General features: G+C 66.3%; 54 protein-coding genes and 7 tRNA genes (2 of these 61 cut by a window edge). 23 read left to right on the forward strand and 38 right to left on the reverse strand.

Translation table 11 applies throughout. From position 1 onward, the window contains the following. A protein-coding gene (locus tag ABE546_RS02415; protein ID WP_346462595.1) for a hypothetical protein crosses the window boundary here: on the reverse strand, positions 1-865 show its start. The gene continues 1,334 nt to the left of window position 1, outside the view; the window shows 865 of its 2,199 coding nt (coding positions 1-865); the start codon lies at positions 863-865; its stop codon lies off the left edge, out of view. 72 nt (positions 866-937) lie between these two features. Further along, positions 938-1,327 carry a RidA family protein gene (locus ABE546_RS02420; RefSeq protein WP_313211170.1) on the reverse strand — a complete coding sequence of 130 codons (390 nt, stop codon included), beginning with the start codon at positions 1,325-1,327 and terminating at the stop codon, positions 938-940. A gap of 140 nt (positions 1,328-1,467) precedes the next feature. On the opposite strand from ABE546_RS02420, the gene ABE546_RS02425 reads away from it, so the two are divergent. Next, a complete protein-coding gene (locus ABE546_RS02425; protein ID WP_346462596.1) occupies positions 1,468-2,385 on the forward strand; it encodes a LysR family transcriptional regulator in 918 nt (305 codons plus the stop codon). A 35-nt stretch (positions 2,386-2,420) separates the two neighbouring features. Here the strand turns inward: ABE546_RS02425 and ABE546_RS02430 are convergent, their stop codons facing one another. After that, the gene (locus ABE546_RS02430) at positions 2,421-2,798 is read right to left on the reverse strand and encodes a hypothetical protein (RefSeq protein ID WP_313211168.1); all 378 of its coding nucleotides are present in this window, start codon (positions 2,796-2,798) and stop codon (positions 2,421-2,423) included. Between the two features lie 182 nt (positions 2,799-2,980). Between ABE546_RS02430 and ABE546_RS02435 the strand changes: the two genes are divergently transcribed. Both ABE546_RS02435 and ABE546_RS02440 read left to right on the forward strand, forming a co-directional pair. Then, a complete protein-coding gene (locus ABE546_RS02435; RefSeq protein ID WP_346462598.1) occupies positions 2,981-4,105 on the forward strand; it encodes a histidine kinase in 1,125 nt (374 codons plus the stop codon). After that, entirely contained in the window at positions 4,102-4,878 is a 777-nt protein-coding gene (locus ABE546_RS02440; RefSeq protein WP_346462600.1) for a response regulator, read from the forward strand. The genes ABE546_RS02435 and ABE546_RS02440 overlap by 4 nt, the downstream gene beginning before the upstream one ends. Before the next feature lie 6 nt (positions 4,879-4,884). On the opposite strand, the gene map is transcribed toward ABE546_RS02440, so the two are convergent. From map to ABE546_RS02490, 10 genes are all read right to left on the reverse strand, one after another. Next, positions 4,885-5,652: a type I methionyl aminopeptidase gene (gene map, locus ABE546_RS02445; protein ID WP_313211165.1), complete on the reverse strand. Its 768-nt coding sequence runs from the start codon at positions 5,650-5,652 to the stop codon at positions 4,885-4,887. Further along, a complete protein-coding gene (locus tag ABE546_RS02450; RefSeq protein ID WP_346462602.1) occupies positions 5,649-5,861 on the reverse strand; it encodes a ParD-like family protein in 213 nt (70 codons plus the stop codon). The genes map and ABE546_RS02450 overlap by 4 nt, the downstream gene beginning before the upstream one ends. 76 nt (positions 5,862-5,937) lie before the next feature. Further along, on the reverse strand, positions 5,938-6,369 hold the full coding sequence (locus ABE546_RS02455; protein ID WP_346462604.1) for a RidA family protein: 432 nt from the start codon (positions 6,367-6,369) through the stop codon (positions 5,938-5,940). A 113-nt stretch (positions 6,370-6,482) separates the two neighbouring features. After that, positions 6,483-7,385: a cation diffusion facilitator family transporter gene (locus ABE546_RS02460; protein ID WP_313211162.1), complete on the reverse strand. Its 903-nt coding sequence runs from the start codon at positions 7,383-7,385 to the stop codon at positions 6,483-6,485. 28 nt (positions 7,386-7,413) lie between these two features. Continuing rightward, entirely contained in the window at positions 7,414-9,702 is a 2,289-nt protein-coding gene (locus ABE546_RS02465) for an Orn/Lys/Arg decarboxylase N-terminal domain-containing protein (protein ID WP_346462606.1), read from the reverse strand. Positions 9,703-9,723: 21 nt separating this feature from the next. Next, positions 9,724-11,073, reverse strand: coding sequence for an arginine/agmatine antiporter (gene adiC, locus ABE546_RS02470; RefSeq protein WP_121037144.1), 1,350 nt, complete (start codon positions 11,071-11,073; stop codon positions 9,724-9,726). A gap of 51 nt (positions 11,074-11,124) precedes the next feature. Then, positions 11,125-12,558 carry a DcaP family trimeric outer membrane transporter gene (locus ABE546_RS02475; protein ID WP_313211160.1) on the reverse strand — a complete coding sequence of 478 codons (1,434 nt, stop codon included), beginning with the start codon at positions 12,556-12,558 and terminating at the stop codon, positions 11,125-11,127. Positions 12,559-13,045: 487 nt separating this feature from the next. Further along, on the reverse strand, positions 13,046-13,858 hold the full coding sequence (gene dsbG, locus ABE546_RS02480) for a thiol:disulfide interchange protein DsbG (protein ID WP_313211159.1): 813 nt from the start codon (positions 13,856-13,858) through the stop codon (positions 13,046-13,048). A 39-nt stretch (positions 13,859-13,897) separates the two neighbouring features. Next, entirely contained in the window at positions 13,898-14,698 is an 801-nt protein-coding gene (locus tag ABE546_RS02485; RefSeq protein WP_313211158.1) for a TlpA disulfide reductase family protein, read from the reverse strand. A 114-nt stretch (positions 14,699-14,812) separates the two neighbouring features. Next, positions 14,813-15,877, reverse strand: a complete 1,065-nt coding sequence (locus ABE546_RS02490; RefSeq protein WP_313218656.1) for a helix-turn-helix domain-containing protein — start codon at positions 15,875-15,877, stop codon at positions 14,813-14,815. 210 nt (positions 15,878-16,087) lie between these two features. Between ABE546_RS02490 and ABE546_RS02495 the strand changes: the two genes are divergently transcribed. The 8 genes from ABE546_RS02495 to ABE546_RS02530 all read left to right on the forward strand — a co-directional run bounded on the left by ABE546_RS02495 (position 16,088) and on the right by ABE546_RS02530 (position 19,903). Then, positions 16,088-16,486 carry a heavy metal-responsive transcriptional regulator gene (locus ABE546_RS02495; RefSeq protein ID WP_313218658.1) on the forward strand — a complete coding sequence of 133 codons (399 nt, stop codon included), beginning with the start codon at positions 16,088-16,090 and terminating at the stop codon, positions 16,484-16,486. 83 nt (positions 16,487-16,569) lie between these two features. Further along, positions 16,570-18,855 (forward strand): heavy metal translocating P-type ATPase, encoded by a 2,286-nt coding sequence (locus ABE546_RS02500; RefSeq protein ID WP_346462700.1) that lies wholly within the window; start codon positions 16,570-16,572, stop codon positions 18,853-18,855. Between the two features lie 82 nt (positions 18,856-18,937). After that, positions 18,938-19,013 (forward strand) — tRNA-Ala (locus tag ABE546_RS02505). A 53-nt stretch (positions 19,014-19,066) separates the two neighbouring features. Continuing rightward, positions 19,067-19,142 (forward strand) — tRNA-Glu (locus ABE546_RS02510). A 224-nt stretch (positions 19,143-19,366) separates the two neighbouring features. Further along, a tRNA-Ala gene (locus ABE546_RS02515) sits at positions 19,367-19,442 on the forward strand. Between the two features lie 50 nt (positions 19,443-19,492). Then, positions 19,493-19,568, forward strand: a tRNA-Glu gene (locus ABE546_RS02520). Positions 19,569-19,702: 134 nt separating this feature from the next. After that, positions 19,703-19,778: transfer RNA gene (locus tag ABE546_RS02525), tRNA-Ala, on the forward strand. Between the two features lie 49 nt (positions 19,779-19,827). Next, positions 19,828-19,903 (forward strand) — tRNA-Glu (locus ABE546_RS02530). Positions 19,904-19,953: 50 nt separating this feature from the next. Here the strand turns inward: ABE546_RS02530 and ABE546_RS02535 are convergent. After that, a complete protein-coding gene (locus ABE546_RS02535) occupies positions 19,954-20,370 on the reverse strand; it encodes a GNAT family N-acetyltransferase (protein ID WP_102789523.1) in 417 nt (138 codons plus the stop codon). 105 nt (positions 20,371-20,475) lie between these two features. On the opposite strand from ABE546_RS02535, the gene ABE546_RS02540 reads away from it, so the two are divergent. Next, entirely contained in the window at positions 20,476-21,432 is a 957-nt protein-coding gene (locus ABE546_RS02540; RefSeq protein ID WP_313218660.1) for an SOS response-associated peptidase family protein, read from the forward strand. A 7-nt stretch (positions 21,433-21,439) separates the two neighbouring features. Here the strand turns inward: ABE546_RS02540 and ABE546_RS02545 are convergent, their stop codons facing one another. Continuing rightward, positions 21,440-21,820: a response regulator gene (locus tag ABE546_RS02545; protein WP_346462607.1), complete on the reverse strand. Its 381-nt coding sequence runs from the start codon at positions 21,818-21,820 to the stop codon at positions 21,440-21,442. 124 nt (positions 21,821-21,944) lie between these two features. On the opposite strand from ABE546_RS02545, the gene ABE546_RS02550 reads away from it, so the two are divergent. Beyond that, a tRNA-Leu gene (locus ABE546_RS02550) sits at positions 21,945-22,031 on the forward strand. 53 nt (positions 22,032-22,084) lie between these two features. On the opposite strand, the gene ABE546_RS02555 is transcribed toward ABE546_RS02550, so the two are convergent. The 10 genes from ABE546_RS02555 to ABE546_RS02600 all read right to left on the reverse strand — a co-directional run bounded on the left by ABE546_RS02555 (position 22,085) and on the right by ABE546_RS02600 (position 33,533). Continuing rightward, positions 22,085-23,947: a methyl-accepting chemotaxis protein gene (locus tag ABE546_RS02555; RefSeq protein WP_346462609.1), complete on the reverse strand. Its 1,863-nt coding sequence runs from the start codon at positions 23,945-23,947 to the stop codon at positions 22,085-22,087. A 282-nt stretch (positions 23,948-24,229) separates the two neighbouring features. Further along, positions 24,230-26,428 (reverse strand): PAS domain S-box protein, encoded by a 2,199-nt coding sequence (locus ABE546_RS02560; protein WP_346462610.1) that lies wholly within the window; start codon positions 26,426-26,428, stop codon positions 24,230-24,232. A 251-nt stretch (positions 26,429-26,679) separates the two neighbouring features. Beyond that, the gene (locus ABE546_RS02565; protein ID WP_346462611.1) at positions 26,680-29,055 is read right to left on the reverse strand and encodes a Tex family protein; all 2,376 of its coding nucleotides are present in this window, start codon (positions 29,053-29,055) and stop codon (positions 26,680-26,682) included. 206 nt (positions 29,056-29,261) lie between these two features. Further along, positions 29,262-29,477, reverse strand: coding sequence for a hypothetical protein (locus ABE546_RS02570; protein WP_313211150.1), 216 nt, complete (start codon positions 29,475-29,477; stop codon positions 29,262-29,264). Between the two features lie 159 nt (positions 29,478-29,636). Beyond that, positions 29,637-30,095: a hypothetical protein gene (locus tag ABE546_RS02575; protein ID WP_313211149.1), complete on the reverse strand. Its 459-nt coding sequence runs from the start codon at positions 30,093-30,095 to the stop codon at positions 29,637-29,639. Further along, a complete protein-coding gene (locus ABE546_RS02580) occupies positions 30,092-30,295 on the reverse strand; it encodes a PspC domain-containing protein (RefSeq protein WP_123729552.1) in 204 nt (67 codons plus the stop codon). Before ABE546_RS02580 ends, ABE546_RS02575 begins: the two co-directional genes overlap by 4 nt. A gap of 47 nt (positions 30,296-30,342) precedes the next feature. Next, positions 30,343-30,714 carry a YfeK family protein gene (locus ABE546_RS02585; RefSeq protein WP_346462612.1) on the reverse strand — a complete coding sequence of 124 codons (372 nt, stop codon included), beginning with the start codon at positions 30,712-30,714 and terminating at the stop codon, positions 30,343-30,345. Continuing rightward, positions 30,711-31,781: a class III poly(R)-hydroxyalkanoic acid synthase subunit PhaC gene (phaC, locus tag ABE546_RS02590; RefSeq protein WP_313211147.1), complete on the reverse strand. Its 1,071-nt coding sequence runs from the start codon at positions 31,779-31,781 to the stop codon at positions 30,711-30,713. Before phaC ends, ABE546_RS02585 begins: the two co-directional genes overlap by 4 nt. Further along, positions 31,778-32,866: a class III poly(R)-hydroxyalkanoic acid synthase subunit PhaE gene (gene phaE / locus ABE546_RS02595; RefSeq protein ID WP_346462613.1), complete on the reverse strand. Its 1,089-nt coding sequence runs from the start codon at positions 32,864-32,866 to the stop codon at positions 31,778-31,780. Before phaE ends, phaC begins: the two co-directional genes overlap by 4 nt. A gap of 52 nt (positions 32,867-32,918) precedes the next feature. Continuing rightward, the gene (locus tag ABE546_RS02600; RefSeq protein ID WP_070474651.1) at positions 32,919-33,533 is read right to left on the reverse strand and encodes a CDP-alcohol phosphatidyltransferase family protein; all 615 of its coding nucleotides are present in this window, start codon (positions 33,531-33,533) and stop codon (positions 32,919-32,921) included. 377 nt (positions 33,534-33,910) lie between these two features. Here ABE546_RS02600 and ABE546_RS02605 point away from each other — a divergent pair, with 377 nt between their 5' ends. After that, entirely contained in the window at positions 33,911-34,561 is a 651-nt protein-coding gene (locus tag ABE546_RS02605; RefSeq protein WP_346462614.1) for a methyltransferase domain-containing protein, read from the forward strand. An 18-nt stretch (positions 34,562-34,579) separates the two neighbouring features. Here the strand turns inward: ABE546_RS02605 and ABE546_RS02610 are convergent, their stop codons facing one another. From ABE546_RS02610 to ABE546_RS02620, 3 genes are all read right to left on the reverse strand, one after another. Further along, positions 34,580-35,068, reverse strand: a complete 489-nt coding sequence (locus ABE546_RS02610; protein ID WP_313211144.1) for an 8-oxo-dGTP diphosphatase — start codon at positions 35,066-35,068, stop codon at positions 34,580-34,582. 57 nt (positions 35,069-35,125) lie between these two features. Further along, positions 35,126-35,635, reverse strand: coding sequence for a DUF1249 domain-containing protein (locus ABE546_RS02615; protein WP_313211143.1), 510 nt, complete (start codon positions 35,633-35,635; stop codon positions 35,126-35,128). Positions 35,636-35,718: 83 nt separating this feature from the next. Further along, positions 35,719-36,540: a pyruvate, water dikinase regulatory protein gene (locus ABE546_RS02620; RefSeq protein WP_019184148.1), complete on the reverse strand. Its 822-nt coding sequence runs from the start codon at positions 36,538-36,540 to the stop codon at positions 35,719-35,721. 143 nt (positions 36,541-36,683) lie between these two features. Here ABE546_RS02620 and ppsA point away from each other — a divergent pair, with 143 nt between their 5' ends. Together ppsA and ABE546_RS02630 are read left to right on the forward strand one after the other, a co-directional pair. Continuing rightward, positions 36,684-39,062 (forward strand): phosphoenolpyruvate synthase, encoded by a 2,379-nt coding sequence (gene ppsA, locus ABE546_RS02625; protein ID WP_313211142.1) that lies wholly within the window; start codon positions 36,684-36,686, stop codon positions 39,060-39,062. Positions 39,063-39,078: 16 nt separating this feature from the next. Continuing rightward, the gene (locus ABE546_RS02630; RefSeq protein WP_346462615.1) at positions 39,079-39,726 is read left to right on the forward strand and encodes a transposase; all 648 of its coding nucleotides are present in this window, start codon (positions 39,079-39,081) and stop codon (positions 39,724-39,726) included. 274 nt (positions 39,727-40,000) lie between these two features. Here ABE546_RS02630 and ABE546_RS02635 read toward each other — a convergent pair whose 3' ends face one another. From ABE546_RS02635 to mntR, 5 genes are all read right to left on the reverse strand, one after another. Beyond that, complete coding sequence (locus ABE546_RS02635) at positions 40,001-41,113, reverse strand: alkene reductase (RefSeq protein WP_313211141.1); 1,113 nt, start codon at positions 41,111-41,113, stop codon at positions 40,001-40,003. 118 nt (positions 41,114-41,231) lie between these two features. Then, positions 41,232-42,092, reverse strand: a complete 861-nt coding sequence (locus ABE546_RS02640; RefSeq protein ID WP_345784559.1) for an EcsC family protein — start codon at positions 42,090-42,092, stop codon at positions 41,232-41,234. A 114-nt stretch (positions 42,093-42,206) separates the two neighbouring features. Beyond that, complete coding sequence (gene orn, locus ABE546_RS02645) at positions 42,207-42,776, reverse strand: oligoribonuclease (protein ID WP_313211139.1); 570 nt, start codon at positions 42,774-42,776, stop codon at positions 42,207-42,209. A gap of 100 nt (positions 42,777-42,876) precedes the next feature. Next, positions 42,877-43,401 carry a tRNA adenosine(34) deaminase TadA gene (gene tadA / locus ABE546_RS02650; RefSeq protein ID WP_313211138.1) on the reverse strand — a complete coding sequence of 175 codons (525 nt, stop codon included), beginning with the start codon at positions 43,399-43,401 and terminating at the stop codon, positions 42,877-42,879. Next, the gene (gene mntR, locus ABE546_RS02655) at positions 43,394-43,852 is read right to left on the reverse strand and encodes a manganese-binding transcriptional regulator MntR (protein ID WP_346462616.1); all 459 of its coding nucleotides are present in this window, start codon (positions 43,850-43,852) and stop codon (positions 43,394-43,396) included. Before mntR ends, tadA begins: the two co-directional genes overlap by 8 nt. Positions 43,853-44,093: 241 nt before the next feature. On the opposite strand from mntR, the gene ABE546_RS02660 reads away from it, so the two are divergent. The 3 genes from ABE546_RS02660 to ABE546_RS02670 all read left to right on the forward strand — a co-directional run bounded on the left by ABE546_RS02660 (position 44,094) and on the right by ABE546_RS02670 (position 45,307). Next, positions 44,094-44,708, forward strand: coding sequence for a TlpA disulfide reductase family protein (locus tag ABE546_RS02660; protein ID WP_346462617.1), 615 nt, complete (start codon positions 44,094-44,096; stop codon positions 44,706-44,708). Between the two features lie 175 nt (positions 44,709-44,883). Continuing rightward, positions 44,884-45,063, forward strand: coding sequence for a hypothetical protein (locus ABE546_RS02665; protein ID WP_313211135.1), 180 nt, complete (start codon positions 44,884-44,886; stop codon positions 45,061-45,063). Positions 45,064-45,124: 61 nt separating this feature from the next. After that, positions 45,125-45,307: a hypothetical protein gene (locus tag ABE546_RS02670; RefSeq protein WP_313218681.1), complete on the forward strand. Its 183-nt coding sequence runs from the start codon at positions 45,125-45,127 to the stop codon at positions 45,305-45,307. A 45-nt stretch (positions 45,308-45,352) separates the two neighbouring features. Here the strand turns inward: ABE546_RS02670 and ABE546_RS02675 are convergent, their stop codons facing one another. The 4 genes from ABE546_RS02675 to ABE546_RS02690 are packed head-to-tail and all read right to left on the reverse strand — an operon-like array spanning position 45,353 to position 50,983. Continuing rightward, entirely contained in the window at positions 45,353-46,471 is a 1,119-nt protein-coding gene (locus tag ABE546_RS02675) for a hybrid sensor histidine kinase/response regulator (RefSeq protein ID WP_313211133.1), read from the reverse strand. Beyond that, on the reverse strand, positions 46,468-47,052 hold the full coding sequence (locus tag ABE546_RS02680) for a chemotaxis protein CheB (RefSeq protein WP_282257514.1): 585 nt from the start codon (positions 47,050-47,052) through the stop codon (positions 46,468-46,470). The genes ABE546_RS02675 and ABE546_RS02680 overlap by 4 nt, the downstream gene beginning before the upstream one ends. Next, on the reverse strand, positions 47,052-47,900 hold the full coding sequence (locus ABE546_RS02685; RefSeq protein ID WP_346462618.1) for a CheR family methyltransferase: 849 nt from the start codon (positions 47,898-47,900) through the stop codon (positions 47,052-47,054). The genes ABE546_RS02680 and ABE546_RS02685 overlap by 1 nt, the downstream gene beginning before the upstream one ends. Beyond that, positions 47,873-50,983, reverse strand: coding sequence for a response regulator (locus ABE546_RS02690; protein ID WP_346462619.1), 3,111 nt, complete (start codon positions 50,981-50,983; stop codon positions 47,873-47,875). The genes ABE546_RS02685 and ABE546_RS02690 overlap by 28 nt, the downstream gene beginning before the upstream one ends. 154 nt (positions 50,984-51,137) lie before the next feature. Here ABE546_RS02690 and ABE546_RS02695 point away from each other — a divergent pair, with 154 nt between their 5' ends. The 4 genes from ABE546_RS02695 (at position 51,138) to ABE546_RS02710 (ending at position 54,855) form a co-directional block, all read left to right on the forward strand. Next, entirely contained in the window at positions 51,138-52,295 is a 1,158-nt protein-coding gene (locus ABE546_RS02695; protein ID WP_346462620.1) for an ATP-binding protein, read from the forward strand. Next, the gene (locus ABE546_RS02700; protein ID WP_121037386.1) at positions 52,288-52,656 is read left to right on the forward strand and encodes a response regulator; all 369 of its coding nucleotides are present in this window, start codon (positions 52,288-52,290) and stop codon (positions 52,654-52,656) included. The genes ABE546_RS02695 and ABE546_RS02700 overlap by 8 nt, the downstream gene beginning before the upstream one ends. 140 nt (positions 52,657-52,796) lie before the next feature. Further along, entirely contained in the window at positions 52,797-54,551 is a 1,755-nt protein-coding gene (locus ABE546_RS02705; RefSeq protein WP_313211130.1) for an EAL domain-containing protein, read from the forward strand. A gap of 64 nt (positions 54,552-54,615) precedes the next feature. Further along, a complete protein-coding gene (locus ABE546_RS02710) occupies positions 54,616-54,855 on the forward strand; it encodes a DUF1653 domain-containing protein (protein WP_313211129.1) in 240 nt (79 codons plus the stop codon). Positions 54,856-54,893: 38 nt separating this feature from the next. Here the strand turns inward: ABE546_RS02710 and ABE546_RS02715 are convergent, their stop codons facing one another. Next, a protein-coding gene (locus ABE546_RS02715; RefSeq protein ID WP_346462621.1) for a GAF domain-containing protein crosses the window boundary here: on the reverse strand, positions 54,894-55,846 show its 3' portion. It continues 43 nt past the right edge of the window; 953 of the gene's 996 nt are visible here — the last part of the coding sequence; its start codon lies off the right edge, out of view — the gene reads right to left on this strand; the stop codon is at positions 54,894-54,896.

The following is a 55,846-nucleotide window of genomic DNA, read 5'->3' on the forward strand; positions in this document are numbered from 1 at the left end:
CGTTCACGCCCGCGTGCAGGGGAAGCCGCCAGACCAGCCGGCTGCCCGGTCGCAGGGCGCCCTCTTCCAGCGTTACGTCCGCGGTGAGGCGTGCATTGGAGACCGCACTACCCACCTTGACATGTGGGCCGCCGGTATCGATGCGCAGGCCCTGGCTGCGCGCATCGATCTGCAGCTGCGCCCAGGTGATGCCGAGTTTCTGCAACCCCGGCGCGTCATCACGATAGTGCCGCGGGAAGTGGAAGCGCGCGGCGATTTGGGCATCGTCCAGCACGTTGACACCGTCGAAGCTGACCTGGGCATCATCGAAGCCCGCCGTGGAATCGAACAGCTCCGACGGGCCGCCCTTGAGCTGCTTGAGGAAACCGACGTTACCGCGCCCCTGGCCCACGATCAGCAGCTTGCCGAAGCGCCCGCTACGGATGGTGTCGCTGTGGATCGCATCGAACCGCAGCGTCCAGCCACGGTCACCGCGCGGGGGCGGTGGGATCGCCTTTTCGACCCGCTCGACCTCGGCTTCCACCCCTGTGGCATCAATGCGCGGAATGCGCACTTCCCTGCGCAACAGTGCCGGCAGATCGATCCAGGCACTCGCGCGGTCGGCACGGAACACATACTGCGTTCGATTGGCCTGGCCGCGCATGCGGATGTTCCAGACCACGGCCTGCCCAGGCATCAGGGTCAGTGCCGGCCCGGTCTGCATGGTGAATTTTTCAGGTTTGCGGTTGGTCACCGCATCGAACAGCGGCGTATTGAGGAATACATTGCCCGCCAGCAGGTACAGCGCATACAGCGCCAGCAGCGAGAGCAACGCCACGCGCCACGGCCGGGGCCAGCGCCGCACGCGCTCGGGAATCAGGGGCATGTGGGTCCGCAACAGGAAGCAGGATGACGGCCCACTATCGGCAAGGTGCAGCCGTCACGGCGTGAAGGCGTGCTACGGCAGCTTGGCGATCACCTTGATCTCCACGTCGAATCCATACAGCCAGGTCACGCCGATACCGGTGAGCGTGGGATACGGCGCCTCACCCCAGTACTCCGGAACGACGGCCCACACCCGCTCGAATATCTGCTCGGGATTGACCAGGAACACGGTCACGTCCACGACATCATCGAACGTGCAGCCGGCCGCGCCGAGCACCGCACTGAGGTTGTCGAATGCACGCCGCACCTGCGCCTCCAGCTCAGGTTCGGGCGAGCCATCTTCGCGGCTGCCGACCTGGCCGGACACGAACAGGAAGCCATTGGACCGCACTGCCGGCGAGTAGCGGTTGCGCTCGTACAGGGCCTGGCGGCCCGGCGGAAAAACGACGTCACGTGTTGCCATGAACCACCTCTGCCTTGGGCCGATACCGGCCCATCACGAATGAAGGGCCACAGTAGACCGCCATGCGCACCGGATAAACGCGGCCTGCTGTCCCACATTGTTTGTAGAATCCAAACAATCATCCTCCCCGTGGAAGGCAGATGGACCGGTTCGATGCAATGCAGGCCTTCGCCCGGGTGGTGGACACGGGCAGCTTCACCAAGGCGGCCCAGACGCTGCACATGAGCCGCACCACAGTCACCCAACTGGTGCAGCAGCTGGAAGCGCGGCTGCGGGTGCGCCTGCTCAACAGAACCACCCGGCAGGTGAATGTCACTGCCGATGGGGCGGCCTACTACGCGCGCGTGATCCGGCTGCTGGCCGATATCGATGATGCAGAAACCAGTCTGTCCAGTGCGGCGTCAGCCCCGCGCGGGCGGCTGCGGGTGGATGTGCCTGCCCCGTTTGCGCGGCTGGTGCTGGTCCCTGCGCTGCGCGACTTCCTGGCCCGCTATCCGGAGATCCAGCTCGATCTGGGCGTCAGCGATCGCCACGTCGACCTGATCGACGAGAATGTGGACTGCGTGATCCGGGGTGGACAGATCACGGATCAATCGCTGGTCGCCCGCCATATCGGCGATCTGCCGGCGGCCATCCACGCCTCGCCGGCCTACCTGCAGCAGGCAGGCCTACCCGCCCATCCGCAGGACCTGGAGCAGGCCCCGCATCGCGTGGTCGGCTACCTTCGCTCGCGCAGTGGCACGGTACTGCCCTACACCCTGCAACGTGGCGACGAACAGGTCACCGTGAGGGGACGCCAGCTGCTTGCGGTCGATGATGGCAACGCGTACCTCGCCGCAGGCGTGGCGGGCCTGGGCGCGCTATGGCTTCCCGACTACATGGCCGCCCCGCATGTAGCCGCCGGTGAATTGGTCCGGCTGTTCCCTGGGTGGCACATCGATGCGATGCCGCTCTATCTCGCGTTCCCGCCAAACCGGCATGTCAGCGCCAAGCTGCGGGTATTCATCGACTGGGTCGCGAGGCTGGTGGCGCAGCACATGCCACCTACGGGTCCTTAAGCGCGGACGGCGGACCGCACTCGCCGCGACCCCTGCTATCGGCCACGCGTTGGCGTCCGTGGTTCCAGCGCGACCGCACGATCACCGGGTGTCTTCTTCAGCGGTGCGATGACCAGTGTGTCGCCCCTGCAGACATCCACATCGCGGTAGACCACCCGTCGTCCGTTGCGGAACGCGACACGAAGATCGAACCGGCAGCCTTCGTCGGCCAGGCGGACCATGGCGCTGCCGCCGCCACCCGCCAGGACATCGATCGACCGGGGCGAGAACGCTTCCGAGCCTGCAGGCGCGACGTCGAGAGTCACCACGCTGTCGTGCGCCCGGTTGAGCAGGCCCAGGTAACGCGCCTCTGCGCCGTGGGCGGTACCGGCGCACATCAACGAGGCGAGCAGGAGGGGTCGGATCAGGATCATGGTGGTGCTCCAGGCGGTGATGGACGCCCGCATCACGCGCCTGCTGGCTGGATCCGCCAACCGATCCGGGACGAATCGTCGCCACGACGTGGCCAATCGTAATGGGCCGTCATGGCGCTTCCCGCGCTCCCCCCGCCTGCCTAAGATGAGCGTCGCCAGAGATGCCTGGCCCGGAATCGACCATGTACATCCGCCTCGGCAGCACCCGGATCCGCCTGTCCCGCTATATCGCCCTGTGGACGACGGTGGCCCTGGTGTTTGCGCTCCAGACCTCGATCAACGCCGGCCTGCCGAACAGTCGATGGCCCCTCTGGGACCTCATGCGCTGGTCGCTGATCCAGTGGTACACGTGGGCCGCGCTGGCCCCCACCGTCTTCCGCCTCGCCGAACGCTTCCCGGTGCGCGGCGCCGGGCGCCTGCATGGGCTCGGTGCCCAGGTGGTGGCCAGCCTGTGCATGACGTTCATTGCGATGATCGTGGGTGCGATGGTTTCCACCCTGTTCGAGCCCAGCGGTTTCTTTCAGCAGCTGGGCTACTTCCTGGAGCAGCACTTCGCCATCGGACTGCTGACCTACTGGACGCTGTTCGCCATCCAGCAGGCGATCCATTTCCACGCTGAGAAAGCCCGGCGCGAACTGGAAGCCAGCCAGTTGGCCACCGAACTGGCGCAGTCGCGGTTGCTCTCGCTCAAATCCCAGCTGCAGCCGCATTTCCTGTTCAACACCCTGCACGCGATCATTACCCTGCTCGACGAGGACAAGGTCTCGGCCGAGGACATGCTGCTGCGCCTGAGCGATCTGCTGCGTGCCTTCCTGGAAGACTATGACGGCCAGGAGATCCGCCTGCGCCAGGAGCTGGACCTGATCGAGCTGTACCTGGGCATCCAGCGCATCCGCTTCAAGGATCGGCTGACCACCCGCACGTATATCGCCCCGGACACGCTGGACTGCGCGGTGCCCAGCCTGATCCTGCAGCCGCTGGTGGAAAATGCCCTGCGTCATGGCATCGGCCAACGCCTGGGCAGCGACACCATCGAGATCGAGGCCCGCCGCGACGGTGACGCACTGTGCATCGAGGTACGCAATCGCAACAGCACGCTGACGGCCGAGCCAACCGCAGCGGCCGGGCACGGGATCGGCATGTCCAATACCCGTCTGCGCCTGAAGGAACTCTACGGCGAGGCGGCCGAGGTGAGGCTGGACATGATGTGGCCGGAGGGGGTGGTGTGCCGCATCCGCGTGCCATTCCGGGAACTGGAGAGCGCCGAGGATGCACCCGAGTTCTTCCCGGGCAGTGCACCGGCATGAGCCTCACCGTGCTCGTGGTGGATGATGAGCCGATCGCGCGGCATGCGGTTATCCGGTTGCTGCGCGATGATCCGGATGTCGAGATCCTCGGCGAATGCGGCGATGGCGTATCGGCGGTCAATGCCATCCGCAACCAGTCGCCGGACCTGGTGTGCCTGGACATCCAGATGCCGGCGATCACCGGCATGGACGTGGTCGCCACCATCGGCGCGGAGCGGATGCCGGCCACGGTGTTCGTCACCGCCTACGAGCAGTACGCGGTAAAGGCCTTCGAAGCCAATGCCGTGGACTACCTGGTCAAACCGTTCAGCCGGGAGCGCTTTGCCGCCACGCTGCAGCGGGCGAAGGCGCGGCTGTCGGCGGCCAGCGGCGTGGGCTCACAGGCCTCGATGCAGATCCTGCAGGCGCTGGATGCACTGCGGCAGCGGGACGACTACCTCCAGCGCATCCCGGTGCGCGTGGACGAGCATGTGGTGCTGGTGGCGGTGGATGACATCGTCTGGATCAAGGCCGCGCGCAACACGGTCGAGATCCACCTGGTCGACCGCGTGCACGAGCTTCGCGAGACCATGGCCACCCTCGCCGCCCGCCTGGACCCGCGGCATTTCGCGCGCGTGCACCGCTCGGCGATCGTCAATGTGCGCCGGGTCAAAGCGATCCACCCGTGGTTCAACGGCCACCACGTGGTGACCATGGATACCGGCCAGCAGCTGCGCATGAGCCGGTATCAGAACGAGGCGTTTCTCAAGCTGGTGGCCACACGTAGCGAATGAGGCGGTTCAGTCGGGCAGACGCTCGCCCGTGCGCAGGGTCAAGACCTCAACGCCATCGGCAGTCACCAGCACCGTGTGCTCGGCCTGCGCCGAGAGCTTTCCATCACGGGTGGTGACGGTCCAACCGTCGTCGCTCATGTCGATGGCCGCGCGACCCTGGTTGATCATCGGCTCGATGGTGAAGGTCATGCCTTCCTCCAGTTCCAGCCCATCACCGCGACGGCCGTAATGCAGCACCTGCGGCTCTTCGTGCATCTCCTGGCCGATGCCGTGGCCGCAGAACTCCCGCACCACGCTGTAGCCGTGCGCCTTGGCATGCTGCTGGATCGCGAAACCGATGTCACCCAGCGTCGCCCCCGGGCGCACCACCCCGATCCCCTTCCACATCGCCTCGCGGGTCACCCGCACCAACCGTTTGGCCGCGTAGTCCACCTCGCCGATCAGATAGGTCTTGCTGGAATCGGCGATGTAGCCGCCTTTCTCCAGAGTGATGTCCAGATTGACGATGCTGCCGCTGCGCAGGATGTCATCCGACGATGGCACGCCATGGCAGACCACGTTGTCGATGGAGGAATTGAGCACGTAAGCGAAGCCATACTGGCCTTTGCTCGCCGGACGGGCGTGCAGTTCATCGATGATGAAACGTTCCACCCAGTCGTTCACCTGCAGCGTGCTCATGCCCTCAAGCGGCAGCTGGTCCAAGGCTTCGAACACCTGGGCCAGCAGGCGCCCCGATGCGCGCATCAGTGCCTGTTCTTCCGCGGTCTTGATCATGCTTCGGCCACCCGCAACGCGCCAGGCTCGACGCCCGCGGCCCGCAGCTCACGGTTGACGATATCCTGGTAGGTCGAGCCGGGATTCATCTCGCACAGCATGCCGATCTTGATCCAGAAGCCCGCCTGGGCATTGATCGAACGGCCGGAGACGCCGCTGGCGCGGCGCAGGTTGTCGTGCAGTTCGTCGTCGATGTTGACGATGCCCATGGGCAGCCCTCTGAATGTTGATATACGCATCATATATGTTTCATATATTGATGTGTGGGGCGTTCGCCCAAGGTGTTCAGGCGGTGTAAGCCGTTGCCTCGATCTCGAACAGCATGCCGTCCAACGCCAGGCGCGGCACCGGGATCAGCGTGCAGGTCGGCGCACGACCCAAGGGCCAGCGGCGACCGATCTGATCGGACAGGATGCCGAGCCGATCCTGATCGTGATCCACCACCAGTACGGTCAGCTTGGCCACGTCGGCCAGGGTTGCACCGGCCGAGGCCAACGCCAGGCTCAGGTTGTCCAGCGCCTGGGCAACCTGCGCCTCGAAGCTCGGCGACAGAGCGCCATCGGCGGTTTCCCCGCCCTGCCCGGCGATGTGGATCACGCGTGCCGGCAGCCGGACCACCGCCACGTGGGAATAGCCGTTCCCGGTCGGGTCGTACAGGCCGGACGGATTGATGAAGCCGAACAGGCCGGCGGGCGAAACAGGAGCATCGATCAACATGGGTCAGGCGTCTTCAGGGGGTGGGCGCGCAGTGTCCGGCCTCAACTGCGGTTGAGGTCAACGCAGTGCCTTGGAATGCTGCGGTGCAGACATCAAGGTTCCGCCTGCGCGCCTCAGGTCCAGGCCGGATCGGCCGTGAAATCAATCGTCAGCCAGAACTCACTGCCGCGCGCATCCAGTCGCTCGGCGATCTCATCACGCAGCCGGTCCACGTTCCCGATGGTGCCGATGACCGTGTCCGGGTGGGTCAGGATGTGGATTTCGACGAAGCGCATGCGGCCCATCTTGGCCACGTGGCTGGTGAAATCCAGATAGCCGTGCTCGACGACGAAGTCCTTCATCACCGCCTGCACGCGCGCATCCAGCGTATCCGGCGCCACCTGCAGCACTTCGCGCATGGCCTTCCAGGCGCTGCGCAGCGGTACCGGCAACACCGCGACACTGATCGCGGCCAGCACCAGCGGATCCAGATAGGGAATCCAGTGGGCATGCGCGCCACCGCGCAGCAGCAAGGCGATCGCGAAGGCCAGCACCACGGCCAGGCTCATCAACCCGCTGAGCAGCCAGGCGCGTACGTCCAGCCACAGCAGGGCCGAATGCAGCTGCATCGCACGGGTACGCACGAACGCCGCCATGGCCAGGTTGCTCACGCACAGGACGGCGGCCCACAGCAGCGCAGGCCCCGCCTTGACCTCATGACCCCCGGTGGTCAGCCCGATCACCGAGTTGGCCAACGCATAGATGCAGGCCAGCGACAGGATCGCCCCGCCAAGGGCCTCCACCATCGGCTCCAGGTGCCAGTACCCATACTGGAAGCGCGGGCTTTCTTCCCGCGCCACCAGCCGCAGCACCGACAATGCCACCAGGGTCAGCGCCACATCCACCAGGCTGTAGACGCCGTCGAACAGGATGGCCTGCGAGCCTACCAGCAGGCCACCGACGAAGCCGATGGCGCTGACCGCCATCGTCACCCCGATGGAAAACGTGAGGACCCGCTGCTCGCGTGCTGTATCCATCGCTGGCCGAGGGTCCTGCGCGCAGGCGTCAGACCTTCAGCACCTCCACCTTGTAGCTCGGCGCATCGCCGTCGGTATCGATGATAAGCCCGTGCACATCCGACTCGAAGCCCGGGAAACGCGCGTTCTGCTCGCGGGCGATCCGCAGCGACTGGATGATCGGCTCATCGCTGGTGCCGAAGCGCTCACCCGGCATGATGGTCGGAATGCCCGGCGGGTACGGCACCAGCATGGTCCCGGCAATACGGCCGCTGATCTGCTCGATGTCGACCCGCTCGATCTGGCCGCGCACGAGGTGGTCGTAGGCCTCGGCCGGCGTCATCACCGGCTCGGGCAGATCCACGTACATCGCGCGCATCACCTGGGCCACGCCGAACTCGGCGTTGAAGGCATGCAGCGCATCGCACAGATCGCGCAGGCCCCAGCCGGCGTAGGCGATCGGGAACTCGGCGGCCAGCTGCGGCAGCGCGCGGGTCAACGGCGCGTTGCAGTCGTAAAGCTCCTTGAAGGCCATCAGCTCGGTGACCAGGGTGCTCCACTTGCCCTTGGTGATGCCCATCGAGAACAGGAACAGCACCGAATAGAGATTGGTCTTCTCCACCGTGATGCCGCGGGTCCACAGGAACTTGCTCAGGACCGCGGCCGGAATGCCGCGCTGGCCCATTTCGCCGTCCATCGACAGCCCGGGCGTGAGCAGGGTCACCTTGATCGGATCGATCAGCACGTAGTCGTCGACCAGGCCATCGAAGCCGTGCCAGTGCGCATCCGGCTGCAGGTACCACTCGCTGCGCTTGGCCACCATCGGGGCCGGTGCGTCGCCCTTGGCCAGCGAGCGCTCCAGCTTGTCCGGCTGCCAGACGCTGAACCACCAGTCGTCCCGGCCCAGGTCCTCGCGCACATGCAGCATCGCGCGGCGGAAGGCGATCGCTTCGTCATGCATCTCCTGCACCAGCGATTCGCCGGCCGCGCCCTCCATCATCTTGGAGGCCACATCGCAGGCCGCGATCACCCCGTAATGCGGGCTGGTGGTGGTGTGCATCATGAAGGCTTCGTTGAAGCGCTCGGCGTCCAGCTCACGGGAAGCCGCGTTGCGCACGTGGATCATCGAGGCCTGCGAGAACGCGGCCAGCAGCTTGTGCGTGGAGTGCGTGGTGAAGATGATCGCATCCTGCTCACGCGGCTTGCCCTTGGCCATGCCGTAATGGTTCTCGTAGAACGGATGGAAGGCGGCGTAGGCGTACCAGGCTTCGTCGAAATGCAGGAAGTCCACCGCGCTGCCGATCTCCTCGGCGATCTTCTCGGCGTTGTAGCAGAGCCCGTCGTAGGTCGAGTTGGTCACCACCGCGATGCGCGGCTTGGACCCGGCCTTGTAGGCCTTGCTCGCCAGCGGGTTGGCAGCAATGGCCTGCTGCAGCGATTCGGGGGTGAACTGATCCAGGCTGATCGGGCCGATGATGCCGTGCGCGTTGCGGCTGGGGGTGAAGTACACCGGGATGCCGCCGGTCATGATCAGCGAATGCAGCAGGGATTTGTGGCAGTTGCGGTCGACGAACACCACATCGCCCCGCCCCACGGTTCCGTGCCAGACGATCTTGTTGGCGGTGGAGGTGCCGTTGGTGACAAAGAAGGTATGGTCGGCGCCGAAGTTGCGCGCCGCCTCGTTCTCGGCCTCCTTGATCGGGCCGGTATGGTCCAGCAGCGAGCCCAGCTCCGGCACCGAGATCGACAGATCGCTGCGCAGCGTGTTCTCCCCGTAGAACTGGTGGAACGCACGTCCCACTGGCGACTTGGTGAACGCCACGCCGCCGGCATGCCCGGGCGTATGCCAGGAGTAGTTGGATTCGGCGGTGTGGTGGATCAGGGCCTTGAAGAACGGTGGCAGCAGATTGGCCATGTAGTCTTCGGCCGCACGCATCACCTGGCGCGAGATGAAGCTCTTGGTGTCTTCAAACAGGAAGATGTAGCCGTGCACGAACTTCAGCAGCTTGCTCGGCACCTTCTCGATCGTGCGCCGTTCGCCGTACAGGAAGACCGGCAGGTTGGCGCGCCGGGCCGTCTGCTCGCGCAGGAAGCCCAGCAGGCGCTGGAACTGCTCCGGGTTCTCCTCGGTGCCATCGATGGAGATCAGCACCGCCGAGGCCGCCACATAGGTGCGCGCACCGGCCTGCGCATCGGCCAGGGTCAGCCCGCACAGCACGCGCTGGTCATTCTTGCGCAGCTCGTCCACCAGTGCACGGATCAGGATGCCGCCGATGCGCGGGGATTCGTAGTCATCGTCGATGACGATGATCGGGTAATCAAGGGACTTGAAGTACACAGGGATTCTCCTGGGGGAAGATCACGAAAGCGTCGTGCGGACGGCGGCGTCGAGCGCGGGCAGCTGGCCGCGCTGGCGGCGACGCTCCTCGCTGAAGAACGGATAGAACACCGTGATGAACAACACGAACAGGAAGGCGTACTGCACGATGTTGCCGGCCGAGCCGAAGATCGCCCACAGGCAGTACACGACGGTGACACTGGTCAGCAGCCAGAACGCGCCGGTATGGACCAGCGTGTGCGAGCGCTCCACCACGAAATAGCAGGCCACGCAGGAGTAGATGTACGGCAGCAGCGTCAGCACGACCGCCGCGGAGGTGATCACATCGAACTGGGCCGAGGCGGTCTTGGAGGTGGAGGTGACCAGCACCGCCAGGGTCATCAGCACCGCCACGATCAGCACGCCCTTTACCGGCACGTCATCCTTGTTGGTCTTGCTGAAGATGCTGGGGAACAGACCGTCATCGGAGGCGGCCTTGGCGCTCTGCGCGGTCAGCAGGATCCAGCCGCCGAGCGAGCCGGCCGCACCCACGAACGCACACAGGCTCACCAGCGCCCCGCCCCAGCCGCCCACCGCATTGGCCGCCGCCAGTGCGAACGGCGCATCGGACACCTGCAGGTCGCCGTTGGGCACCATGCCCATGATCACCGAGGAGCTGGCGATGTAGGCGATCGCCGCCAGGAACACGCCGGCCAGCGTCGCGCGGGCCACGTTCTTCTCGGGGTTTTCGACCACACCCGCGGTCACCGACGCCGATTCCACGCCGATGAAGGCCCATAGCGTCAACGCCGCCGCACTGGAGATCGCGCCGAAGTTGGATTCACCGGAGACGTTGTAGGCGCCCTTGAAAATGGTCGGATCGAAGAAGAACCAGCCGAAGATCGCGATGCCCAGGATCGGTACCAGGGCGAAGCTGGTGGTCACCGTCTGCAGCTTGCTGACGAACGACGGGCCGATGACGTTGGCGAAGCTCAGCGCCCACACCAGCGCCAGCACGGCGATGCAGCGCGGCAGCGGCTCGGACAGGATCGGGAAGAAGTAGCTGAAGTAGCCGACCGCCGCGATCGGAATGGCAACGTTGCCGATCCAGTTGGCGAACCAGTAGATGGTGTTGGTCTGGAAGCCCATGTAGGGGCCGAACCAATCGCGTGCATAGGCATACGGGCCACCGGCCTTGGGCGCGAGCCTGCCGAGCTTGGCGAACACGAACGCCAGCAGCAGCGCGCCGGCCGTGGTGATCAGCCAGCCCCAGATGGAGGCGGTGCCGATCTTGGCCAGGCTGGAGGGCAGCAGGAACACCCCCGACCCCATCATGTTGCCGGCCACCAGGAAGGTGGCGCCGACGACCCCGATTTTCTTTGCTTGTGCCATGACGTTTGCTCCTTTGCCAGGCAGGGACCCGGTCGTGCCGGGCGGTGGGAGTTACTTGATGAAGTTGTATTGCAGGCTGCCCTGCAGCCGCATCGTGTCGCCGCGTTGCCCGCGTTGCTGTTCCAGTTGTCCGTAGAGCAGTTCCATGCCCATCGTCCACGACGGTGCCGGGCTCCAGAGCAGATTGAAGACGCCATAGCGGCTCTGGCGGAACGCATCGGCGGCCAGCGCCTCGTTGCGCCCGCTGGTGAGCTGGCCGTAGATCAGGTTGGAACGCCAGAGCGGCGACCAGTAATGCGTGTAACCGACGAAACCGCCGTACAGCGACAACGCCTGCAGGCGCCCGTCTGCGGTCACCACCGCATCCATGCCCGAACCGGTCAGGTCGGCTGTATAGCGGGCCAGGCCCTTGCCACCGAGCATCCCGAACAGCAGCAGGTCCTGCTCGCCCACCGCGGCCGAGCCACTGAGTTGCAGGCCGCCGGCGAAACGACGGCCGTCGCCTGCATCGCCGTCGTAGCCCAGGCTGCGGGCGACCGCGCCCAACTGCAGATGGCCCCAGTCGCGCTCCATGCGCGCGGTAACGGTGACATCCGGCAGTTGATCGACCGGCATGATCCCCTCGGCGGGGTTGCTCAACTGGGTATCCGGATCTTCGGCAGCCACGGTCAGCGTGTTGCCCTTGCCCATCGCGAAGCTGTGGTGGATGCCGGCCACCAGCAGGTAGCCCGCCCCCCCTGGCCCGGCGAAATCCAGGGTGTCGGGCAGGCTGTCGGCATCCATGAAGGTCGAATAGCCATAGCCGGCGTAGGTATTGCCGAGCTGTCCGTAAGCATGGCGCAGGCGGAACTGATAGCTGTCGCTGCTGCCGAAGAAGTCGTTCTCCAGGTAGAAGCGCAGGTTGCCATGGGTGGTCGGCCGCCGCGCTTCAAAGCTGAAGCGGGTCTGCTTGGCATGCAGGGTGAAGTTGGAGACATCCCGGTGCGCACTGCCGACCGGGATCGAGGAGGTAATGAACTGCTCCTGGTCGCCGGCCGCCCGTGAATCGGCGATCGCATCGAGCTTGGCGTAGCCGCCGATGCGGATCAGCGTATCGGTGTTGGGGATCGCGAAGAAGCCTTTCAGCTCGGGATCGGTCGGGCCGGCGGCACTGTCCGGGCGGGATGCGGCGGTGGACGGATCAGCAACGGAGTCGCGTTGCGGAAGGATGGCCTGCCCCATGCCGGGCACCTGTGCCTGGGCGGTCAGGGGCGCTGGCGAAGGTGCGGCGGGGACGCTCGTGCTCGGCGCAGGTGCCGCCGTGACCCTCGGTGACGTGGGCGGAGGTTTGCCGGATTCGATGGCCTGCAGGCGCTCTTCCATCTGTTCCAGCGTCTGCCGGAGCGTCTGGATGTCCTGCCGCAACGCGGCAGCCGAATCCTGCGCATGGACCGGCGCCGCAGCCAACGCTGCCACGCATGCGACCGTCAACACAGCCAAGCGCATCACGTCCTCCTTGAACCGTACACAGTCCCGCGGGTCAACACCGGCTGACGTTCACAACGTCGCAGGTGGTGAGCACGCAGCCCGGCACTGCAATGCGCGCGACCTCTGCCGACGCGTGGTTCGGTGGCGGTCACGCCATCGGACACATCGCCTGCATGGGTACGCTCGCACGGGATCCCCTCATCCCTGATGACCGCCGCGTTGACGCGCGGCCGCCAGCGCTCTGAGTAACAATCGCAAAGTGAGAGCGCCGTGAACGTTCTCAGGCAGTTTTCTGACTGGGTGGCCAGGTGTCCGCTGCAGGCGGGGAAATCCAGGAGATAGCGCATGCAGGGAAGCGTAGCGACGCAGGCGTTTTCAGCCTTGATCCAGATCAAGTCGAACGCGACAGCGCGTCGCCCCCCCCACTACCCAGCGGATATCCGGCCGCCCAAACGCAACGCGCCGGGCAATGCCCGGCGCGTTGTGGCACTACGGTCGCCAGTGCTCAGCGCGGGCCGAGCACCACGGTCATGTCATCCCCCTGCGGCATGCCGGAACGGCGCTGCACCATTCCCTGGGCGTCCTTGAACAGAATGCCGGGTGTGCCCTGGAAACCGAGCTCGATCATCAGCACCTGATTGGCATCGAGCTTGTTGGCGACTTCCGCCGTCAGCGATGCCGCCGGCTTGATGCCGCCCTTGTCGAACAGGCGCTCGTTCTCCAGCAGCGCCGCGCTGGGGTTGGGCGCGGTGAGGATCGCGGCCGCCTTGGCGGGGCTGTCTTCGCGGATCACACCGACCATCACGTGGCGCAGCTGCACCTTGCCCGCGTCCACCCACGGCCGCGCGGCCTCCCAGAACCGATGGCAGTACGGGCAGTTCGCATCGCTGAAGGTATAGACGACGCGCGGCGCGTCAGCCTTGCCGTCACGCACCCACGCACTCTCCTCGAGCTTCTTCCACGAGCGCTCGGACATCGGCTTGGCCACCAGCTTCTCCAGCGGCGCGGCGCCCACATCTTCACCGTTGGCATCGAACAGACTGCCCACCACGACATTCTTCCCATCGGCCGTCACATACGCCGCCGCTGGTTGTTGCCCACCCACCACGCCGGCAAAACCGCGCAGGCCGCCGGGTGCGTCGAACTCGCCGATCACTTCGAACCCATGCTTCTCGATGCCCTTCAGCACCGCCGGGCGTTCACCGCCGGCTTTCTCGGCCGTGGCCTTCGGCGTCTGCGCCTGGCTGCAGCCGGCCAGTGTGATCAGCAGCACGGCGGACAGCGCGGTGATCAGCGTGCGCGAGGATTTCAACGTCATGAAGACTCCTGGATTCATGGAACAAACGACCCGCGACCCTTACAGGTCGTCGAGCTTGGATTGCAGGCCGGCGGCTGTCAGCTCGCCCAGGTGCAGGTGCCGCAGCCGGCCCTGCCCATCGAAGAACAGGGTAGTCGGATACGCATGTACCTGCAGCCGTTCGGCAACACGCGCCTCTTCGTCGAGCAGCACATTGCGCAGCGACAGGTGTTCGGCCGACATGAAGGCATCCACTTCCTCACGCGTCTCGCCCTGGTTGACGAACAGGAAGCGGATATCAGGATGGCGCTGCTGCGCGCGTGCCAGTACCGGCATTTCGCGGCGGCACGGGCCGCACCAGCTCGCCCAGAGGTTGATCACCACGGGCTCGCCGCGGGTCTCGTCAAGCGCGACGGGCGCGCCCTGCAGCGATGTCAGCGTGATCGCCGGCAATGACACCCGCGATTGCTGCAGCCAGCCGGCGCCCGTGGACAGCACGGCCCAACCGACAAGGCCTGCCAGCGCAGCGGCACCCACGGGGCGGCGCAGGGTGGGCCAGCGACGCAGGCGCCACCCGCCCCACCCCAGCCCGACCAGCAGTGCCGGCCACAGCAGGAACCCGCCATCTCCGACACGCAGCACCGACCAGGGATCGGCCACATAGTCGCCCGCATGCCAGATCACGAAACCTGCCCGCCCGGCGAGCAGGCCCAGCAGCAGCATGTCCACCACCACCGATCGCGGACGCGGTGCGCCCTCGATTGCCGGAGCACGCACCACACTGGCCACCAGCATCGCAATGCCGAGACCCACCAACACCCACACGACCGCAAGCGGTACCGGGCCTACACTGCTGATCATTGTTTCTCTCCGCGATCGCCCGGGACCTGCCACGCGGCGACGGCTGTTGCATCGGGCCCGCCGGCATGGTCCCAGCAAGGCGTCAATGGATCAAGCGTGCCGGTGTTGCGCGATTCAGGCCGCCGAGCGGAGCGGTTCGACCGCCCGGGTGCCCGGGTGCGACGCCGCACGCTCACGCTGCTGCGCGGCCACCTGGCGCCGATAGCGTGTCGGCGTCAGCCCGACGATGCGCAGGAACAGCCGCCGGAACGCACTCTGGTCGGAGTAGCCCACCGCCCACGCCACCTGGTCGACCAGCCCGCCCGCCTGCAGCAGCAACTGCGCCTTGGCGATGCGCAGGCGTTGGCAGTACTCGATCGGACGCATGCCGGTCGCTTTGAGGAACCGGCGCTGCAGGGTCCGCGGCTCCAGGCCGGCCTGTGCGCAGATGTCGTCCAGCCCCGCGCCGCGTGCGGCGATGCCGTGCAGCCAGCGCTGTGCCTTGAGGATGCAGCGGTCGCCGTGGGCGAAATTCGGGCTGAAACGTTCCAGGTCATGCAGTTCGGTGCGCGGGATCACCAACTGCAGCTGCTGGATGACGGTGTTCATCACGCTCTGCCCGTACACCCGGGCCAGCAGGCGCAGGCTGAGGTACTTCCAGGCATCCTGGCCGGAGGAGGTCAACAGGTCGCCATCATCGACCAGGGTGCGTTCGCTGGGCAGCCAACTGGGCACCATCGTGCGCAGCGCCGGGCAGCGCGCGGGATCGGGAACGCTGACCGAGCGCCCGGCCAGCACGCCGGCGGCGGCCAGCAGCAGCCCGCCTTCGTCGCAGCCGGCGAGCAGGCTGCAGCCATCGTGGCATTCCTGCAGCCAGGCCAGCAGACGCTCATCCGGCGGCGCCATGGTCCAGCTGGATTCACTGCCCGGCACCACGATGATCGCGGGCAGCGCATCGCCGAACAGTTCCACCCCGGCAACCCGCTGCATGCCGCGGGCGGACATCGTCCAGCGGGTGACCAGCATCCGTGCGCCGGTGCGGCGGCCGGCGGCTACCGTGCGGTTGCACCGCTGGGCCAGCTCGGAGAGGATCGGGGCGGCGGCACGCAGGCTACCGGGGAATTCGACCACGGCGACTTCCATCAGGGTTGGCGTGTCCGGCCGGCGGTCCGGCTGCAACGTGTTGCGGGGTGCGTCCATGGCCATTCTCCTGGGACAGTGTCTGCCAACGTGGGGCTGGCAGAACAGATCGATACATAAGATGGCCTGAGGCTACGGCCGTCCCGGGAGGGCGACCATGCAACTAGTTGTAAATTTCACGCCAACTGAATTTCCAGTGGCGTTCCAGCAAGGCTTGACTCTGGAGCAGACTCCAAGGTTCAGAATGGAGCGGTCATCCACGAGGTGCTCATGAACATTGGACAGCTCGCGCGCCAGGCCGGCGTGCCCATCGACACGGTGCGCTACTACGAACGGCAGCAGCTGTTGCCCACCGCACGGCGCAGCGCCGGCGGCTATCGGGTCTTCAGCGAGAGCGACCTGACGCGCCTGCAGTTCATCCGCCGCGCCAAGGCACTGGGTTTCAGCCTGGATGAAATCGCCGATCTCCTTGGCTTCAGCGATCAACGTGGCCAGGACATGGCGCAGATCCGCCACAGTGCGGTGAGCAAGCTCACCGACATCGAACAGCGCATCAACGAACTGCAGCGGATGCACGGCGCGCTCAAGCAGCTGGTCGATGCCTGCCCCGGGCATGGCGATCAGGAACAGTGCCCGATCCTGACGGCATTGACCGAGTCTCGCCAATGAACGCCACCCACGGCCACAGCAAGGCCTCCCGTGCGGACAACGGCCCAACCTGCTGCGGTGGCAAGACGTCGCCCGGCGCCGGGATGACCACCGACGCGGTCTGCGGCATGGCAGTCGACCCGGCCGCCACGGCCCACCATGCCCACCATGACGGCAGCGACTACCCCTTCTGCAGCGATGGCTGCCGACGAACATTCCTGGCCGACCCGCAGCGCTATCTGGATCCGGCATCGCACATCGCCGAACCAGGCCCCACCGGCACGTTGTACACCTGCCCCATGCACCCGCAGATCGTGCAGGAAGGCCCCGGCACCTGCCCGCTGTGCGGCATGGCGCTGGAGCCGAAGATGCCCAGCCTTGAGGAAGGCGAGAACCCCGAGTTGACCGACTTCCGCCGCCGCTTCTGGTGGAGCCTGCCGCTGAGTGTGGCGACGATGGCCCTGGCGATGCTGGCGATGACCCCCGTGCTGCATGGCCTGGCGCCCGATCTGCGGGTGTGGATCGAGTTGGCCCTGGCGACGCCGGTGGTGCTGTGGGCCGGTTGGCCGTTCCTGCAGCGCTGGGCGCAGTCGATCCGCAGCCGCAGCCCGAACATGTGGACCCTGATCGGGACGGGTGTGCTCGCTGCGTACGGCTACAGCGTGGTCGCCACCGTCGCGCCCGGTCTGTTCCCGCCGTCGTTCCAGCAGCACGGGCATGTCGGCGTCTATTTCGAGGCCGCAGCAATGATCATCTCGCTCACGCTGCTCGGCCAGTTGATGGAGCTGCGCGCACGGGCAAGAACATCCGCCGCGATCAAGGCGCTGCTCGGCCTGGCACCGAAAACCGCACGCGTGCTGCGCGCGGATGGCCGTGAGGAAGACGTCGACATTACCGCGCTGCAGCCCGGCGACCGCGTGCGCGTGCGCCCGGGTGAGAAGGTGCCCGTGGATGGCACGGTCGTCGAAGGCCGCTCCTCCATCGATGAATCCATGCTCACCGGTGAGCCGGTGCCAGTGGCCAAGGCCGTGGGCGACACGGTGATCGGCGCGACACTCAACGGCACTGGCAGCCTGGTCGTCCGTGCCGATCGCCTTGGCGATGACAGCATGCTGGCGCAGATCGTGCAGCTGGTGGCGCAGGCGCAGCGCTCACGCGCCCCGATGCAGCGCATGGCCGACACCGTCGCGTACTGGTTCGTGCTGGCGGTACTGTCGGTCGCGGTGCTGACGTTCCTCGGCTGGGGACTGTTCGGTCCGGCGCCGTCATGGACGCATGCGGTACTGAGCGCGGTAGCGGTGCTGATCATCGCCTGCCCGTGCGCGTTGGGGCTGGCCACACCGATGACGATCATGGTCGCCACGGGTCGCGCCGCGCAGCACGGGGTGCTGTTCCGCGATGCCGAGGCGATCGAGGCACTGCGCCAGATCGACACGCTGGTGGTCGACAAGACCGGTACCTTGACCGAGGGCAAGCCAGCGTTCCGTGACGTACAGGCGGTGGCGCCCTTCGCTGCCGATCAGATCCTGCAATGGGCGGCCAGCCTGGACCAGGGCAGCGAGCATCCGTTGGCGGCCGCGATCGTGGCCGAAGCACGCGCGCGCGGGATGCCGCTGGCCAGCGTGGACGATTTCGATTCCCTCACCGGCATGGGTGTGCAGGGCGCGGTGGACGGCAGGCAGCTGCTGCTTGGCAATACCGCGTTGATGGACGAACACGGTATCGCGCTGGACACGCTGCGCGAACGTGCCGAGCACTTGCGCAGCACCGCGGCCAGCGTGATGTACCTCGCCGTCGATGGCCAGCTTGGCGGCCTGCTCGCGGTGGCTGACCCGATCAAGGCCTCCACCGCCGAAGCGATCGTGCAGCTGCACCGCGATGGCCTGCGCATCGTCATGGCCACCGGCGACGGCGCGGCCACCGCGGAAGCCGTCGCGCGGGAACTCGGCCTGGATGACGTCCACGGCGAGATGCGCCCCGCCGACAAGGCCGCGTTGATCCGTTCGCTGCAGGCGCAGGGCCGCAAGGTGGCGATGGCCGGCGATGGCATCAACGACGCGCCGGCGCTGGCGAGTGCGGACGTTGGCATCGCGATGGGCAACGGCACCGATGTGGCGATGTCGAGCGCACAGGTCACGCTGGTCAAGGGCGATCTGCGCGGCATCCTGCGTGCGCGCCAGCTGTCCACTGCAAGCGTGCGCAACATGCGGCAGAACCTGGGCTTTGCGTTTCTCTACAACGGCCTCGGCATTCCTGTTGCAGCCGGCGTGCTGTATCCGCTGGGCATCGTAATGTCGCCGATGTTGGCGGCGGTGGCGATGAGTCTGAGTTCGGTCTCGGTGATCAGCAATGCACTGCGGCTGCGCCATCAACGACTGCCCGGCGAGTGACCGCGGATTGCATGACGATATTTCTTCACTTTTTTCTTGCCAATCCAAAACGTCGTCGCTATGATTTCGCTCCTCACGACGTGGGGCCATAGCTCAGCTGGGAGAGCGCCTGCATGGCATGCAGGAGGTCGGCGGTTCGATCCCGCCTGGCTCCACCAATCCGATCATTAGGCCGATCAGATTGCAGTGACAAAATTTGAAGTTTTCGTGCGTCCCCATCGTCTAGAGGCCTAGGACATCACCCTTTCACGGTGGCGACCGGGGTTCGAATCCCCGTGGGGACGCCAGTTTCAAACAAACAGCCCTGACTTCGGTCGGGGCTTTTTGTTTGTGCCGCATCGAGCAACGCTCGGCATTGGCGGCCTGTTTTATCGCGTGCGTGCTGGTGCACTCGCGCGGGCAACGATCAGCCTCTGCAGATGGATGCCTGCATGCATTCTTTCTTCGGTATTTCAGAAAAAAGACTTGGCGAATGCTTCACGGCCGCGTAGAATTCCGCCTCCAGCATCGTGGGGCCATAGCTCAGCTGGGAGAGCGCCTGCATGGCATGCAGGAGGTCGGCGGTTCGATCCCGCCTGGCTCCACCACTCCGGACCTTAGGCCGTTCGGTGTGCTGAACAATTTGATGAGTTTATGCGTCCCCATCGTCTAGAGGCCTAGGACATCACCCTTTCACGGTGGCGACCGGGGTTCGAATCCCCGTGGGGACGCCACTCATCAGAAGAACACCGAGGCCCGGCATGCCGGGTCTTTTTGTTCACCGCCTACTGCGGTTGCGATGCGGATGCCCGAAAGGCTTCCACAAACGTGAACAGGCAGATATACTAGGCGGCTTGCGGTACAACGTGGGGCCATAGCTCAGCTGGGAGAGCGCCTGCATGGCATGCAGGAGGTCGGCGGTTCGATCCCGCCTGGCTCCACCACTTCTCCGGACACAGGCCGTCCGATAGAAGCCAAAATTCGGTTTAACGCGTCCCCATCGTCTAGAGGCCTAGGACATCACCCTTTCACGGTGGCGACCGGGGTTCGAATCCCCGTGGGGACGCCAGCTTCAAACAAACAGCCCTGACCTCGGTCGGGGCTGTTTGTTTATGGGGCCTACGCCACCACCTTCGCCATGCCCACCGAGCGCGGCGCGGTCACGGTGAAACCGAACTGCGCATACAGCCGGTGCGCCTGGCCATCGGCGATCAGGCTCACATACGCACCTTGCGCATTCGCGTGCAGCCAGGCATCGAGCTCGGCCATCACCGCCTTGCCCAGGCCCTGCCCCTGGCGGTCCGGGACCACGGCGATATCCACCACCTGCAGGAAGCAGCCGCCGTCGCCGATGAGCCGGCCCATCGCCAGCAACCGGTCATCCTCGCGCAGGCTCACCCCGAAGACCGTGTTGGGCAGGCCACGCGCCGCCGCCTCGGCCGTTTTCGGGCTCAGGCCGGCCAGCACCCGCAGCGCGCGGTATTCCTCCACGCTGGGCGCCAGGGGGATGCAATGAACACCAGCAGGCAGCGACATGAGACGGGTCCGGCAATGAATGGACGCTCAGCATGCCCGAACGTATTCGCAGCATGTGCGACCCACCGGCCTATCCTGTCCCCCTGCCCACCCTGTTCCGTCGCCATGTGCTATTCCGCCCAGATCCGCGCCGATTACACCAAGCTGGTCCGTGAGTACGGGGCCATGCTGTCCCTGGACGAGTTCGCCCAGCTGTATGCCCACGACGCCGGCAAGCAACGCCCGAAAACGCCCAAGGCGATGGACGATGGCTTCGCCGGCGCGCGCACCGCGCAGGGCCAGGAGATCGTGGCGCGAATACAGCAATGGCATGCCGAGGAGATGCAGGCGCTGGATGAGGAGGTGCGCCTGCAGAGCGCCCGGCGGAAGGCGGCCGAAGAACACCTGGCCGCACGTCCCACGCAGAAGGCGCGCAATGAACTGCGCGTGGCGGGCAACCGGATTGAACGTGCGCAGACGCGCCTGTCCGATCTGCAGCGCGCCGGCCTGGTGCCGCGCGACAGCCGCATTTTCCCCGGCGTCTATGCGCCGGTGATCGTGTCCGAGCAGGGCCAGCGCGTGATCAAGCCGATGCGCTACCAATGCCGGCTGCCGGACAAGCCCGCGCGCAACGACGTGTTGTATCCCGGCACCTACAACGCGCGCCGCGACAGCCTGGAGGCGTACTGGAAATCCGCGTTCGGCCACCAGCATGGCGTGGTGGTGGTGCAGTCGTTCTACGAGCACGTGCCGCGGCATGCCCTGGAGCAGCGGATGCTGTCGCCGGGCGAGAAAGCCGAGAACGTGGTGCTGGAATTCAGCCCGCAGCCACCGCGCGATCTGTTGATCGCCTGCCTGTGGTCGGCGTGGGAAGGGCCGGAGGGCCGGCTGTTGTCGTTTGCCGCGATCACCGACGAGCCACCGTCCGATGTGGCACGCACCGGGCACGACCGCTGCATCGTACCGATCCGGCGCGAACATCTGGATGCCTGGTTGAACCCGGACCCGCACGACCTCGCTGCGCTGTACCGGATCCTGGACGATCGCGAACCGGTCACACTGGCGCACGCCGAAGCGGCGTGAGAGCTGCTCAGCCGACGACCGAATCGCCTATCCGTGCCCGCCCCAGCGCGGCATTCAACTCGGCCGTCAGGTAGGGCTTGGTCAGGATGATGCCTGCCCGGAAGGCTTCGGGGAGGTGCTCGGTCGCCATGCCGGTGGCCAGCACGAAGGGAATCTGGCGCGCGGCCAACGCCGCCGCAACCGCTTCACTGGTTTCATTGTTGGCCAGGCGGTAATCCAGCAGCACCACCTGTGGCTGGGTCTCGCTGAGCAGACGCAGCGCCTCGGATACCGAGGCCGCCAGCCCCACCACCACCGCGCCGGACTGCACCAACTGCATCTGCAGCAGGGCGGCACTCATTTCGTCGTTCTCGACCACCAGCACCCGAAGATCCTGCAGCGCGCTCATGACGACTCCCTGTATGGTTCAGCGCGATGAGTATAGCGTCCTGCGTAGGTGAAACCCTGACAGGAACTTAAGCATTCAGGTCTGCACAAACGTCGACATCTTGTATACACTACGCGGCCAGCCAGCCGAAGTGGCGGAATCGGTAGACGCAGCGGACTCAAAATCCGCCGCCCTTAAAAGCGTGTGGGTTCGAGTCCCACCTTCGGCACCATGGAAAACCAGAACGCCCCGGATCGACGGATCCGGGGCGTTTTTCGTTACCGCTCAGACCAGCCGAAGCGTCGGATGTGCGGCATTGGCCGCCGGTGGCGCAGCCGGTCGCGACGTTCCCGTCGCCCCCGCCACCCGGAATGCCGCCACCGTCTGCAGCAACTGGGTGGACTGCTCTTCCATGCTGCGGGCCGCCGCAGAGGCCTCTTCGACCAGCGCGGCATTCTGCTGGGTGCTCTCGTCGATGTGCTCGACCACCTGGTTGATCTGCTCGATGCCCTCGCTCTGCTGCTGGGCCGCCGCGCTGATGTCGGCCATGAGATCGCTCACGCGTTTCACGCTGACCACGATCTCGTCCATGGTGCGCCCCGCGCTTTCGACCTGACGCGTACCCGCCCCGACCTTCTCCACCGAGTCGCCGATCAGCTGCTTGATCTCCTTGGCGGCTTCGGCCGAACGCTGCGACAGCGAGCGGATTTCCGAGGCGACCACCGCAAAGCCGCGCCCATGCTCGCCGGCACGGGCCGCTTCCACTGCGGCATTGAGGGCCAGGATATTCGTCTGGAACGCGATGCTGTCGATCACGCCGATGATATCGACGATGCGCCGCGAGGAGTCGTTGATCAGCGACATGGTGGAGACCACCTCATGCACCACATGGCCACCCTGCGCCGCCACCTCGACCGCACCACCGGCCAACTCATTGGCCTGGCGGGCGTTGTCCGCGGTGCGCCGCACGGTCGCGGTCAGCCCCTTCATCGAGACGGCGGTCTCCTCCAGCGAAGCGGCCTGCTGCTCGGTGCGCACGGACAGGTCGCTGTTGCCTTCGGCGATCTCGCTGGCACCCACGGCAATGGTGTCCGCTGCCAGCTTGATCTGGGTGATGATGCCGGCCATCGCTTCGACCAGCGCATTGATGCCCTCGCACAACTCGGCGATCGGGCCGGTCTTGTCCTGGGTGGCGATATGGCCGGTCAGATCACCCCCCTGCGCCGCCGCCACCACTTCACGCGTCTGCGCGACGGCCTGCTGCAGCGCCAGCGAGTCACGCACCTGGGCCGTGATGTCGGTAGCGTACTTGACCACTTTGAACGGCCGTCCGTTCATATCGTAGATCGGGTTGTACGAGGCCTGGATCCAGACCTCGCGACCGCCCTTTCCCAGGCGCTTGTACTGGCCGGCGTCGTATTCGCCACGGCCGAGTTTGGCCCAGAACGCCCGGTACTCGCCGCTCTGGCGATGCTCGGGCTCGGCGAACATCGAATGGTGCTGCCCGCGCACCTCCTCCAGTGCATAGCCCATGGCAGCGAGGAAGTTCTCGTTGGCGGCCAGGATGCGGCCCTCGAGATCGAACTCGATCACCGCCTGTGATTTGTTGATCGCGGCGAGCTGGCCGGCAAAATCGGCCGCCTGGAATTTCTGCGCGGTGATGTCGGTCGCGAACTTGACCACTTTGTACGGCCGTCCGTGGCTGTCGAAGACCGGGTTGTAGGACGCCTGGATCCAGATCTCGCGTCCACCCTTGCCGATCCGCCGGTACTGGCCGGCGTCGAACTCACCGCGGCCCAGGTTGGCCCAGAAGTCGCGGTACTCCGCGCTCTTCGCATACTCGGCATCGACGAACATGGCGTGGTGCCTGCCTTGGATCTCCTCCAGCGTGTAGCCCAGCGTCTGCAGGAAATTGTCGTTGGCGTGCACGATGGTGCCATCGAGGTGGAACTCGATGACGGCCTGGACTCTATGCAGCGCCTTGATCTGATCTTCGAGCTCGGCCTGCCGTTGCAGCGCGGCCGATGCCGCGGCGCCATGGGCCGCGCGACGGGAAACGAACCGTGCCGTGAGCGTTCGCCACAACGACCCGGCGTCGGCGTCGCTGGCACGACCTGGCACATGCGTGTGCAAGCCTGAAGTAATCATCGTTAGACCTCGGTGTCCGGTTAGCGAATAGGTCAGCGCCGGGCGGTGGCCCGGTGGCGGTATTCCGTTGGCTGGGACTCACGAAGATCGTCAGTGGGGATGACGCAACTTCGATGGGCTTCAAACACCGGGCGGGCCGGCGAACATGAACCATGTAAAAAAGGTGTACGGCCAGATATCCACGTGAGCAGACGGGCAGCAACTGCGAGTCATATAACGGCGGACACTCTGAAAGCTTTAGGGCCATCAACGGCCGCGGCCGGGGCCTGGCCCGGCCGGCCGTCACTCGCCGCTTTCGCTCGCATCCAGGGCGTCAAGGGGGTCCACGGCACCCAGAGCGTCGGCCTCCACCTGCACGTTGTCGCGCCCCATCGCTTTGGCCCGGTAGCACTGCGCGTCGGCGGCGGCCACGGCGTCATCCACGCTCATGCCCCCGAACAATGGCGCGATGCCGATGCTGGCGCCCACGCTCAACCGCCGCTGGTCCCAGGGGATCGACAACCCCCGCATCGCCTCGAGCAGATCGCTGGCGATACGGCGGGCGCGCTTGAGCGAACAGCCGGCCAGGATCACCGCGAACTCGTCGCCGCCCAGCCGCGCCACGATGTCCGAATCACGCACGCCATGCCGCAGCACGCTGGCCACCGCCCACAGCACGGCATCGCCAGCCAGATGGCCGTGGGTATCGTTGACCGGCTTGAAGTGGTCCAGGTCGATATACATCAACGAGGCCGACTGCCCGGTCCGCGCGACCCGGGTGATGGCCTGCTGCAGATGCGCCTCGAAGCCGCGCCGGTTGCTCAGTTCGGTCAGCGGATCGATCTCGGCCAGATGCCGCGCCTCGCGCTGGCGCGCACGCTGCTGGGTGACGTCACGGATCACCCAGACCGCGCCGCTGGTCAGGCCATCCTCATCGCGCAGCCAGGCACGGGTCAGGTCGACCGGCAGCAGATGCGCACCCACTGACAGCAACAGGTCCGAATGCAGGTCGACTGCATTGCTGTCCGGGTCGAGCAGCACGGCCACATCCAAGGGGGAGCGCGGCGCGTATTCGGTCGTGAGCTCCATCACCTCCTGCAGCTGGCTGCCGGCCAGGACCCCGGCGCCCTCCCCGGCCAGCGCGCGGGTGGCCGCGGCGTTGGCGTACTGGATCCCCCCCTGCAGGTCCAGGGTCAGCACCATGTCCGCCACCGCATCCAACGTGACGCGGGTGCGCTGCTCGGATTCACGCAACTGCTGACCACTGAGCCGTTGGGCGGTCACGTCCTGGATCTGCGAGACGAAGTGCAGCGGCTCGCCATTTTCCGTGCGGACCAGTGAGACCGACAGCCGCCCCCAGACCAGGTTGCCCGCCTTGCCCAGGTACCGCTTCTCCATGTGGTAATGCGCGCGGCGGCCGGCCAGCAGGTCACCGAGCAGGGCCAGGTCGGTGTGCAGGTCATCGGGATGCGTGAGCGTCTGGAAATCGATCTGCAGCAGTTCGGCACGGGTGTAGCCGAGGATGCCGCACAGCGAATCGTTGACGTCCAGCCAGCGCCCTTCCAGCGACACCAGGGCCATGCCAAGCGCGGCCGACGAGAACGCCCCGGCGAATTTTTCCGAGGCCAGGAACGCCTGTTCGCGGACCTGCAGCAGCGGGGTCAGGTCGACCGCCATGCCCACGTAGCCGATTCGGTTGCCGCCGGCGCAGTCCAGCGGACTGATCGACAGGCGCACCTGCCTGCGCTCGCCGTCCTTGCGCAGGAACGTCCACTGATGCGACCAGGTGCCCTGTGCCGCCCGCGCGCTCAACGCCTCGAAGACGGTCGGCAGGCGTCCGTCCGCCTCCATATGGGGCTGCAGGTAGGCGCGCATCTCTTCCGGATCGTGGAACAGCCCCGGGTTGACCCGGCCGATCACTTCATCGGGGCGGTAACCCAGCAGCTTCTGCGCACCGGTATTGAACAGGTTGACCACCCCATCGACATCGGTGGCGATCACCGCCACCTCGTCAGAGGCATCCACCACCGCCTGCAGGCGCTGGCGCATGTTGGCCGCCTCCTGCCGGGCCTGCTGCAGTTCGGTAACGTCGGCATGCGCACCGGCCATCCACAGCGGCCGGCCCTGCCCATCGCGCTCATACACGCGACCGCGGTCCTGCACCCAGATCCAGTGGCCCTGTTTGTGGCGCATCCGGCACAGGCTGTCGTAATGCGGCGAGCGACCTTCCAGATGCGCTTCGAGCAACGTATTGGACTGGGCCAGATCGTCGGGATGCACCAGCTTGAAGAACGTCTCCGGCGTGATGGGTGCCAGTTCCTCACGCGTATAGCCGACGATCTCCGCCCAGCGCTCGTTGACCCGCATCTGGTTGCCCGGGATGTCCCAGTCCCAGGTGCCCGCCGCAGTACCTTCGATGATCATTTCCAGCCGGTGGCGCTGCTCGGCCATGTCGCGCAGCGCGGCGGCCGCATCTTGGGGGGCGTCCGGTTGCCGGCTCATGCGTGCGCTCCGGTCCGACACGCCACGCACAGCCCTGCGCCAGCGCGGTAATCGGCGCTGGAGCCCGCCCGGTTGCCCGGTCCTGCCTGGTCGTCTGTCATCTGGGCTCCCCGCCGTCCACCCACCCTACGGGCATTCAACGCGAAGTGTGCGTAAACCCGGGCCAAACCAGAAGTGCCCCTGCCCCTGGAGACCCCTGAAAACGCCAAAAGCCGCCCGAAGGCGGCCTCTGGCAGGCACCCACCGCGGGATCAGCCGCCGCGCTTGGCCCGGGCGAAGGCGTCGGCCAGCGCATTGTTGGCCGGCGGTGCGGCGCTGCCCGGACGCGGGCCGGACGGGGTGCCACGACCGCCACCGCGCGGACCATTGCCCGCCCCGCCGTCACGGCGGCCGCCACCGGCCGGGCGCGCATCGCGCTCACCCTGGGCCTTGGCCGGGGCCGGGGTATCGTCGAGGCGCCGGGTCAGGGCGATGCGCTTGCGCGCCACGTCCACCTCCAGCACCTTCACCTTGACGATGTCACCGGCCTTGACCACATCACGCGGGTCTTTGACGTAGGTGTCCGACAGCGCCGAGATGTGGATCAGGCCGTCCTGGTGCACACCGATGTCCACGAAGGCACCGAACGCGGCCACGTTGCTGACCACGCCCTCCAGGATCATGCCCGGCTGCAGGTGCTTGAGCTCTTCCACGCCCTCGGCGAAACGCGCCGCCTTGAACTCCGGGCGCGGGTCGCGGCCGGGCTTTTCCAGTTCCTTCAGGATGTCGCGCACGGTCGGCACGCCGAAGGTGGCGTCGGTGAACTGTTCGGCCTTGAGCCCGCGAAGGAAACTGCCATCGCCGATCAGCGCCTTGATCGGGCGTGCCGTGGCGGCCACGATGCGCTCCACCACCGGGTAGGCTTCCGGGTGCACCGAGGACGCGTCCAGCGGCTGGTCGCCATCGGCGATGCGCAGGAAGCCGGCGCACTGTTCAAAGGTCTTGTCGCCCAGGCGCGGCACCTTGAGCAGGTCCTTGCGGCGCTTGAACGGACCGTTGTCGTCGCGGTGGCGCACGATGTTTTCGGCCACCGTGGCCGACAACCCGGACACGCGCGAGAGCAGCGCCGCCGAGGCGGTGTTGACGTGCACGCCGACCGCGTTGACGCAGTCCTCCACGCGCGCATCCAGCGCACGCGCCAGGCGGTACTGGTCCACGTCGTGCTGGTACTGGCCCACGCCGATCGCCTTGGGTTCGATCTTGACCAGCTCGGCCAGCGGATCCTGCAGGCGACGGGCAATGGAGACCGCGCCGCGGATCGACACGTCCAGGTCCGGGAATTCCTTGGCGGCAAATTCGGACGCCGAATACACCGACGCACCGGCCTCGCTGACCACGATCTTCTGCAGGCTGGTCTCGCCCAACGCCTTGATCACCTCACCGGCCAGCTTGTCGGTTTCGCGGCTGGCCGTGCCGTTGCCGATCGCGATCAGCTCCACGTTGTGCTTCATGCACAGCTGCTTGATCGTCTGCAGTGACTGGTCCCACTGCCGGCGCGGTTCGTGCGGGTAAATGGTGTCGGTGGCCACCAGCTTGCCGGTGGCATCGACCACGGCGATCTTGCAGCCGGTGCGGATGCCCGGGTCCAGCCCGAGCACGCTCTTGGGGCCGGCCGGGGCGGCCAGCAGCAGGTCCTTGAGGTTGTCGCCGAACACCGCGATCGCCTCGGCTTCGGCCTTCTCGCGGGCCTGGTTGAACAGGTCCAGCAGCAGGTGCATGTGCAGCTTGGCGCGCCAGGTCAGGCGGCAGGCGTCGAGCAGCCAGCGGTCGCCGGGGCGGCCGGCGTCGCGGATGCCCGCGTTGTGCGCGACACGGCCTTCGGCGTACAGATTGCCGGCCTCGGCATCGTTGCCCGGATCCAGTTCCAGGAACAGGATTTCCTCGCGGCGTGCGCGGAACAGTGCCAGCAAGCGGTGGGACGGAATCTTCGCCAGCGACTCGGCGTGTTCGAAGTAATCGCGGTACTTGGCGCCCTGCTCTTCCTTGCCCTCGGCGACACGTGCGCGGATCACGCCGTTTTCGCCCAGCCAGGTGCGCAGCTCGCCGACCAGCGCGGCGTCTTCGCCCCAACGCTCCATCAGGATCGCGCGGGCACCTTCCAGCGCGGCCTTGGTGTCGGCCACGCCGTTGTCTGCATCGACGAAGGTGGCACCGAACACCTGCGGGTCCAGGTTTGGATCGGCCAGCAGGCCATCGGCCAGCGGCTCCAGTCCGGCTTCGCGCGCGATCTGCGCGCGGGTGCGGCGCTTGGGCTTGTACGGCAGGTACAGATCTTCCAGGCGCGACTTGGTGTCCGCACCGAGGATCTCGTTGCGCAACTCGTCGCTGAGCTTGCCCTGTTCGTCGATGCTGGACAGCACCGCGGCGCGGCGGTCTTCCAGCTCGCGCAGGTAGGTCAGGCGCGTTTCGAGGTTACGCAGCTGGGTGTCGTCCAGCCCGCCGGTGACTTCCTTGCGGTAGCGGGCGATGAACGGAACGCTGGCGCCTTCGTCCAACAGGGCGATGGCGGCGAGCGCCTGGGCGGTCTGGGCACCGATCTCATCGGCGATGGTCTGGGCGATCTGCTGTGCGAGCTTGATGTCAGGCATTGCTTCCGGCCGGAGCCGCTTTGCGGAAAGAACCCATTCTGGCGATGCGCGGCGGCGGGGGAAAGCCGTTGACAGGCCGGGCCGAACCTGTCGCCCCGTGGCGATGACCACACGAGGGGTCCTGCATTCACGCCGGCATCCTGCGTGGGGCTGGGATGCCGGCGCGGGCGCCCGCGACAACCGGGCACCTCCGCGGGATCGCTGGCTTACCGGTAATGCACGGCCGCGCGTTGGTGGACGATGTCGTCCTGCATCGACTCCAACGCCATCACCCGCACCTTGCCTACACCCTGCAGTTCCATGAACCGCTCGGTGTAGATCTCCGGACCCAGCTCGGTATCGGCCTGGGACTTGCTGAAACCATGGGGCACCAGGCCCTTGTCGCCATCCTTGCTACCACCGACATAAAGAACGATTGCCATGTGATGTGTTCCTCCAGAAAAACGGTTGCTCATACAGCGCTGCAAGCTTACCCCGGTAAACCTGACTGGTTCGTCATGCAGGCTAATAACGTTTTTTTGCATGCAGATGACGTCGCGTTGTCGACGTTTTTCTTACATGGATTTAACGCGGAGATAACCTCACTGCGCATCACGACGTGATGGCCACCAGCCCCGCCCCTGCAGTGCATACACATCGGCCGCGCGCTCGAACGGGTTGCGTGCACTGACCCCACCGCACAGCAGGTACACCGGCAGGTAGAGCGGCCCCAGCACCAGATACTGGTAGACGTGCGCACGCTCGTGGTCGTGCAGCCCGATCACCGGCTCGGTGGCGTAACCGGCCTGGTGCGCATACGTGCGGCACGGCACGTCCAGCACCGGTCCCGTGTGCAGGATGACGTTGCCCAGCGTGATCGCTCCGCCCGGGCCCCACGGAAATTCACGGAACACGATCGCGCAGTCGCGCCTGTTCCACGACGGACGCGCACCGGCCAGCATCCCGGCGGTGCCGGCGGCCAGGCCGATCAGGGTGTTGGGTGAGGTCCACAGTGCGCCAAGCCCCTGCAGCGCGCGCAGCAGCACCGGTGACAGGCTCAATCGGCCTCGTTGGGGATCAACAGCCACAGGATCAGGTAGACCAGGATGCCGGGGAAGGCCGCCGAGCCGATCGAGATCAGCACGAACAGCACCCGTACCAGGGTGACGTTCCAACCGTAGCGATGCGCGATACCGCCCATGACGCCGGCGATCATGCGGTCGTTGAGCGAACGGGACAGCGGGCGCGGCGGTGTGTTCATGCACGGGGTCTCGTTCCGGAATGCGCCGACTCTAGCGCGAACCGTGTCTACGGGGTGCGTTGGCGCAGGGCCTTCAGCCGCGCGCCGAACCACGCCGCGGCGGTCTGTTCCGGCTGGCCCGGACAGGCGATCCGGTAGGGCTTGCCGCTCAGGCTGCTCTGGTTGGCGGCGCGTTCGATGAACTGCTCGGCCGTGTCGACCTTGTCCTTCTTGAGCAGGTAGTCGTACTTGCGCTGCAGATGGGCCCGCGCCTCGGGCGCATCGTGCCAGCTGCCATTGCGCTGGAACCGGCAAGGGGAGCCGTCCAGCGCGCCGATCAGGCCGGCGATCTCGCGGCGGGCGGTTTCACCGGGTGCGGCGTGGGCGGTACCAATGCCCAACAGACCCACAGCCAGCCAGAGAAGGCGAGGACGCTTCATTGCGAACGCTCGTTCAACCAACCGGTGATGGTTGCGGGCACTTCGCGCTGGGCCCGCCCGGAGACATAGATACCGATATGGCCCCCGCGGAAACTGCTCTCGGTGTAATCCGCGCTGCCGATCCGGCCGCGCAGCGCGCGTGACGCATCGGGCGGGACCAGATGGTCCTGCTCGGCATAGATGTTCAACACCGGCAACGTCACCTGCCGGAGGTCGACGGTTGCGTCGCCGATGCGCACGCCGTCGTGCATCAGGCCATTGCCCTGGTAGAACTGCTTGATGAAGTCACGGAACGCTTCGCCGGCGAGATCGGGCGAGTCGAAGATCCACTTCTCCATGCGCAGGAAATCTTCCAGCGCGTCCTTGTCGTCCAGGATGTCGAGCAGCCCCACGTACTTCTGCACGTTGAGGCGGAACGGCTTGAGCATCAGGTAGCTGGCATTCATCAGATCGGCCGGGATGTTGCCCAGCGTGTCCACCAGCAGGTCCACGTCCACCTGGCGCGCCCAGTGCGAGAGCATGTTGTCCGGCGTGTGGAAATCGACCGGGGTGACCATCGTGATCAGGTTGGCCAGCTTGGCCTGGCGCAGCGCGGCATAGCACAGCGCGAACACGCCGCCCTGGCAGATGCCGAGCATGTTGATCGGCTCGCCGCCGTTGTGCGCCTGCAGGTGATCCACCGCGCCATCCACGAAGCGCAGCAGGTAATCCTCCAGCGTCTGGTAGCGCTCGGAGCGGTCCGGGTAGCCCCAGTCCAGCACATACACATCGTGGCCCAGGGCCAGCAGCTTCTGGACCAGTGAGCGGTCGGTCTGCAGGTCGACCATGTACGGCCGGTTGACCAGCGCGTAGACGATCAGCAGCGGCGTGGCGTGCACCGGCGGCTCGGTGCCGACAAAGCGGTACAGCGTGACCTTGCCGTCGCGCCAGACTTCCTCGCGGGTGGTCACGCCGTAATCGACATCGTCCACCGCAGGCAGCAGCTTCAGGCCATCCATCAGCTTGCGCTGCATGGCCAGGGTCTCCTGCAGGAGGTCTTCGGCATTGAAGCCCAGGGGGCCCTTCATGCGCTGCGTTTCCTTGGCTTGGTGGGTTTTCCGGCGGCCTTGGTGGCCTTGGTGGCCTTGGTGGCCTTGTTGGGGTTGGCGGTGGCCTTGGTGGGGTTGGCTGGCCTGGAAGCGCGGGTTGTGCGCTTGCTCGCGGCGGCTGGCTTCACTGCAGCCTTGCGCACCTTGGCCGTGCTGGCAGGTGCCGCACCCGCGGCTGCGCCAGCGGCCATGCGGCGCACCAGCCGCTCCAGCTCGGCGATCCGGCGATGCGCTGCATCCATTTCGGTGCGCGTCGGCAGCCCAAAACTCTCGGTCAGCCGTTCGATCTCCTGCTGGGTGGCCGCGCGCAGCCGCATCTGGGCATTGCCCAGCGAGGCGTACACCGCCTGGAACGGCTCGGACAGCGCAACCTTCGCATAGGCCTCCTCGGCCGCATCGATCCACAGATCGAACATCGCCCGCGCGCTGGTCAGCTGGTTGCCCGGCTGCTCGTGCTCGGCCAGGCGCTGCTCGAACAGGGTGAACGCATCGTCCAGCGCCTGCTTGATCTGATCCACGTAATCGCGCGAGTGCGCCTGGTAGTCCTGCTGGGCCCGCAGCAGCGCCTGCCAGCGGGCCTGGTGCTCACGGCCGGGACCAAACGCCGGGCTCTGCAGCCATGGTCCGAGCTGACGCTGCAGGGTTTCCAACAGCTGCAGCAGGTCCGGGCCCTCGGTGTGGGTATGTCCGCGTGCGCCCTGCAGCATCCACTGCAGCAGCCCGTCACCCTGCCCCAGCACCGCCGTGCGCCACGCCTGCGCCACCTCGGCGCTGGTGGTATCGCGGCCGGCAAACTGCGCGGCCACCTGCTGCATCGTGCCGTACCACCCACCGGCCTGTTCACGGAAACGGTGCACGGCCTCGTCGGCCGGGCGGCTGGCCGCGTTGGGCATCATCTGCGCCCACCAGTCGATCGCCTGCTGCCAGTTGCCCTGCCCATCGGGGCCGGCGGTGTGGCCGGGCGGTGCCGCAGCGTGCCGCAGGGCATCGCCCCAGGCACTGAAATACTGCCGCGCCAGGGCTTCTACATCGCCTGCGCCGCTGCCGCTGCCCGCCGTGGTCATGACCGTCCTCCCGTCTCGGGAAACGATGATAGCAATGCCGCGCTGCCCTGCCTCACGGCTTGGGGATGCGCAGGGTCTTGCTGATCATCAGCGAGCCGGACAGCGCGAACAGCAGCACCAGCGGGTGCAACTGCCACGGGCCCAGCTGCCACTGGCCCAGCCACAGGTCCGCGCCGGTGGCCCCGACGCTCGCCGCCACGGCCAGCACCACCACCAGCGCCAGGCTGGTCGGGATCGGGGTGCCTTCGAAGTACGGCACCTTGTCGCCCTCGCCGGCCAGTGCTTCGGCGGTCACGTTGTAGCGGGCCAGGCGGCTGACGCCGCAGCAGACGAAGTAGCTCAGCACCAGCCAGTCCCAGCCGCCCTGCATGCCGCAGGCGTAGGCCAGTGCGGCCGGGGCGACACCGAAGGAAATGATGTCCGACAGCGAATCCAGCTCACGGCCCAGCGTGGAGCTGGATTTGCGCCAGCGTGCGATGCGCCCGTCCAGCGCGTCGAAAATGAAGGCCAAGGGGATCAGGGCCATGCCGAACAGCAGATAGCTGCGTTCGCCATCCTGCAGATAGCGCATGGCGGCAAAGACCGCGCCGGTGCCACAGAACGCGTTGGCCAAGGTGAACCAGTCGGCCAGGTGGAACTCGCGCAACATCGAGAAGTGACGTTTCATGAAGGATCAGGTGGCGGCAATCGCAAGAGAGTACCGCGAGCGGCCCGCGCCGGGACAGCGTTCCCTACGCCACCGTACTCCAGCCTTGCCGCGCCGTTCACGCCAGCACGACCTGCGGTGAATTTTTGGCCACCCATCTTGACAGCGAGCACCGGCGGGGGCCGACGCGGCTTATCCACAAACTTGCCCACGAGTCATCCACACCCCCTGTGGACAACTCCGTCTCAACAGAGGCGACGATGGTGATTTCCTGATCACCGATCCTCATTGCCGCGGCGCGATCCCCCTTCACACGTGCGCCCATCGGTGCCATCAGTGGGCTAAGCTGGTGGATGGACTCCGCCGCCGCCAGGTCCTGCCGCCCACCGACAGGAGTCTTGCGCGTGCTTTCCCCCGACCATCTGGCCGCCCAGTTGCGCCACCCGCACGGTGAGCACGCGCTCGTCGTGGCCGAATCGATGAACCGCAGCAACGGCGACCTCAACCGGGCCGCCATCGCCCTGCTGTCAGTCACCCCCGGTGAACAGGTCCTGGAGATCGGCCCGGGCAATGCAGCCTTCGCACCCGATCTGCTGCGTACACCGGACAGCCGCTATGTGGGCATTGACGTTTCAGCGGCGATGGTCGCGGCCGGCACTGCGGTGCTGGCCACGCATGGGCTGCTGGATCGTGCCGAGGTCCACCTGGGCGATGCCCATGCCCTGCCCCTGGAGTCGGCCTGCATCGATGCGGCGCTGGCAGTGAACACGCTGTACTTCTGGGACGAACTGAAATTCCCGTTCGCCGAGTTGGCGCGCGTGCTGCGCCCCGGCGGCCGGCTCTGCCTGGCCTTCGGCGATGCCGCTTTCATGCGCACGCTGCCGTTCACAGCACATGGGTTCCACCTGCATGAGCTGGCCGAGGCCGAGCAGGCCCTGCGCAGCGCTGGGTTGACCGTACAAGGCTGGCGCGCCCACCACGAAACCGGGCGCAGCAACGATGGGCGCGAGGTGACCAAGCACTTCCACCTGTTGCTGGCCCGCCGGTAATACCGGCGCTGGCCGGCACTACAGCCGGGTGTAACTCCAGGACTGCATGGCGCCATCGCGGTACGGCATCACGCCATGAAAGGCGCGCGGCTCATCGTCGAAGACCAGTGGCAGGAAGCTGCGGTCGCCTTCCCATAGCGGAAGGCCGTCGATCTTGTCCACGTCCACCCACTCCAGCGTGCCCTCCGGATTGGAGGTCAGCGGCGTGCCGGTAAAGTCATCGATGACGAACACGAAGCCGAACCAGTCCTCGCCGTTCTTGCCGAAGCCCGGCCAGCTGATCGTGCCGCGCAGGCGCATGGTGCCGCACTCGATGCCGGCCTCTTCGCGGATCTCGCGGCGCATGCAGGCAGCGGCGTCTTCATCGCGCTCCATCTTGCCGCCCAGGCCGTTGTACTTGCCCAGGTGCAGGTCACCGGGCCGGGCGTTGCGGTGGATCATCAGCACTTGCTTGCCGTCGGCGGACAGCACGTAGCCCAAGGTGGCCACGATGGGGGTATAGGGCATTTCGCACAGGCTCGGGAACACAGACCCCCGATTATGCGCGATCCGTCCGGGGCCGGCTCAGGGCACCACGCTGGTGCGGCGCGCGTCGGCCGGTGCCGCCACCGCGCCATCGCGGCGCAGCGTGGCCACGCCGTGGCCGCGCTCGGCCAGGTATTCCAGCCATTTGCCGAGGAAGGTGTTCATCCGCATGCGGTGGCTGATCAGCTGGGCCGGCGGCGGGTACATGCCCATCACGTCCTGCCAGCGGCGACCGACGTAGCAATGCGTCGTCTCGGCCTGGCGGGCGTCACGGTACAGGCGCACATAGGCCGAAGGATCCGGCTGCCCGGTGACCGGGTCGGCGAAGTCGTAGGTCAGGCGCAGCTCGACCGTATAGCGGTGGCACTCGATCACGTCCAGGCGCACATCCAGCCCATCACCGATCGATGAGACGTAGCTGCCAGGCACGAGCTCGGCCGGTGCGAACAGGCGCACGAGGTGCTGGTAGTTCTCGGCGTACAGGCCCATCAGCCAGCTCAGGCGGCTGAGCCGGGGAATGCGTTCGATACGGGGCGATGCCTGGGCCATGGGTCGATCCTACACGTTGATCTCCCAACGTGGGGGCGGCAGCCGCCCGGCCAAAGGGGCGGCCCACCACCGGTTCACACCGGTCAATACATCTCGCGCTGCAGCCCCAGCGTGCCCAGCACCTTGCTGGAGATCTCCTCGATCGAGGTGTGGGTGGTGCTCAACGTCGGGATCCGCTCCATCCGGAACATCGTCTCGGCGGCGGCGACCTCGCGGCGGCAGGTCTCCAGATTGGCGTAGCGCGAGTTCGGGCGGCGCTCCTGACGGATCTGCTGCAGGCGGTCCGGGTCGATGGTCAGGCCGAACAGCTTCTTGCGGTACGGGCGCAGCCGGGGCGGCAGGCGATCCTGCTCCAGGTCTTCGTCGGTGAGCGGGTAATTGGCCGCGCGCACCCCGTAATGCAGGGCCAGGTAGATGCAGGTGGGGGTCTTGCCGGCCCGCGACACCGCCACCAGGATCACGTCGGCGTCGTCGTAGTTGATGGCAATGCCGTCATCGTGGGTCAGCGCGAAGTTCATCGCGTTGATGCGCCGGTGGTAGGTTTCGAAGTCCACCATGCCGTGTGCCTGGCCCACCCGGGAGTGGCGGTTGACCGCCAGTTCGCGCTCCAGGGGCTCGATGAAGGGGGCGAATACGTCCAGCATCAACCCGCCGCTTTCGGCCAGGATGATGCTCAGTCCGCTGTCCACGCAGGAACTGACCACGATCGGCCGAACCTGGTACCGCTCCCCCGCTGCACGGATCCTTTCACAGGCTTCCCGCGCTTTTTCCGGATCATCGATGAACGACATCCGGTCGGTGATGAAGCTGAACCCGGAGAACTGGGTCAGGAGGCTATGCCCAATGGTTTCAGCGGTGATACCGGTTCCATCGGACACGTAGAACACCGGACGGATCGTCGACATACGGCTTTTACCCCCTCCGAAGCTTAAAAAGGCCGTCGATACAAGCTTGTGCCGACAGCGGTCTGCCCGGCATCATATCGGCTTCTTCCTACGGACGTGGCCATCCAGCCCGCCTCGGGCGATGGCCAAACGGAGCATCGCGCTTGAACGAGAACATCCTGTGGTTGCACGAACTGCGCCTGGCCGATCTGGCCCGCGTAGGCGGCAAGAATTCGTCGCTTGGCGAAATGATCGGCAATCTTGCCGGTCTGGGGGTGTCTGTCCCCGGCGGTTACGCAACCACCTCTGAAGCCTTCAAGGACTTCATCGCCCACAACGACCTGTCCAAGCGCATCTTCGACAAGCTGGCCACGCTGGACGTGGAAGATGTCGGTGCCCTGACCGTGGCCGGCAAGGAAATCCGCGGCTGGGTGATCGATGCCCCGCTGCATCCGGCGCTGGACCAGGACATCCGCACCGCCTACGCCAAACTGTGCAGCGAAAACGGCGGCGGCGACGTGGCGGTCGCGGTGCGCTCCTCGGCGACTGCCGAGGATCTGCCCGATGCCTCCTTCGCCGGCCAGCAGGAGACCTTCCTCAACGTGACCGGCGCCGACGATGTCGTGCTCAAGGTCAAGGAAGTGTTCGCCTCGCTCTACAACGACCGCGCGATCGCCTACCGCGTCCACCACGGCTTCAAGCACGAGGACGTGTTCCTGTCCGCCGGCGTGCAGCTGATGGTGCGCTCGGGCGTGGGGTCCTCCGGCGTGCTGTTCACCCTGGACACCGAGTCCGGCTTCCGCGACGTGGTGTTCGTCACCTCCTCGTTCGGCCTGGGCGAAATGGTCGTGCAGGGTGCGGTCAACCCGGACGAGTTCTACGTCTACAAGCCCACCCTGAGCGCCGGCAAGCCGGCGATCCTGCGCCGCTCGCTCGGCAGCAAGGCGATCCGCATGGTGTATTCGGATGTCCCCGGTGAGCGCGTGCGCATCGAAGACACCCCGGCCGAGCTGCGCAACACCTTCTCGATCAGCGACGAGGACGTGCAGGAACTGTCCAAGCAGGCGCTGGTCATCGAAAAGCACTACGGCCGCCCGATGGATATCGAGTGGGCCAAGGACGGTGTCAGCGGCAAGCTGTTCATCGTGCAGGCGCGTCCGGAGACCGTGAAGTCGCGTGGCCATGCCACCCAGATCGAACGTTTCGCACTGAACCAGAAGGACGGCAAGGTGTTGGCCGAAGGCCGCGCCGTCGGTGCCAAGATCGGTGCCGGTACCGCCCGCGTGGTGCGCACCCTGGACGACATGGCCCGCGTGCAGCCCGGCGACGTGCTGATCGCCGACATGACCGACCCCGATTGGGAGCCGGTGATGAAGCGCGCCTCGGCCATCGTGACCAACCGCGGTGGCCGTACCTGCCACGCGGCGATCATCGCCCGTGAGCTGGGCGTGCCGGCCGTGGTCGGCTCGGGCAACGCCACCCAGCTGATCCAGGACGGCCAGCAGGTCACCGTGAGCTGCGCCGAGGGTGACACCGGCTTCATCTACGACGGCATCCTCGAGTTCGAGCGCACCACCACGGACCTGGGCAACATGCCGCCGGCGCCGCTGAAGATCATGATGAACGTGGCCAACCCGGAACGTGCCTTCGATTTCGGCCAGCTGCCGAACGCCGGCATCGGCCTGGCCCGTCTGGAAATGATCATCGCCAGCCACATCGGCATCCACCCGAACGCGCTGCTGGAGTACGACCGCCAGGACGCGGCGACCAAGAAGAAGATCGACGAGAAGATCGCCGGTTACGCTGATCCGGTCAGCTTCTACGTCGGTCGCCTGGCCGAAGGCATCGCCACGCTGACCGCCTCGGTCGCCCCGAACCCGGTGATCGTGCGCCTGTCGGACTTCAAGTCCAACGAGTACGCCAACCTGATCGGCGGCAGCAACTACGAACCGCACGAAGAGAACCCGATGATCGGCTTCCGCGGCGCCAGCCGTTACGTCGATCCGAGTTTCTCGGCCGCCTTCGCCCTGGAATGCCAGGCCGTGCTGCGCGTGCGCAACGAGATGGGCCTGGACAACCTGTGGGTCATGATCCCGTTCGTGCGCACCCTGGAAGAAGGCCGCAAGGTCGTCGAGGTGCTCGAACAGAATGGCCTCAAGCAGGGCGAGAATGGCCTGAAGATCATCATGATGTGCGAAGTGCCGTCCAACGCACTGCTCGCCGATGAGTTCCTGGAGATCTTCGACGGCTTCTCGATCGGCTCCAACGACCTGACCCAGCTGACCCTGGGCCTGGACCGCGATTCGTCGATCGTCGCGCACCTGTTCGACGAGCGGAACCCGGCGGTGAAGAAGCTGCTGTCGATGGCGATCAAGTCGGCGCGCGCCAAGGGCAAGTACGTCGGCATCTGCGGCCAGGGCCCGTCCGATCACCCGGACCTGGCCGAATGGCTGATGCAGGAAGGGATCGAGTCGGTGTCGCTGAATCCGGACACCGTGGTGGATACCTGGCTGCGTCTGGCCAAGCTCAAAGCCAAGGGTTGATCCCCTCGGCAACGCGATGAAAATCAACACCCCGCGCAAGCGGGGTGTTGTTTTGTGCAGCATCGGTAGAGCCGACCGTTGGTCGGCTGCACCCTTGGTCGGCTGCGCCGTCGGTCGGCTGTACCCGCCCATCCCCCACACCCCAACGGCACATCGCCTGATGGCTGCCCTGCACACCGACGGGCACCCTGCAGGCATGCCCAGCCCACGCCTTCATTACGGTCGCCACTCGTGCATCGGCATCGTGTACGCGCTGACGACCATCACGCATGCGCGTGTACCCCACTTCCACCAGCCCGACCTGGCCGGGCCCGTCATGCAGGTGCTGCATGCCATGGAAGACGAGCATCGGGTCTGCAACCTTGCGTGGGTGGTCATGCCAGATCACGTCCACTGGTTGATGCAGCTCCGGCAGGGCGCACTGGGCACATGCATGCAGCGCTTCAAATCACGCAGCAGCCTGCTCATCAATCGGCAGTTGGGCCGCAGCGGGCCTGTCTGGCAACCCGGCTATTACGACCACGCACTGCGCAAGGACGAAGACCTGCGACGCCAAGCCACCTACATCCTCGCCAACCCGGTCCGTGCCGGCCTGGCGGAAGCGATCGGTGAGTATCCCTTCTCGTGGTGCAGATGGCCCACCGAAGACCATCCGCCCGGGTAGAGCCGACCGTTGGTCGGCTGGTAGAGCCGACCGTTGGTCGGCTGCCGCGCATCGCACGGCGGATCACGTATGCATGGCGTCGGATGGGAGAGCAGCTGACCAACGGTCAGCTCTACCCACCATGGATCGGGGCCTAAGCACCGGTAGAGCCGACTGCTAGTCGGCTGGTAGAGCCGACCGTTGGTCGGCTGCCGCGCATCGCACGGCGGATCACGTATGCATGGCGTCGGAGAGGAGAGTAGCCGACCAACGGTCGGCTCTACGCGGTGCGCGTTCAGGCCTCGGCGGTCTCGGCCACTGCGTAGTCGGTGAACCCTTCCGCCCCGCCCCCGAAGAACGTCGCTTTGTCCGACGGGTTCAACGGCAGGCCCTGCTGCAGCCGATCCGGCAGGTCCGGGTTGGCGATGAACGGCCGGCCGAAGGCGATCAGGTCGGCCCAGCCCTTCGCCAGCGCCTCCTCAGCGCGCTCCACGGTGTACTTGCCCGCGTAGATCAGCGTGCCACGGTAGATCATGCGCAGCGCTTCCTTGAAGGCGGCCGGCATCACCGGGGCATCTTCCCAGTCGGCTTCGGCGATATGCAGATAGCCCACGCCGATCTGATCGAGCAGGTGCGCGGCGGCCAGGTAGGTCGCCTGCGGCGTGTCGTCCACCGCGCCCTGCAGCGTGGTCAGCGGCGCCAGACGCACGCCGACGCGCTCGGCACCGATTTCCTCGGCCACCGCTTCGGCCACCTCGCGCAGGAAGCGCAGGCGGTTCTGCAGCGAGCCACCGTAGGCATCGGTGCGCTGGTTGGCCTGGGAATCGATGAACTGGTTGATCAGATAGCCATTCGCACCGTGCAGCTCAATACCATCGAATCCTGCCGCGATCGCGTTGCGCGCGGCCGCCGCGTAGTCACCCACGATCCCGGCGATCTCGTCGATGGCCAGTGCCCGCGGCATCGAGTGCTGCACCATCTCACCGACGCCGCTCAATGGGCCACGGCCCTCGGGATCGACGAACACCTTGACGCCCTCGGCCAGCAGCGCCGACGAGGACACCGGGGCGGCGCCACCCGGCTGCAGGGCCACATGCGAGACGCGACCGACGTGCCAGAGCTGGGCGACGATGCGGCCACCGGCAGCGTGCACAGCATCGGTGACGCCGCGCCAGCCGGCAATCTGGGCCTCGTCGTGGATGCCCGGCGTCCAGGCGTAGCCCTGGCCCTGCTGGCTGATCTGGGTGCCTTCGCTGACGATCAGGCCGGCCGAGGCCCGCTGGGCGTAGTACTCGGCCATCAACGGTGTCGCGACATTGCCCTCGCCGGCCCGTGAGCGGGTCATCGGCGGCATCACGATACGGTTGGGCAGCGTCAGGGTGCCGCGGGTATAGGGGGAGAACAGCATGGGAAATCCTTGATCGGGAGCGCCGCCGCAGCGGGGATGCCGACAAGGATGGGGACAGGGCTGCCCGCTCAACAGACCTGCGACGGCAAAACAGTTGTGCCGCCGATGCAACGATCGATCAGGTACGCTCGGCCGCCAGCATCGAGTAGGCCGCCCGCACGGTCTCGTACCCGTAGGTCCGCTCCAGGCGGCGCACGATGAAATGGCCGCGCGCCACGTCCTGGTAGTAGTCGGTGAACATGGTGTTGAGCGTCGCGCCGGCCACCGCCCCGACAATCGGCACCGCCTGCGCGGCGAACTTCTCGGTGACCACCACACCGAAACGCGCGGCGACCTTCTCCACGAGCTTGGCCAGCCACTTGCCGGCTTCCTTCGGGGTCAGCCCGATCATCACCGGGCTGCCGCCGACCGCGCGGCCGGCCAACTCGGCCGACAGGTGGCGCATCACCTCGGCAGTGAAGCCACGCGTGATGTAGTAGCCGGTCTCGCTGGCATCGTCCTTGCCGGAGTTGCCGCCCAGCGCAAACACTTCCAGGCAGGCATGCCGGGTGCTCATCTCGCGCAGGTCGAAGCCTTCGCTGCGGGCCACGTCAGCCACCGAGCGCATCATGATCGTGGTGGACACCGGCAGCTCGATGAACAGCGTGGTGAAACCGAACGCGCCGCCGACCGCACCGGAGGTGGCCGCGGCCAGCTTGTGCCAGCGGGTGGAAGCCGCTTTGCCCGGCGTGTTGTCCATCGTCCACAACGCCGCCTGGGCCGATTTGAACAGCGCCGCTTCGACCGCGCCATGGATGCGGCGGGACACCGAATCGGGCAGGCGTTTGACCGCGAACTCCAGCGGCGAACCGATCAGATTGGCCATCTTGGCGGTCAGCGTGGGCGATTCCAGCAGGTCCACCGCACGCTGCAGGTCGCGCCAGTCCTGCGAGGTGGGCAGGATCGAGGACTCCAACGGCGGCGGTTGTGGCGAGGTCATGGCGTTCATGGCCGCGATCATAGCGCCGCCGATGTATACCGCTCGTTGCCTCGCCTGCCGGTGGCTGAACGCCTGCGCACAGGCCGCGTTGCCGGGCGACGCCCGGCGTTCGGGTCAGGCCGGCAGGCCCGACAGCGCGCCCATGAATTGACGGTAATGGCGCAGCTCTTCGATGGAATCATGCACGTCGCTCAGCGCGGTATGGCTGGCGGTCTTGCCGACGCCGGCGGCCACGCCCGGGGCCCAGCGCCTGGCCAGTTCCTTGATCGTGGAAACGTCCAGATTCCGGTAATGGAAGTACTTTTCCAGACGCGGCATTTCACGGTGCAGGAAGCGACGGTCCTGGCAGATCGAGTTGCCGCACATCGGCGAGGCGCCCGCCTTGATCCACTGCTGCAGGAAGGCGATCGTCTGCGCTTCGGCCTGCCCGGGCGTGATGGTGCTCTCGACCACGCGCTGCCACAGGCCGGAACGACGATGCTGGTTGCGGTTCCACTCGTCCATCGCTTCCAGCCGCTCGACCGGATGATGGATCGCGAATTCCGGGCCTTCGGCCAGCACCTTCAACTGCGCATCGGTCACCACGGTGGCGATCTCGATGATCGCATCGTTGTCGGTGTCCAGACCGGTCATTTCCAGATCGATCCAGATCAGTCGCTCGCCTTCTGCGCCGTTGTCCGCCATGTGTTCGCCTTGTGCTGGGCCACCGCTTGCGCCGCGACCGGGAATGGATAAGGCGCCCATGATACCGCCAACCCGTCACGACCCTGTCGCTGCGGGGACCTTATTCCAGCAGCAGTGGCGGCTTGCCGCGCTTGGCGCGGAAGTAGTTGGTCAGCCGGGTGCTGGCGTCCTTGGCGAGCACGCCACCATGGATCTCCACGCGGTGGTTGTGGCGCGCGTCGCCGATCAGATCGAACACGCTGCCGCAGGCACCGGTCTTGGGGTCTGTGGCCGCATACACCAGCCGCGCCACGCGTGCGTGCACGATGGCCATGGCACACATCGCACACGGCTCCAGCGTCACGTACAGCGTGCTGCCGATCAGCCGGTGGTTGGTGATCGCCCTGCCCGCCTGCCGCATCGCCACGATCTCGGCATGCGCGCTGGGATCATGGTCGGCGATGTTGAGGTTCCAGCCTTCGCCGAGCACGGTGCCATCGGCACCGACCAGCACCGCGCCGACCGGAATCTCATTGAATTCACGCTCGGCACGCTCCGCCAGGCCCAGCGCGTGGCGCATCCAATGCTCATCCTGGTCGTGCACCGGCACGCCCAGTGGTGGTGGCGGGGCGAGGCGCTCAACCATGGCCGTTGGCCTTGCGCACGAAGGCCTCGAAGGCGGCCAGGGTGGCCTCGCTGACGTGGTGCTCGATCCCTTCCGCGTCGCGGCGCGCCGAATCGGCGTCCACGCCCAGCGCCAGCAGGAACTGCTCCACCATCTGGTGGCGGGCGCGCATCTCCACCGCCAGCTGCTCGCCGGCCGGGGTCAGGAACACGCCGCGATACGGCCGCTGGATCGCCCAACCCTCCTTGACCAGCCGCTTGAGCGCCTTGGCCACCGTGGGCTGTGCAACCCCGAGCCGGGTGGCGATATCCACCTGGCGGGCTTCGCGGCCATCGGCGATCAGGTCCGCGATCAGCTCCACGTAATCCTCGACCAGCTCGGACCGGCGCGCTTCACGCACCTGCACAAAGCCCTCGACATGCACCAGGGCGTCGATCAGGGGCGAGGTGGCTTTACGGGTCGGGGACGGCATGGTGGCTCCAGCAATAGGCCGGTGGCGAAGGGCTGCGGCACCCGGACAGTTTACCTCACGGGGGTTTGCGACTGATCCGGGTGGGCCACGCGTGGTCGGAGCGCCCCGGCTGGCAACAGATAGAGACCAGAATCAAACCGACGCCTCATTCACAGGATCTTTCGTTTGACAAATGATTTTTGGTGCCGGATATATACCCCACCTACTCAGCCATGGACCCGGCCGAAGGCCAAGGAGCAGCATGGACGCATCCGCGCTACGGAAGTACGGCAGCCTCGCTCTGATCATCGTGTTGGCCGCGCTGATGACCGCGCTGGCCGTGCAGAACCGGCAGCTCCGCCAGCAGCAGGCGCTGCTGGTGAGCAAGGTCGAACAGATCTCCAAGGCCGCTCACGGCCTTCCGGAAGGCGCCCAGCCTGAAGCACTCGGCACCACGGCACTGGACGGGCAGGCGGTCACCCTCGCCGGCCCGGCCAGCGGCCGCCAGGTCCTGTATTTCTTCTCTCCTGCCTGCAAGTTCTGCCTGGCCTCCGTGCCGCAGATCCAGGCGCTGGACGCCGCCGGACGGAACAACGGCCACCGTGCCTTCGAGATGATCGGCGTCAGCCTGCCGCCGCATGAAACCGCTGCGGACTACGCACGCCAGCATGGCTTCGCGTTTCCGGTGGTGAACGATACCGATGACCGGATCCGGCAACGCTACACCGCAACCATGGTGCCGATGGTGGTGGTGATCCAGGACGGCAAAGTGATCTATCGCCACGTCGGCCAACTCAAGGACAGCGCGGTCAATGCCATCACCGGCGCCTTCGTGGTGAACGCTGCGCGCAGTGCGGTGCCCGCTCCGGCAGGCTGATTCCCCCTGACGCCGCTCCCCGGCGGCGTACCCAAGGTCTGTCCGCGCCGGCTTATGGGGCGGATCGACAGTTCGTCGGTTTTCCTTCCCCTCCCCGCTGACGGATCCGCCTGCCCGGTAAACCGCATCGCGCACCACCCGCTGCATCCGCATGATCCACAACAGGAGAAACACCATGAAGTCCAAGAAACTCGTCTCGGTCTTTGGCGGTATCGCTGTTGTCTGTGCCCTGGCGTTTGCTTCGAGCCAGGCGGTGGCAACCTCCAGCCAACCCAAACAGCTGGAGGGCTGTCCCTACAAGCCCGGCTGCACCTATGGCGGGCATAGCGAAATCCGCTGCTGCCAGCCGGTGTAACGCCCTCTTCCGTGCGAGCACGTTCGACCGTCAACATCATCCACAAAGGGAAAGATAGACCATGAAGTCGAAGAAGCTGTTGTTGTCGTCCCTGAGCGCCGTCACGATGATCTGCGCACTGGCCTTCGCATCGAGCCAGGCGCTGGCGACCTCAAGCCAGCCCAAGCCCCTGGCAGGCTGCGAAGATCAGCCCGGCTGCACCTACGGCGGCCATGGCCTGTATCTGTGCTGCGAGCCGCTGTAAGCACCACGACCATCCCGGCACAATGCCGGGATGGTTCTATCGGCATCAGCGTGGTCGACGCTGAAGCGTAGTCTCAAACAGCACCGTGCCATCGTGATTCTGCGCCACCAGCGTGCCGCCATGCGCACGCGCGAACTCGCTGGCGATGAACAGGCCCAGCCCCAGCCCGCGGCTATCGTGGAAACTGGCCTTGAACGGTTCGAACAACCGCGGCAGCAACGCCTCGGGAATCTGCCCGGCATTGCGCACCTGCAACCGCAGCGGCGCGCTGCGCTCGCCTTCCAGGCGCACCACCACCGGCGCATCGCCACCGTGCAGCACGGCGTTGCCGATCAGGTTGGACAGCAGCTGCGCCAGGCGATCCGGATCGCCCTGCAGGTGGGCATCGCCCTGGACCTGCAGCTCGATCGTCGCCTGCGGATGCGCACGCCCGATCTCGGCCACCACCGAGGCGGCCACGTCCGCCAGATCGCATTCGGTGCTGTGCAGGCGCAGGCCACCGGTGCGGATCTTCGAGAAATCCAGCAACTGATCCACCATCCGCGCCATCCGCTGCGCACTGTTCTCAAGGTGGCCAAGCGTGCGCTGCACCGCGCCATCGTCGGGCAGATCCAGCGACAGCTTATCGGCGCACAGCAGGATCGATGCCAGCGGCGTGCGCAGATCGTGCGTCAACACAGCCATCATCGTCTCATTGAGCTTGAGCGCATGCTCCAGCGCCTCGTTGCGCGTCTTCAGCAGCTGCTTCTGCTGGTAAAGCTCGATGAACACATTGACCTTGCTCATGATCACCTGCGGCTCGATCGGCTTGTGCAGGAAATCCACGGCGCCGGATTCGTAGCCCTTGAAGGCCCGCACGGGGTCGTTCGGTGAGGCGGTCAGGAAGATGATGGGTACATCGCGGCTGCGCTGCGAGCCACGCATCAGCTCGGCCAACGAAAACCCGTCGATTTCCGGCATGTGCACATCCAGCAGCGCGAGCGCGACTTCATGCTCCAGCAGCAGCTCGAGCGCTTCGGCACCGGACAACGCGCACAGGATCTCCAGGCCGGGGCGGCGCAGCAGCGCCTCCATCGCGACCAGGTTCTGCGGAATGTCATCGACAATCAGCAGCTTCACGCAATCGGTGGTGGCAGTCGACCCGGCGGGTTCGATCAGGTTCATCGGGTAAGACCTTTCATACGCGTGCAGATGGAGGTGAGCGGGAGCACCGCATCGGCACCGGCGTGCGCCAGGGCGGATGCGGGCATCATCGAGGAATACGCCTCCTCAGGGCATTGGATCCAGGCTTCGCCGCCGGCCTGGCGGACAGCGGCGACGCCATCACTGCCATCGGCGCTGGCGCCGGTCAGCAGGATCGCCAGCACGCCATCACCGAACACATCGGCGGCGCTTTCAAACAGCGGATCGATGGCCGGACGCGAGAACAGCACCGGCGGGTCCACCGACAGCGCCAGCGTGGCACGGTCCTCGACCAGCAGATGGTAATCCGGCGGCGCGAAGGTGACGGTGCCCGGCTGCAGGGGCTGCTTGTCCTCGGCCTCGCGCACCGGCAGCGGGCAGCCGGCGTCGAGCAGGCCGGCAATGCGGCTCGGTCGATCACGTGGCAGATGCAGCACCACCAGCACGGGCAGCGCCAGTGTCGTCGGCAGCGATGACAGCAGCGCCTGCAGCGCACTGACCCCCCCGGCCGACGCGCCGATGACCACCAGATCGAACCGGCTGCGTTGCGACGCGCCGCTCATCAGGCCAGCTTCCGATACAGGCGCTGGTCGCGCGCGCAGGCTTCGAACAGATCGGCGTGCGCGCCGAACTGCAGCGATTCCTTGCTGCCCAGCCCCAGGAAGCCGCGATGGACCAGCGCCTCGTGGAACAGGCCGATGGCGCGGTCCTGCAGGGGCCGCTGGAAATAGATCAGCACGTTGCGGCAGGACACCAGGTGGACTTCGGAGAACACGGTATCGGTGGCCAGGCTGTGGTCGGCGAACACGATGTTGCGCTTCAGGCGGCGATCAAACACCACGCTGCCGTAGCCGCTGCTGTAGTAATCCGAGAGCGACCCGGTGCCGCCGGCGGCCAGATAGTTGCGGCTGAACTGCGCCAGCCGGTCCAGCGCGAACGCCCCGGATTCGGCCGCCTGCAGTGCTTCGGGATTGATGTCGGTGGCGTAGATGATCGCGCGGTCGAGCAGGCCTTCCTCATGCAGCAGGATCGCCAGCGACCACACCTCTTCGCCGGTACTGCACCCGGCGATCCACAGCTTGATCGACGGATAGGTGCGCAGCACCGGCACGGCGTGCTCACGCAGCATCCGGAAATACGGCGGGTCGCGGAACATCTCCGAGACCTGCACGGTGAAGTACTGCATCGCCTGGGCGAAGGTCTCAGGCTCGTGCAGCAGCCGGTGCTGCAGCGCCCCCATGGTCGGGCAGTCGAAGCGCGCCATGGCATGCCGCATGCGCCGCCGCAGCGATGCCAGCGCATAGTCACGGAAGTCGTAGTGGTAGCGCTGGTAGACCGCCTCCAGCAACAGCTTCAACTCCAGGTCGAACAGCTCCGTTTCATTCATCGGCGCGAGCACCACACCCGGCACAGCGAGACCAGCTTGTCCACGTCGATCGGCTTGGCGATGTAGTCATTGGCACCGGCCTGCAGGCAGTGCTCGCGGTCGTCCGGCATCGCCTTGGCGGTCAGCGCGATGATCGGCAGGTCGCGCCAGCGGTTGTCGGCACGGATCTCGCGCATGGCGGTCAGCCCGTCCATCTCCGGCATCATGATGTCCATCAGCACCAGGTCGATCTCGGGGCGCAGCTTCTCCAGCGCCTCGCGGCCGTTGCGGGCGATATCCAGGGTCACGCCCAGCGGCTCGAGCACGCTGGACAGCGCGAAGATGTTGCGCACATCGTCCTCGGCCAGCAGCACGGTGCGGCCATCGAGCACCGCATCGCGGCGGCGGGCCTCGCGCAGCAGGCGCTGCTGGTCGGTCGGCAGGGAGGCCTCGACACTGTGCAGGAACAGGGTCACCTCATCGAGCAGGCGCTCGGGCGAACGCGCGCCCTTGATGATGATGCTCTTGGAATAGCGGCGCAGGCGCTGCTCTTCATCGCGGGTCAGCGCGCGGCCGGTATAGACGATCACCGGCGGGAACGCGACGGCATCATTGCCGGCCATGCGCTCGAGCAGGTCATAGCCGGTGCCGTCGGGCAGCGCCAGGTCGGTGACCATGCAATCGAAGGTGGAGCCGGCCAGTTCGGCCATCGCCTCGGTGATGGTGCCTACCCCAGTGATCTCGAGCTGGTCGCGGCCGAGCAGCAACTGCAGATTGGAGCGCAGCTCGCTGTCGTCCTCGACGATCAGCAGGCGGCGCATGTCGCGCTCGCTGGTGGCCTCCAGCTGCTGGATCGCGCCGAGCAGGCGCTCGCGCGTGGCCGGCTTGATCACATAGCCGATCGCGCCCAGCTCCATCGCCACCTGCGAACGCTCCAGCCCGGACACCACGTGCACCGGGATGTGACGCGTGGCCGGGTCGCGCTTGAGGCGCTCCAGCACGCTCAGCCCGGAGACATCGGGCAGGCCGATATCGAGCAGGATGCCATTGGGGCGCAACTCGGCAGCCAGACTCAGCGCTTCCTCGGCAGTGCCGGCGACCACGCAATCAAAGTCCAGTTCGTGCGCCATCGAGACCAGCGCGCTGGCGAACGCCGTATCGTCCTCCACCACCAGGATCATCCGGCCCGCGCGGCTGCGGCGGCCCCGGTCATCCATCACCCTGGCCGCGGGCGCGGGTGCAGGGGTGGATTCGGCGTGGGCACGGCCCAGCGAAGCAGCGGCAGGCACGGCCGGTGCTGCCACGGCGGCGGGACGTACGTCGTGCACGACGTTGTGAGGGCTGCCGGTACCACCACCGGCCAGCAGCGGCAGCTCCAGCGTGAAGCAGCTGCCCCGGCCCGGCTCGCTGGAGACGGTGATGCTGCCGCCCATGCGTGCCGCCAGATCGCGCGAGATCGACAGCCCCAGCCCGGTGCCACCGTAACGGCGGCGGGTGCTGCCATCGGCCTGGCGGAAAGCTTCAAAGATGACCGCGGTCTGTTCTTCGGGAATGCCGATGCCGGTATCGGACACGGCGAACTGGATCCGTCCTGCCCCGGCACTGCGCACCTTCAACGACACGCCGCCGTGTTCGGTGAACTTGACCGCATTGGCCAGCAGATTCTTCAGGATCTGCTGCAGGCGTTGGCTGTCGGCCAGCAGTTGGGCCGGCGCGTCCGGCGCGGCGCTGATCTCCAGGCTCAACCCCTTCTGCACCGCCATCGGCTCGAAGGTTTCCTTCAGGCGCTGCAGGACGCTGGAAACCGCGAGGTTTTCTTCGACCAGCTCGACATGGCCAGCCTCGATCCGCGACAGGTCCAGAATGTCGTTGATCAGCGCCAGCAGGTCGTTGTTGGAGGAATGGATCGCCTGGGCGTACTTGACCTGTTCGGCGGTCAGCGTGCCGTCCTTGTTGTCGGCCAGCAGCTTGGCCAGGATCAGCGAGCTGTTGAGCGGCGTGCGCAGCTCGTGGGACATGTTGGCCAGGAATTCGGATTTGTAGCGCGAACTGGCCTCCAGTTCGGCGCTGTTCTGGACCAGCTGCGCCTGGGCCAGCAGCAGCGCCTGCTGGCGCGACTCCAGCTCGTGGGTGCGCTCTTCGAGCTGCACATTGGTCTGTTCCAGCTCGGCCTGCTGCTGCTCCAGGTTGGCCTGGGAATGCAGCAGGCTGCGGCTCTGCTCTTCCAGTTCCTCGTTGGCCACGCGCAGCTCTTCCTGCTGCGTCTGCAGCTCTTCGCTCTGGCGCTGGGTTTCCTCCAGCAGTTCCACCAGCTGCGCATTGAGCAGCGCCGCGCGCAGCGCGATGCCGATCGGCTCGGCGCACTGCAGCAGCAGCGCCATCTCCAGGCCACGCGCAGGCGAGACGCCGGCCCGGCCCAGCTCGATCACGCCGATCACCACGCCATCGGCGGTGATCGGCCCGAGCAGGCGCTGGTGCACGGTAGTGCGGCCCAGGGGGGTATCGATATCCAGCGGGCTGTCGCTGTCCTCCAGCCGACGCGCGCGGCCCTCCCGGATGATCTCGCCCCACTGCCCGGTATGGGCGGGCAGCGTCTCCGGCAGCTGCGAAGGCAGCGCCGCACCACCGACCAGCACCAGCCGCTCGCCCTGCAGGCGATACATGGCCCCCACATCCGCATTGAGCTGCGCGCACAGCGCGCGCATGGCCGCATCGGCCAGTTCACGCGGGGTGGGATCACCCTGCAGGCTGGTACCCACCACGTTTTCGCCGGCCTGCAGCCACAGCGCGTCGGCCGCTTCACGGCGCGCACCGATGGCCTTCATCACGGTCAGCGCCATCATCAGGAAAGCAACGCCGCCGATGCTGCGGTTGACGAAGGAGAACGCCGAGTTGCTGCTGGACGGCGCCACGTTGTAGCCCACCGCAAGCAGGATGCAGGACCCGATCGCCACCAGCAGAGGTACTTCCATCCGGCGCTGGAACAGCGTGATGCCGACCGCCATGAAGTAGGTCAACCAGACCGCGTAGCCCAGCGGCACCACCATCTCCGTGCCCAGCGTGGCGGCCATCAAGGCGGCCGACGCAAGCCAGATCCAACGGTCACGGGAGGTAGGCGCAGAATTCATGCCGTGTTCCAGCTTAAAAGGGGCCTGATGGTACCCGAAGCGGTAAACGGGTGTTAAGCGCCGGAAGTCAGCGTGTTTGCCGCACGTTCTTGACACTTTCTTCACATCGTCGCCCCTACGGTTCGGTCCCTTATCGGGGGAGTCGATAACCGTCGTGGTCCAGGCCGTATCCAGCGTTGCACCGCTCGCCGACGAAAGCCGGCAGCTGAAGCTGTTGATCGACAACGTGAGCGATCACGCGATCTATCTGCTCGATACGCAGGGCAGTATCTGCAGCTGGAACCGTGGCTGCGAACGGGTCAAGGGCTATGCCGCCGAGGCCGTCATCGGCAAGCACGTCAGCCTGTTCTATACCCCCGAAGACCAGCAGCTGGGCGTCCCGGAGCAGGCGCTGGCGCACGCCCGGGACCATGGCCGCTTCGTCGGTGAAGGGTGGCGGGTGCGCTGCAATGGCGAGCGGTTCCGCGCCGGCGAGGTGATCGAGCCTGTCCGCGAAGACGGCTGCCTGCTCGGTTTCGTCAAGGTCACCCAGGATGTCACCGAACGCTACCAGGCCCAGCGCCTGCTGCAGGATGCGCAGCGCGCGCACGTGCAGCAGCGCCAACTGGACAATGTCGGCCGGCTGACCCGCGGCCTGGCCCATGAATTCAACAACCTGCTGACCACCATCGGCAACGCCCTGGACCTGATCGCCCTGCGCCCCGGCGCCGACGGGCGCACCCAGGCGCTGGTGGACCTGGCCCATGCCGCCGCCGACCGCGGCTCGCTGCTGACCCGCCAACTACTGGCGTTCTCGGCTGATCAGACGCTGGTGCGCGAGCCGGTCCTGGTACAGGATTTCCTGCTCGATGCCCTGCCCGTACTGCGCCGCGCCTGCCCGGCGGGCATCGAGGTGCAGCTGGATCTGACCTCGGATCTGCCCCCGATCGTCACCGATGGCGTACAGTTGCACAGCGCCGTGTTGAATCTGGTGCTCAATAGTGGCGAAGCGATGCCCCAAGGCGGCACGGTCACGATCACGGCCGAGGTCGAACAGCGGCTGGCGCCGGATCTGTCCCAGCCCATGCGCCGCCACTATGTCGCCATCGCGGTGACCGATCAGGGCAATGGCATGCCCCCGGACATCGCCGAGCGCGCCAGCGAGCCGTTCTTCACCACCAAGGAAATCGGCAAAGGCAGCGGACTGGGGCTGAGCCAGGTGTTCGGCTTCGTTTCCCAGTGCGACGGCTTCGTCGACGTACAAACCGCCCCCGGACGCGGGACCACCGTCCGTCTGTTGTTACCTGTCATTGAGGAAGTCGAGCATGTCTGAGCCCCTACGCGTATTGATGGTCGAAGACCAGCAGGACCTGCGTGAACTGATCGGCCAGGCGCTGCAGGACTTCGGCATTGAAATCCACACCGCCGACGACGGCCCGGCCGCGCTGCGGCTGATGCAGGACCCGGGCGGTTTCGATGTGGTGTTCAGCGATATCAGCATGCCCAACGGCATGAGTGGGGTTGAGTTGAGCGAGCATGTGGCCGATGTGCTACCCAATGCGCGCATCATCCTGGCCTCCGGTTACGCCCGCTCGCAGCTGCCGCCGCTGCCCGAACATGTCGAATTCCTGCCCAAACCGTATCGTCTGCGCCAGCTGGTGACGTTGCTGCAGTCACCGGTCGCGCCCTGCTGAGCGAGCGCACTGCCGCCAGCGTGAACGCTTCATCCGCGCCGCTCGTGCTTCACATCGGTTCTGCATTCCACTGGGGATAGTAGTGGTGTAGTCGGAACAGGGTGCGGTAGATGCTGGACAGAAGTGATGATGTAGATCGGATGGCGTTGATCGAAGCGCTCAACGTGATGGACCCTGCGTTGGGTACTGCGCTGGACCCGATCACCGAACTGGCGGCGTTTACCTTCGGCGTTCCAATTGCGCTGGTGTCCATCTTCGATGCCGAGCACCAGCACATCATCTCGCGCGTCGGGCTGACGCTCACCCGCAACGAACGGCACGCATCGATCTGCGCATGGGCGTTGGGCGCCAGCGCCGTGCTGCAGGTGACGGACCTGCGCCTGGATGCGCGTTTTGCCGACAATGCCCTGGTGACCGGCCCGCAGCAGCTGCGCTTCTACGCTGGTGCCCCGCTGATCACCAAGGCCGGCATCGCACTCGGCACGCTGTGCATCATGGGCCGTGAGCCCCGTCAGTTGTCGGCCGAAGAACAGCTGCAGCTGCAGACGCTGTCACGGGTGGTGGTCGCGCAGATGGAGCTGAAGATGTCGCTGGGCCGGCGCGAGCAGATCAGCGGCCTGCCCAACCGGCAGCAGTTCCAGGCCGACCTCAATGCCCTGTCCCGCCGTGGCCAGTCGCATGCATTCACCGCAGTGCTGCTGGATGTATTCGATCTGCAAAGTGCCAACGAGGCCGGCCAGGCGCTGGGCATGAAGCCGGTGGAAACCTTGCTGCGCCAAGCGGCGCTGCGGGTGCAGGACGTGCTGCGCGATATCGCACAGGTCTATCACGTGGGCGTGACCCGCTTCGCCTTCCTGCTGCCGGACCACTCGCACCACCAGACCGAGGCACTGCTTGAGCGCCTGCGCATCCGTATGCGCCGGCCGCTGATGGCCGGCCGCATTCCGATGTCGCCGCAGTTCCACGCCGGTGTATGCGACTTCCGCCCCGTCCCGGGCCAGACCGCGGATCTGGTCCGCAAATGCCTGGTCGCCATGCACCACGCGATCCAGACCGATGCCTGCCTGTGCTGGTACTCGCAGGAACGCGACGATGCCCTTCGCCGGCGTTACCGCTTGGCCTCCGACGCCGGGCGCGGGCTGGCCCAGCACCAGTTCAGCCTGGTGTACCAACCACGCTTCGATCTGCTCGACGGGCTGCCGGTATCGGCCGAGGCACTGCTGCGCTGGACCCACCCGATGCTGGGTCCGGTCAGCCCCGGCGAATTCATCCCGGTGCTCGAGCGCACCGCGCTGATGCCGGCGATCAGCCGCTGGGTCATCGATCACGCCCTGGCCCAGGCCGCGCAATGGCAGGAGCGCGTGCCCGGCTTCAGCCTCTCCATCAATCTTTCGCCACGCGACTTCGATGATCAATGCGTATGGAGCGTCCTGTCGGAGCGACTGCACGCGTACGGTCTCGCCCCCGGCGTGATCGAAATCGAAATCACCGAAGGCCAATGGCTCAACCATCATCCTGCGGCGTTGCCGCAGTTGCGCGACATGGCGGCTGCCGGCGTGCGCATCGCGATTGACGACTTCGGCAGCGGCTACAGCAATTTCGGTTACCTCAGCGAGGTGCCGATCAGCCACATCAAGATCGACCAGACGCTGGTCACCGGGCTGGCGCGCTCGCGCACCGCGCGGCTCAAGGTGGAGGCCATCATCAAGCTCGCGCGGCAGCTCGGGTATCGCACGGTAGCCGAAGGCGTGGAGAACGAAGCCGAGCTCTCGCTGTTGCGGCTGTGGGGCTGCGACGAAGCACAGGGCTATCACCTCGCGCGGCCCATGCACCCTGACGCGGTGCTGCAGCTGGTCAGTGCCTGCCGCGCCGGTCCGTTGCCGGATGCCGGCTGAGACCCCGCGACGCCATCGGCAGCCCGGGCGATAATGGCCAGCCCGCCTGCCTCGCTGCCAGACCATGACCGATCTCACCCCGCTGCCCGCCCTGCCGCTCGGCCATTACCGCCATTTCAAAGGCGGCAACTACGAAGTGATCGGCGTTGTCCGCCACAGCGAAACGCTGGCGCCGATGGTGCTGTACCGGCCGCTGGATTCGGAGATCGGGCTGTGGGTGCGTCCGTTCGAGATGTTCGTCGCGCAGGTGGAGGTGGACGGGCAGTGGCGTGCGCGTTTTGCGCGGGTCGAGGTAGACGGCTGAGGGGACAAAGACCTGCGCAGCGCTGCCCAGCGGCGCGATCAGCCCAGGACTGCCCCTCGCGCGTCCACCAGCTCACGCAACCGCGCGGTCACCGTGCGGAACTGCTCCGGCAGCATCGCCGCCTCCAGTGCGTCGACCTGACCGGACAGCACCGACAGTGCATCACTCATGCTGGCCACCTTCTGGCCCGCCTCGGCGGATGCCTCCGGCACCTCCAGCTGCGCGCCGATGACGCCGGCCAGGATCTCGAATGCCTTCACCGTGGCGGTATCGAGCCTGGAGGGATTCGGATCCAGCGCGCACAGGGTGCCGTGGAACCCGCCATCGCGGCGGAACATCGGAACCGAGATGTAACTCTCGAACCCGTACAACGCCGGCGTGGGGTGGCTGGAAAATACCGGGTGGGTGCTGGCCTGATCGAACTGCACCAGATGGCGATGCTCACGGATTTCATCGCAGATGGTGGTTTCCAGCACCAGGTCTTCGCCCGGCCGCAGACCAAAATCGAGGCCGTCATGGACGGCGCATGCCGTCCATCGATCCGCCGTGACGCGTGCCACGGCGACGAAACGCATGCCGGTCATCGCACTGGCCAGTTCCAGCATGCCCGGCACGGCAGGCATCGCCAGCAACGCCGCGACATCGTCCAGACGTGGATCCGCCGAGATCGCAGGATCCGCCAGGGGCGCCGCGCCGGGACCGTCGTCGTCGAGCGGGTTCTCCATCGCGGCCAAGCGGCGATCCAGCACCTTCGCGTTGATCTCGTTGAAGAGACCGCGCACCGACGCGGACAACGCGCGCGGGTCCTTGATGGCGCCCACGAAATGGATGCCCTGCCCGACCAGCCGGATCTGCTCGACGCCGTGATCCAGGCGCAGCGATGGCCACGCCAGACGGTGCAGGATGCGCATCCAGTCACTGGGGGGCGTGCCATCCACAAGCGCGGTGACGATCACGCGTGACGCGCCAGCCCCATCCTGCAGACCGGGCA

The organism is Stenotrophomonas sp. TWI377 (genome assembly GCF_039674525.1).
GTDB lineage: Bacteria > Pseudomonadota > Gammaproteobacteria > Xanthomonadales > Xanthomonadaceae > Stenotrophomonas.

Coding starts and splice junctions, on each gene's coding strand:
- orn (WP_313211139.1), bottom strand. CDS start 42,776: ATGGCGGACAACGGCGCAGAAGGCGAGCGACTGATCTGGATCGATCTG.
- ABE546_RS02640 (WP_345784559.1), bottom strand. CDS start 42,092: ATGACCTCGCCACAACCGCCGCCGTTGGAGTCCTCGATCCTGCCCACC.
- mntR (WP_346462616.1), bottom strand. CDS start 43,852: ATGCCGTCCCCGACCCGTAAAGCCACCTCGCCCCTGATCGACGCCCTG.
- ABE546_RS02660 (WP_346462617.1), top strand. CDS start 44,094: ATGGACGCATCCGCGCTACGGAAGTACGGCAGCCTCGCTCTGATCATC.
- ABE546_RS02565 (WP_346462611.1), bottom strand. CDS start 29,055: ATGCCTGACATCAAGCTCGCACAGCAGATCGCCCAGACCATCGCCGAT.
- ABE546_RS02540 (WP_313218660.1), top strand. CDS start 20,476: ATGTGCTATTCCGCCCAGATCCGCGCCGATTACACCAAGCTGGTCCGT.
- ABE546_RS02670 (WP_313218681.1), top strand. CDS start 45,125: ATGAAGTCGAAGAAGCTGTTGTTGTCGTCCCTGAGCGCCGTCACGATG.
- ABE546_RS02570 (WP_313211150.1), bottom strand. CDS start 29,477: ATGGCAATCGTTCTTTATGTCGGTGGTAGCAAGGATGGCGACAAGGGC.
- ABE546_RS02615 (WP_313211143.1), bottom strand. CDS start 35,635: ATGGCCCAGGCATCGCCCCGTATCGAACGCATTCCCCGGCTCAGCCGC.
- map (WP_313211165.1), bottom strand. CDS start 5,652: ATGATCAAGACCGCGGAAGAACAGGCACTGATGCGCGCATCGGGGCGC.
- ABE546_RS02495 (WP_313218658.1), top strand. CDS start 16,088: ATGAACATTGGACAGCTCGCGCGCCAGGCCGGCGTGCCCATCGACACG.
- ABE546_RS02435 (WP_346462598.1), top strand. CDS start 2,981: ATGTACATCCGCCTCGGCAGCACCCGGATCCGCCTGTCCCGCTATATC.
- ABE546_RS02425 (WP_346462596.1), top strand. CDS start 1,468: ATGGACCGGTTCGATGCAATGCAGGCCTTCGCCCGGGTGGTGGACACG.
- ABE546_RS02500 (WP_346462700.1), top strand. CDS start 16,570: ATGACCACCGACGCGGTCTGCGGCATGGCAGTCGACCCGGCCGCCACG.
- ABE546_RS02430 (WP_313211168.1), bottom strand. CDS start 2,798: ATGATCCTGATCCGACCCCTCCTGCTCGCCTCGTTGATGTGCGCCGGT.
- ABE546_RS02555 (WP_346462609.1), bottom strand. CDS start 23,947: ATGATTACTTCAGGCTTGCACACGCATGTGCCAGGTCGTGCCAGCGAC.
- ABE546_RS02460 (WP_313211162.1), bottom strand. CDS start 7,385: ATGGATACAGCACGCGAGCAGCGGGTCCTCACGTTTTCCATCGGGGTG.
- ABE546_RS02535 (WP_102789523.1), bottom strand. CDS start 20,370: ATGTCGCTGCCTGCTGGTGTTCATTGCATCCCCCTGGCGCCCAGCGTG.
- dsbG (WP_313211159.1), bottom strand. CDS start 13,858: ATGACGTTGAAATCCTCGCGCACGCTGATCACCGCGCTGTCCGCCGTG.
- ABE546_RS02440 (WP_346462600.1), top strand. CDS start 4,102: ATGAGCCTCACCGTGCTCGTGGTGGATGATGAGCCGATCGCGCGGCAT.
- ABE546_RS02700 (WP_121037386.1), top strand. CDS start 52,288: ATGTCTGAGCCCCTACGCGTATTGATGGTCGAAGACCAGCAGGACCTG.
- phaC (WP_313211147.1), bottom strand. CDS start 31,781: ATGAAGGGCCCCCTGGGCTTCAATGCCGAAGACCTCCTGCAGGAGACC.
- ABE546_RS02705 (WP_313211130.1), top strand. CDS start 52,797: ATGGCGTTGATCGAAGCGCTCAACGTGATGGACCCTGCGTTGGGTACT.
- ABE546_RS02680 (WP_282257514.1), bottom strand. CDS start 47,052: ATGAGCGGCGCGTCGCAACGCAGCCGGTTCGATCTGGTGGTCATCGGC.
- ABE546_RS02630 (WP_346462615.1), top strand. CDS start 39,079: ATGAAAATCAACACCCCGCGCAAGCGGGGTGTTGTTTTGTGCAGCATC.
- ABE546_RS02450 (WP_346462602.1), bottom strand. CDS start 5,861: ATGGGCATCGTCAACATCGACGACGAACTGCACGACAACCTGCGCCGC.
- ABE546_RS02485 (WP_313211158.1), bottom strand. CDS start 14,698: ATGATCAGCAGTGTAGGCCCGGTACCGCTTGCGGTCGTGTGGGTGTTG.
- ABE546_RS02600 (WP_070474651.1), bottom strand. CDS start 33,533: ATGAAACGTCACTTCTCGATGTTGCGCGAGTTCCACCTGGCCGACTGG.
- ABE546_RS02560 (WP_346462610.1), bottom strand. CDS start 26,428: ATGAGCCGGCAACCGGACGCCCCCCAAGATGCGGCCGCCGCGCTGCGC.
- ABE546_RS02420 (WP_313211170.1), bottom strand. CDS start 1,327: ATGGCAACACGTGACGTCGTTTTTCCGCCGGGCCGCCAGGCCCTGTAC.
- phaE (WP_346462613.1), bottom strand. CDS start 32,866: ATGACCACGGCGGGCAGCGGCAGCGGCGCAGGCGATGTAGAAGCCCTG.
- ABE546_RS02545 (WP_346462607.1), bottom strand. CDS start 21,820: ATGAGCGCGCTGCAGGATCTTCGGGTGCTGGTGGTCGAGAACGACGAA.
- ABE546_RS02690 (WP_346462619.1), bottom strand. CDS start 50,983: ATGAATTCTGCGCCTACCTCCCGTGACCGTTGGATCTGGCTTGCGTCG.
- tadA (WP_313211138.1), bottom strand. CDS start 43,401: ATGGTTGAGCGCCTCGCCCCGCCACCACCACTGGGCGTGCCGGTGCAC.
- ABE546_RS02455 (WP_346462604.1), bottom strand. CDS start 6,369: ATGTTGATCGATGCTCCTGTTTCGCCCGCCGGCCTGTTCGGCTTCATC.
- ABE546_RS02490 (WP_313218656.1), bottom strand. CDS start 15,877: ATGGACGCACCCCGCAACACGTTGCAGCCGGACCGCCGGCCGGACACG.
- ABE546_RS02475 (WP_313211160.1), bottom strand. CDS start 12,558: ATGCGCTTGGCTGTGTTGACGGTCGCATGCGTGGCAGCGTTGGCTGCG.
- ABE546_RS02675 (WP_313211133.1), bottom strand. CDS start 46,471: ATGAACCTGATCGAACCCGCCGGGTCGACTGCCACCACCGATTGCGTG.
- ABE546_RS02665 (WP_313211135.1), top strand. CDS start 44,884: ATGAAGTCCAAGAAACTCGTCTCGGTCTTTGGCGGTATCGCTGTTGTC.
- ABE546_RS02580 (WP_123729552.1), bottom strand. CDS start 30,295: ATGAACACACCGCCGCGCCCGCTGTCCCGTTCGCTCAACGACCGCATG.
- adiC (WP_121037144.1), bottom strand. CDS start 11,073: ATGGCACAAGCAAAGAAAATCGGGGTCGTCGGCGCCACCTTCCTGGTG.
- ABE546_RS02610 (WP_313211144.1), bottom strand. CDS start 35,068: ATGCCCTATACCCCCATCGTGGCCACCTTGGGCTACGTGCTGTCCGCC.
- ABE546_RS02635 (WP_313211141.1), bottom strand. CDS start 41,113: ATGCTGTTCTCCCCCTATACCCGCGGCACCCTGACGCTGCCCAACCGT.
- ABE546_RS02585 (WP_346462612.1), bottom strand. CDS start 30,714: ATGAAGCGTCCTCGCCTTCTCTGGCTGGCTGTGGGTCTGTTGGGCATT.
- ABE546_RS02620 (WP_019184148.1), bottom strand. CDS start 36,540: ATGTCGACGATCCGTCCGGTGTTCTACGTGTCCGATGGAACCGGTATC.
- ABE546_RS02710 (WP_313211129.1), top strand. CDS start 54,616: ATGACCGATCTCACCCCGCTGCCCGCCCTGCCGCTCGGCCATTACCGC.